The sequence below is a fragment of the Streptomyces sp. CB02980 genome (assembly GCF_014451325.2).
Lineage (GTDB): Bacteria > Actinomycetota > Actinomycetes > Streptomycetales > Streptomycetaceae > Streptomyces.
In genome coordinates, this window is the sequence record NZ_JACSCH020000028.1 from 1 (window position 1) to 57,671 (window position 57,671).

Genomic DNA, 57,671 nt, shown 5'->3' on the forward strand with positions numbered 1-57,671 from the left:
AACGACCAGTCGACAAACGGCGCCAACGCCCGCTCACACACAGCCATCCGCTCGGCGAACACCGGCCACGAAAGCAGGAGTTCACGGCCCATCCCGATCCACTGACCACCCTGACCGGGGAAGACGAAGACGACTCCGGAGTCCGTCCGCGCGGGCAGCGACCGCTCGGCGGCAACCAGTTCTTCAAGGCCCGCAAGGAGTTCGTCCGCATCCGCGCCGACCACCACGGCCCGCTGCTCCAGAGCGGCCCGTCCGGCCAGCCCCGCCGCAACACCCGCGACCCACTTCCGGTCTACGGGGCCCGCGGCCCGCCGGCCCCGTACGAACTCCGCGAGCCGCGCCGCCTGGCCGCGTACGCCCGCCGCGTCCCGTCCCGACACCACCCACGGCACCGGTCCGGACAGGTCCACCTGAGGCTCGGGAGCAGGCGCGACCGCGGGCGCCTCCTCAAGGATCACGTGCGCGTTGGTGCCACTGACCCCGAACGAGGACACGCCCGCGCGCCGCAGCCGCCCCTCCCCCGGCCATTCCACCGGCTCCGTCAGCAGACGCACGTCCCCGGCCGACCAGTCCACGTGCGGCGAGGGCTCGTCGACGTGCAGGGTCTCCGGAAGCCTCCCGTGCCGCATGGCCATCACCATCTTGATGACCCCGGCCACACCCGCGGCCGCCTGCGTGTGCCCGATGTTCGACTTCACCGACCCCAGCCACAGCGGACGGCCCTCCGGCCGGTCCTGCCCGTACGTGGCAAGAAGCGCCTGCGCCTCGATCGGGTCACCCAGCCTCGTACCCGTCCCGTGCGCCTCCACCACGTCCACCTCGCCGGCGGACAGACCCGCGTTCGCCAGCGCCTGCCGGATCACCCGCTGCTGCGACGGACCGTTCGGAGCCGTCAGACCGTTCGAGGCGCCGTCCTGATTGACGGCCGACCCGCGCAGTACCGCGAGGACCCGGTGGCCGTTCGCCACCGCGTCCGACAACCGCTCAAGGAGCACCAGGCCGACGCCCTCGGCGGGACCGAATCCGTCCGCCGCCGCCGAGAACGCCTTGCACCGCCCGTCGGCCGAGAGACCCCGCTGCCGGCTGAACTCCACGAAGGTCTGCGGCGTCGACATCACGGAGACCCCGCCTGCCAGCGCCATGGAGCACTCGCCGGAACGCAGCGCCTGCGCCGCCATGTGCAGCGCCACGAGCGACGACGAGCACGCCGTGTCGACCGTCACCGCCGGACCCTCGAAGCCGAAGGTGTACGCCACCCGGCCGGAGGCCACGCTGCCCGCGCTGCCGTTGCCGAGATAGCCCTCCAGCTCCGACGGCACGGCGCTCAGCCGCGAGCCGTAGTCGTGGTACATGAGCCCGGCGAACACACCGGTGCGGCTTCCCCGGAGGCGCGCCGGGTCCACCCCGGCGTCCTCCAGGGTCTCCCAGGCGACCTCGAGGAGCAGCCGCTGCTGCGGGTCCGTCGCCAGCGCCTCGCGTGGACTGATCCCGAAGAAGTCGGCGTCGAACTCGGCGGCGTCGTGCAGGAATCCGCCCTGGCGGACGTAGCTGTGTCCGAGTCGTCCGGCGTCGGCGTCGTAGAGCCGCTCGACGTCCCATCCTCGGTCGGCGGGGAACGGTCCCACGCCGTCCACGCCGTCGGCCACCATGCGCCAGAGGTCGCCGGGGGAACTCACACCGCCCGGGAAGCGGCAGCCGATTCCCACGATGGCGATCGGCTCGGCGGCCGCCTCCGAATCCACGGCCACGGCCACGGCCTCGGCCGAGGGTGAGGGCGAGGCCCCGGTCCCGGTCCCGTGCGGACCGTCGGCCGGGAACAGCAGCTCGTGCAGCAGGCCGGCGACGGCGGCCGGGGTGGGGTGGTCGAAGAGCAGCGTCACCGGCAGCCGCAGTCCTGTCGCCGCGGCCAGGCGGTTGCGGAGTTCGACGGACGTGAGGGAGTCGAACCCGGCGTCCTGGAACGACTGGTCGGTGTCGACGTGTGCAGGGGAGGTGTGGCCGAGGACGACCGCGGTGTGGCCGCGGACCAGGTCGAGCAGCCGGGTGGCCCGCTCGGTGCCCGACAGCGCCTGGAGCCGTGCCCGGAGGTCGCCGTCCGACGGTTCCGCCGTACTCGGCGAGGTGGCTGCGGCGGTGCGGCGGGAAGGCGCGGGGGCCAGGGCGCGCAGCATCCCGGTCGCGGGCGCCCGGGCCGCGTCGATCTTCACCGGTACGAGGTGGGCGTCCTGACCGGCCAGCGCGGCGTCCAGCAGGAGGAGTGCCTCCTCGGTGGGCAGCGGGCGCAGTCCGGCTCGGTGCAGCCGGGCCAGGTCGGCGCGGCCGAGGTGGCCGGTCATGCCGCTGGCCTGCGCCCAGGGGCCCCAGCCCAGGGCGAGGGCGGGCAGGCCGTCGGCGCGGCGCTGCTGCGCGAGGGCGTCGAGGTAGGCGTTGGCCGCCGCGTAGTTGGCCTGTCCGGGTCCGCCGAGGGTGGCCATGACCGAGGAGAACAGGACGAAGGCGGTGAGCTCCATGTGCCGGGTCAGGTCGTGCAGGTGCCAGGCGGCGTCCACCTTCGGGCGCAGGGCCGCCTGGACGTGGGTCTCGTCGAGGGCCGGGAGGGTGGCGTCGGCGAGCACTCCGGCGGCGTGGAACACCGCGGTGAGCGGGTGCTCGGCCGGGATGTCGGCGAGCAGCGCGGCGAGCGCGGCGCGGTCGGCGGTGTCGCAGGCGGTGAGGGTGACCTCGGCGCCCAGGCCGGTGAGTTCGGCGCGCAGGCTCTCGGCCTCCGGCGCGTCGGCACCCTGACGGCTGGTCAGGAGGAGCTGCGTCACGCCGTGGTGGGTGACGAGGCGCTGGGCGAGCAGCCGGCCGAGGGTGCCGGTGCCGCCGGTGATCAGTACGGTGCCGCCCTCTGCCGGGCGGAAGGGCGTACCGCCGTCGGTACGCGGCCGGTGGACGAGCCGGGGCGTACGGATCTCGCCTGCGCGTAGGGCCAGTTGGGGCTCCCCGGTGGCGATCGCGGCGGCCAGTGCGTCGGCGGTCGGATCGACGTCGGTGTCAGTGTCGACGTCGGTGTCAGTGTCGGCGTCGGCGTCGGCGTCGGCGTCGGCGTCGGCGTCCAGCAGGAGGAAGCGGCCGGGGTATTCCGACTGTGCCGACCGGAGCAGGCCCCAGATCGCCGCGGCCGCGGGGTCGTCGGGTCCGTCGGCCGGGCCGGTGCGGACGGCCGCACGGGTGATGACGGCCAGCGGAACGTCCGCGAACCGCTCGTCCGCCAGCCATGCCTGGAGGAAGCCGAGCGTCTCGGTCACCAGGTCGTGTGTCCGGGCCGGGTGCGCCGGGTTCTCCGCCGGTCCGGCGCCGGTCCGCATGGGGTGGTAGGTGACCAGCGCCGGAACCGGCGTGCCGCCGTCCATCGCGCGGGCCAGTTCGGCGAGCCCGGGGTAGGTGTCGGCGCCCCGGGGGTGGGTGCCGTGCGGCGACAGGTCGACGATCGCCCGGTCGCGGGCCGGCCGGGGGACGTCCGGTGCCGCGAGGGTGGTCCAGTCGACCAGGTACAGATCGTGCTGGGCGGCCGGGGCGGCGAGCTGCCCGACGTCGACCGGGCGCAGCGTCAGCGCGTCCACCTCGGCGACGAGCCCGCCGGCGGGGTCGGTCGCCGTCAGGCGGGTGCCGCCGTCGGGTCGCCGGCGCAGGTGCACCCGAAGCGCGGTCGCGGCACTCGCCCGCAGCCGTACTCCGGTCCAGGAGAAGGGGAGCATGACCCGGTCGTCGTCCCACACCAGCGGGTGCAGGGCGGCGTCGAGCAGCGCGGGGTGCAGTCCGTACGCGGCGGCGTCCGGGGTGAGCGCGCTGTCCAGTTCTACGTCGCAGAACAGGTCGTCGCCCAGACGCCAGAGCCGGCGCAGTCCGCGGAACGCGGGCCCGTAGCCGAAGCCCAGTGCGTCGAGGTGGGCGTAGGCGTCGTCCACCGGGACTGTCTCGGCGCCGGCCGGTGGCCATGAGACCGCCGGTTCCGTCGGTGGGGCCGCGTCGGCGGCGGGCGCGAGGGTACCGCGGGCGTGGCAGGTCCATTCGGGCCGCTCGCCGCTGCCGGCGGTGTGGATGCCGACGGGCCGTCGGCCGTCCGCGTCCGGGGCTCCGACGACCACCTGGGTGCGTACGGTGCCGGCGGTGGGCAGCACGAGGGGGGCCTGGAGCACCAGTTCCTCGATGTCCGGGCAGCCCGTCCGGTCGCCGGCCTGGACGGCCAGCTCGACGAAGGCCGTGGCGGGCAGCAGGACGGTGCCCAGCACGGTGTGGTCGGCCAGCCAGGGCTGGGTCTGGAGTGACAGCGTGCCGGTGAGCGCCACCCCGCCGCTGTCGGCGAGGGGGACGGCCGCGGGGAGCAGCGGATGCGCGGTGGTGTCGAGACCTGCCGCGGACACGTCCGGTCCGCTGCTCGGGGGCGTCAGCCAGTGGCGCTGCCGCCGGAAGGGATAGGTGGGCAGCTCGACGGGGTGCGCGGGGGTCGCCTCGGCGTGCGGGTCCCAGCGGACGGGCGTGCCGGTCGCGTGCAGGCGTGCCAGGGAGGTCAGGAGGTTCGCGAGGCCGCCGTCCTCCCGGTGCAGGGTGCCGGTGACGGTCGCGGCCGCGCCGTCGTCACCGTGGTGTTCGAAGGTGTTCTGGAGGGCGAGGGTGAGGACCGGGTGCGGGCTGATCTCGACGAAGTTCCGGTGTCCGGCGGCGAGCAGTTCGCCGGTGGCGTCGGCGAAGCGGACCGTCTGCCGGAGGTTGCGGAACCAGTAGTCGGCGTCCAGTGCTCCGGTGTCGGTGATCTCGGTGCCGGTGACGGTGGAGTGGAAGGGGATGTCGCCGCGCCGGGGCGTGATCCCGGCCAGTTCGGTGGCCAGCTGTTCCCGGACGGGTTCCACCTGCGCGGAGTGCGAGGCGTAGTCGACGGCGATGCGGCGTGCGGACACCTGGCGCTCGGTGCATTCGGCGAGCAGTTCGGTCAGGGCTTCCGCATCTCCGGCGACGACGACGGCCCTGGGCCCGTTGACGGCCGCCACCTCCAGGCGGTCGCCCCAGCGACCGATCAGCTCGGTGACCTCGGGCAGCGGCAGCGGCAGCGACGCCATGCCGCCCCGGCCGGCGAGCACCGCGATCGCCTGGCTGCGCCGGCACACGATCCGGGCGGCGTCGTCCAGCGACAGCGCTCCCGCGAGGTGCGCGGCGGCGATCTCGCCCTGGGAGTGCCCGACGACCGCGTCGGGCCGCACACCGTACGTCTCCCAGCTGCGGGCCAGGGAGACCATCACCGCGAAGAGCACCGGCTGGACGACGTCGACCCGGTCGAGGGCGGGCGCGTCCGGCTCGCCGCGCAGCACGGCCAACGGCGAGAACTCCAGATACGGCTGGAGCGCCGCGGCGCAGTCGGTCAGGTGCTCGCGGAAGACCGGTGACTCGTCCATCAGCCGCGCGCCCATCCCGGCCCACTGGGAGCCCTGGCCGGGGAAGACGAAGACGGTCCTGCGGTCGGCGGTGGCGGTGTCCTGGATGAGGTGGCGGGCGGTCTCGCCGTCGGCGAGCGCCCGCAGGCCGGTCAGGAACGCGTCGCGGTCGCCGCCGACCACCACGGCCCGGTGGGTGAGTGCGGCTCGTCCCGTGTGGAGGGTGTGCGCGACGTCCGCGGGAGGGGCGTCCGGGTGGTCGCGCAGCCAGTCGTGCAGCAGTTCGGCCTGGCGGCGCAGCGCGCGCGGGTCGCGGGCCGACAGCGGCCACGGCACGGCCGCCGGGACGGGGCCGGGGGTCTCGGACTCCGGCACCCACCCCGGCTCCCTCTCCCTCTCCTGCTCCTGCTCCTGCTCCTGCTCCTGCTCCTGCGACGCCTGCTCCAGGATGACGTGGGCGTTGGTGCCGCTGATGCCGAACGACGACACCCCGGCACGGCGCGGTCGGTCCACGTCCGGCCAGGGGGTGGGCTCGGGCAGCAGCGCGGCGGCGCCCGCGTCCCAGTCGACGTGCGAGGACGGGCGGTCCAGGTGGAGGGTGCGGGGCAGCATGCCGTGCCGCATCGCCATGACCATCTTGATCACACCGGCGACTCCGGCGGCGGCCTGGGTGTGCCCGATGTTCGACTTGAGCGAACCGAGCAGCACCGGCCGGTCGGCCGGGCGGTCCTGGCCGTAGGTGGCGAGGACGGCCTGTGCCTCGATCGGGTCGCCCAGTGTCGTGCCGGTGCCGTGTGCCTCGACGGCGTCCACGTCGGCCGCGGCGAGTCCGGCCGTGTCCAACGCCTGCCGGATGACGCGGCGCTGGGCGCCTCCGTTGGGTGCGGTCAGGCCGTTGCTGGCACCGTCCTGGTTCACCGCGGACCCGCGCAGGACGGCCAGTACCCGGTGCCCGTGACGGTTCGCGTCGGACAGCCGCTCAAGGAGCAGGACGCCCACGCCCTCGCTCCAGGCGGTGCCGTCGGCGGCCTCGGCGAACGGCTTGCAGCGTCCGTCCGGGGCCAGTCCGCGCTGCCTGCTGAACTCGGCGAACATGCCGGGCGTCGCCATCACGGTCACGCCGCCGGCCAGCGCCATGGAGCACTCGCCGCGCAGCACCGCCTGTCGGGCCAGGTGCAGCGCCACCAGCGAGGAGGAACACGCCGTGTCGACGGTCAGCGCCGGTCCTTCAAGGCCCAGCGTGTACGCCACTCGCCCGGACGCCACGCTGGAGGTGCTGCCGGTCAGCACGTACCCCTCGTAGCCCGCCGGCGCGTCGTCGAGACGCGAGCCGTAGTCCTGCGAGGTCGCGCCGAGGAACACACCGGTGTCGCTGCCGCGCAGCCCGGTGGGGTCGACCCCGGCCCGCTCCAGCGCCTCCCACGAGGTCTCGAGGAGCAGCCGCTGCTGCGGGTCCATCGCGTCGGCCTCGCGCGGGCTGATGCCGAAGAAGGCCGCGTCGAACTGGGCCGCGTCGTGCAGGAAGCCGCCCTGCCGTACGTAACTGCGTGGGCCGTTCCCGGGGTCCGGGTCGAACAGTTCGTCGAGCCGCCAGCCGCGGTCCTCGGGGAAGTCCGTGATGGCGTCGGTTCCTTCGGCGAGCAGCCGCCACAGGTCCTCGGGGGACCGGACGTCGCCGGGGAAGCGGCAGCCGATGCCGACGATCGCGACCGGCTCGGCCTCGTCGGGGACCGCGCCGGGGGCGACCGTCGCGGCGGGGGCCGACGGGAGCAGTTCGTTCCACAGGTGGCGGGCCAGCCGGGCCGGGGTCGGGTGCTCGAACAGTACGGTGGCGGGCAGGTGCAGCCCGGTGGCGGTGTTCATCCGCCGCCGCATCTCGACCGCCGTCATCGAGTCGAAGCCGAGGTCCCGGAACGACCGGTCGGTCTCGATGCCCTCCGCCGAGTCGTGCTCCAGGACCAGCGCCGCCCCGTCCCTGACCAGGTCGAGCATCATCCGGTCACGGTCGGCCTCGCGGAGCCCCGCGAGCCGGTCCGCCAGGGACTGCCGAGCATTGGCCGTGGTGGGCGGCTCCTCGGCCCCGTCGGTCTCCGGGGCCGGGATCCGCGGGGAGGAGGATGGCGGGGACACGGTCTCCGGCGCCGTTCCGGCAGGCACGTCCCACCAGTGGCGCTCACGCTGGAAGGGGTAGGTCGGCAGCGGCACGCGCCGTCCGTCCGGGTCGGCGAGCACCGCTGACCAGTCCACGGGGGTGCCCTGGGTGTGGGCCTCGGCCAGGCTGGTCAGGAACCGTCGCCGGCCGCCGTCGCCACGGCGCAGCGAGCCCGTACCGGCAGTGGGCACCCCGGCCGCCTCGGCCGTGTCGGCCACTGCGGCGAGCAGGGCCGGGTGCGGACTGCACTCCACGAACTGCCGGTGCCCGTCGGCCAGCAGCAGCCGTACGGTCTCCTCGAACCGGACCGTCCGCCGCAGGTTCCGGAACCAGTGGCCGGCGTCCAGACCGGCTGTGTCCACGACCTCGGCGGTGACCGTCGAATAGAACGGGATCTCTCCCGAACGCGCGGACACCCCGGCGAGGGACCGGACGAGGTCCTCACCGATCTCCTCCGTCTGTGTGGAGTGCGAGGCGTAGTCGACGGGCAGACGGCGTGCCTGGAAGCCCTCCGCTGCCACCTGGTCCACGAAGCGGTCCACCGCGTCGGGCTCACCGGCGACCACCGTCGACACGGGCCCGTTCACGGCCGCGACCGACAGATCCCCGGCCGCGCTGTCGACACGTCGTACGACCTCGTCCGCGGGCATCGACACCACGGCCATCGCGCCCCGGCCCGACAGGCTCCGCAGCGCCCGGCTCCGCAGGGCGACGACTCGGGCCGCGTCCTCCAGGGACAGCGCCCCCGCCACGTGGGCGGCGGCGATCTCGCCCTGGCTGTGACCCACCACCGCCGCCGGACGCACACCCAGTGATTCCCACAGCCGCGCCAGCGACGTCATCACGGCGAACAGCGCCGGCTGCACCACGTCCACCCGGTCGAGGGACGGTGCTCCGGGCTCCCCTCGGAGCACCGGCAGCAACGACCAGTCGACGTACGGCCGCAACGCTCGCGCACACGCCCGCAGATGCTCCGCGAAGACCGGGAACTCCTCGTACAGGTCCAGTCCCATGCCGGCCCACTGCGAGCCCTGACCGGGAAAGACGAACACGACGTCACCCGGGACGGCCTGCCCCGTCACCACGTCCGGTGAGGACTCCGCGCCGGCCAGCGCCGTCAGCGCATCCATCCGCGCCGTACGGTCGTCACCGAGCACCACGGCCCGGTGCTCGAACAGCGTGCGGTGTTCTGCCAGTGTGTGGCCGACGTCGACGGGCGGCAGGTCCGGTTCGGACTCGACGCGGGCCCGCAGGCGGTCCGCCTGGTCACGGAGCGCGGCGGCGGAGCGGCCCGAGAGCACCCACGGCACCGGACGGGGTGTGGGCTCCTCCCCCGCACCGTCGCCGTCGCCGTCGCTGCCGCCGGTCCCGGTCCCGACGCCGGACCCGTCCGTTGCCGTTGCCGTTGCCGTTGCCGTTGCCGTTGCCGTTGCCGTTGCCGTTGCCGTTGCCGTTGCCGTTGCCGTTGCCAGAACGACATGGCAGTTGGTGCCCCCCATGCCGAACGAACTCACACCGGCGAAGGCCGGGCCCGCGTCCTCGGGCCAGGGCGTGGGCTCCTGGACGATGCTCAGCCGCAGCTCGTCCAGGGGGATGTCCGGATGGGCCCGGGTGAAGTTCAGGCTCGGCGGGATCCGGCGACGGGCCAGTGACAGGACCGTCTTGACCAGACCGGCGATGCCCGCGGCGCCCTCCAGGTGGCCGATGTTCGTCTTCACCGATCCGACCAGCAGGGGGCTGGCCGCCGGCCGGCCCGCGGAGAGTGCGGCGCCCAGCGCGCCCGCCTCGACGGGGTCGCCGACGCGCGTACCGGTGCCGTGCAGTTCCACGTATCCCACGTGGTCCGGGGGCACTCCGGCACGCCGGTACGCCGCCCGCAGCACCTCCGTCTGCGCCCGCGTGCTGGGGCTGGTCAGACTCGCGCCGCCGCCGTCGTTGTTGACCGCGCTGCCCCGGATCTCGCAGTAGACGACGTCGCCGTCGGCCCGTGCCCGGTCCAGGGGCTTGAGCACCACCATGGCCCCGCCCTCGCCGCGCACGAATCCGTCGGCGCGGTCGTCGAAGGTGTGGCTGCGGCCCGTGGGCGAGAGCGCGCCGAACCGGGCGGCGGCCACGGCGCTCTCCGGAACGAGATTGAGGTGCACTCCACCGACGAGCGCTATCTCGGACTCCCCCCGGCGCAGGCTCTCCGCCGCCAGGTGTACCGCGACCAGGGACGACGACTGGCCGGTGTCGACGGTGAGGCTCGGCCCGTTCAGGCCGAGGCGGTAGGAGACCCGGTTGGCGATGACGCTCCGGTGCAGGCCGGTGAGGCTGTGCGCGCCGATCGTCGCCATGCCCTGGCGGTGCAGCAGGCGGGCGTAGTCGTCCGCGATCGCGCCGACGAACACACCTGCCGGCCGGCCCCGCAGCGTCTCCGGGACGATTCCCGCGTCCTCCAGTGCCTCCCAGCACAGTTCGAGCGTCAGTCGCTGCTGCGGATCCATGGTCCGTGCCTCGCGCGGTGAGATGCCGAAGAACGCCGCGTCGAACCGGTCCACCTCGTCCAGGAACGCGCCCCGTCGAGCCGCCTCCTCGGACGGCTCCTCCTGCCATCGGCCCGCCGGCACCTCCCCGACGGCGCTGCGTCCGTCCGCAAGGAGCCGCCAGAACTCCTCGGGCGTGGCGGCCCCGGGGAGCCGGCAGGACACCCCGACCACGGCGATCGGCTCACAGCCGATACCGCCGTCGACGTCAGTCGCCGATTCCAGCATTGCTGAAGTCACCTCCGGGTCATGAGGAAAACGAACGGGGACGGGCGGGCTCGGAGTGCCGGCGCGCGGCGGAACGCCCGCAGCGCCGTATGCGTCCGGCTGGGGTATGTACACGGGAAGCGGAGTGAGGGGTGTCAGGTCGGATCGGGGCGAAGGAGCGGGGAGCCACCGGCTCCCGATCCCTTGGCGCACGCCTCCGCCGGGCGCCGGTGCCGGTGGCGGATCCCCCGCCGGCGGGCCGGCCCTCCCGACGGTCTACGGCTCACTCGTCAGGACACACGAGACAGGTCCTGGAAAGCGGCGATGCGGTCGCTGACCTCCGAAGCCACCGCGGCCTGCTGGTCGTTCAGATAGAAGTGCCCTCCGGGGAAGGTGCGCATCGAGAAGCCGCCATCGGTGAGCTGCTCCCAGGCGCGGCCGTCGTCGGCGCTCACCCGGGGGTCGCTGTCGCCGACGAGCACGCCGATCGGGGCCCCGAGCCGATCGCCCTCCCGGTAGCGGTAGGTCTCGACCGCCCGGTAGTCGGCCCGCAGGGCCGGCAGGACCATGCGCAGCAGTTCGTCGTCGGCCAGCAGACTCGGGTCGGTGCCGCTCAGTGCGCGGATCTCCGCGATGATGTCGTCGTCGCCCCGCAGGTGCACGTTCTCGTCCCGGTGGATCACCGGAGCCCGACGGCCGGACGCGATCAGCCCGAGCAGTGCGCCCGGGGCCGAACGCTCGATCCGCAGCGCCAGTTCGAAGCCGACGACCGATCCCATGCTGTGCCCCAGGATGACGAGCTGCCGCTCCGGGGCGGGCTCCAGCAGATCGCAGATGCGGTCCGCCAGTGTGTGCACGTTGTCGATCGGCGTCTCCTTCCGCCGGTCCTGACGGCCCGGATACTGCACGCAGACCACGTCCACGGCAGGAGCCAGTCGCCGGGCCAGGGGAAGGAACTGTGACGCCGCACCGCCCGCGTGCGGCAGGCAGAGCAACGTGACCGTGCCCGGCAACGCAGGTTCGTATCGGCGGAACCACTGGTCCCGATCCGCGGCTACGGACATCGGCAAGGAACCCCGTCTCAGCGCAGTCAGCCGGCGCATCCGCCGCCTGACAAGCCTCAGTGTCGTCTCGGCAATTCGAACCTCAACGTAACCGGCGCTCCCTGCGCGGCGACAGTGATCACACCCCTAACCCCACCCCTGCCGTGTGGCCGCGCGGCCCCAGTTCATCGTCCGCGATCGCCCCCTCACCAGGCATGAGGCGGCCTGAGCGCCCACCCCTGCCACCCCTACCACCCCTAGGGGCAGCGCTCGGGGTGGCAGGGGCTCGGTCGTGCTCTCGATCGGACGTGGAGGGGTTCAGTGGTCCGCCGAGCCCACCAGGCCCAGCTCCACCGGCAGGCCGAAGCGACTGCTCACCCCGAGCTTTCGGTACGTCTTGGTGAGATGCTGCTCCACCGTGCTCACGGTGATGAAGAGGGTCTGGCTTATCTCGCGGTTGCTCCGCCCCTGTGCCGCCAGCGCCGCGACCTTGCGCTCGGCTTCACTGAGCAGGGCGAACCGGTGGATCGTCTTCCGCAACGTCGGGGTCTCGCCCGGTTCCTCTGCGCTGCCGGAATTCTGCAGCCTCCAGTAGAGCGGCTCGGCCCCGCACATCTTGGCCATCCGCTTCGCCTGATGGGAAATAAGTCTGAATTCGGCGAAATGGCCGCACTCAAGTTCGGCGTCACTCGAATCGGCGAGCGCAAGGGCCAACTCCAGTCGGTCCCCGGAATCGAGGAGCACCTTCACCGCGTCCCTCAGCATGGAAGCCCGGGCCGGCTGCTTGAGCGTCGCGGCCGTGATCCGCAGAGTGCGACCACGCACTCGCTTGTTGTCGACGTTCGCCAACGTCAACTGCTCGTCGAGGACGCCTTTGGCACTGCGTGCGTCGTCGAGGCGCAGCCACGCCTCGGCCAGGTCGCTTCGCCACGGGACGAAATTCGCGTGGTCGAGAACGGTTCCGGAGAGAAGACGACCGCAGGTCTGAAAGTCCGCCAAAGCCGCGTACGGACGGTTGTTCTCGATGTAGAAACGTCCACGGGCGTGCAGGAAGTGCAGCCAGAACGGATTTCGGCGTGCCTCGGGAAGCGCCTCCTTGATGAGCGTCTCCGCCTCGTCCGTCTTGCCCATGGCCGTGGTGGCGTGGACGAGACAGGACAGCGGCAGGCCGAGGGCCGCACCCCAGTTGTGCTGAGGCATCACGGTCACGGCACGGCGGGAGTGCCGCTCGGCATCGACCAGGTCTCCCCTGCGTGCCGCCACCAGCCCCTGGACAGCCGCGAGCATGGCCACCCAGGCCACGGCCTGGAGCGCTTCGGCCTCCGGCCTGAGCGTCTCGCACCAGGCCTGGGCAGCGTCCAACCTGTCGTCGAAGGTGAGGACGAGCAGGGCGGACAGCACGGTGACCGGTAGGGCGTCGGCGATTCTGCAGCACTGCAGGACCTGTTCGGCACTCTTGGCGAGATCACTCCACGACTCGCACTCGACTTTCTGCTCGGGGCGACGCGTCGAGGAGGTCTCCTCCGCGCCGTCCGTTCCCTTGAAAGGCACCACCCATCGAATCCACTGACGCGCGAGCGCCAGCTCGGCCGCACCGGTCAGATCGCACTCGTCCTCCTTCATCTCGACCCGATCGAGCGCCAGGGCGGCCTCGTCTGCGCGGCCCTGCCAGGCAAGGAAGGTACTGAGCGCCACGATGTCCCGCGTGGCCAGACTCCCGTCCTGGAGCAAGGAGTACAGCGGAACCAGCAGGGAGGTGACCGCCGTCGGCTTGGTCAGCCACAGGACCCGTACCAGGGCCCCCATGACCTCGGCCCGCTCCTGAGCATCGCCGCAGGCCTGGCGGGCGACCTCGAGAAACTCGGCCGCGCGGCTCGGGTTCCCTTCCCTCAGTGCTTGCCAGGCCGCGTTGCGGAGGACGTCCACGGACCAGTTCTCCGCGATACCTCCTGCGGCGACGAGTCGTTCGGCGACCTCCGACGGCACGGCCCCGTCGGAGTGCAGCAGCAGTGCGGTGCGCTCGTAGAGTGCGGCGAGCGCCTCCCCGCCGAGGCCGCTCAACGCGGCGGCCCGGGCGGCCTGATGGCTGAACCAGCCGGAGCGGAGCAGGCCCGTTTCGGCAAGGGCGTTCAACGCCTCCACCACCGTCCGCTGCTCGCTGGTGAGCAGCCGCGCCAGTACGTCGGCCGATGTCGGAGCACCGAGGACGGCCAGGCCACGCGCCACATCGAGCAATTGAGGATCCCAGCGATGCAGGCACGCCTCTACCGCGACCTTGAAGTGAGCCCCTTTGAGTGCCGCATCCATCGCGGAAACCGAATCGGCATCTCCCGGCTCACGCTCGTAGAACCCACGACACTGATCCTGGAACAGCGCCTGCAAAAGCAGCGGACTTCCGCCTGTCGCCGCCAGGAAGGAAGGAGCAAGACATTCCGCGCTCGCCTCGCCAAGACGTCGCTGCCGCAGCCATTCGGTCACGCCTTCGAGTGACAGCGGCTGCAAATTCAGGAGATGAAAGTACGGCTGCTTGATGAATTCTGCCAGCACAAGCGGAGGCTTGGAGCTGAATATCCGCCACTCGGCGAATACGGCGACGACGGGACTCGACGCGAGTCGGCGAAGCATCAGAAGGAGGGCGTGCATACTGGCCGGATCCGCGTACTGCGTGTCGTCGACAGCCAGCACCAGAGGTTGCCCACCAGCGGCTTCGAGGAGAATCTCGGTCAGTTCGTCCACCGCGCAAGCACTCAGCGAAGAGTCCAGGGAATCCGCTCCCTGGAGAGCCAGGAGCCGATCGAACCGCTCCCCCTGCTCAGTGCTCAGCTCGATGGAGCGGAATAACTGTGACAGCACGCCTAAGGGGTGGAGCTGTCCCGAGCGTGCCCCCGACGCGCTCAGGACCAGGGCGCCGGCACTCTTCGCGAACCCGGAGAAGCTGGACAAGAGCGTTGTTTTCCCGACACCACCCGGGCCCGTCACGAGGGCAACCGTTCGGCCGTTTGTCGTGCACTCATTCAACATTCGCTTGAGGCTTTGAAGCTCGACGTATTTCTCGATCACGACCACTGAACAGCTCCCCGAATTTACTTTGCACTTACTTTAACCACTTAACTGCATCTTCAACGTAACTTCACCCCCGACAGGCAGTCAAGATCCCCTCCCGAGGGCCTTCACCCAAAGCCTGCCAATTGTTTCATTCCGCTGATATCACACAAACGTCCAGTCATTCATGGCAAAAAGAAGTGCCGGCCGAGACGTGTCTCGGCCGGCACCATCAGCGATCAAGGTCAACTACGGAGGTGTGACGCTCCGTTGAGGTCGAGGATCGTTCCGGAGGACCATTCCGCGGCGGGAGACGCGAGCCACAGGACCGCCTCCGCGATCTCGGCGGGCTCGGCCACCCGGCCGAACGGGCTCTGGGCGCGGATCGCGGCTCCCTCGGCCCCCTCCAGGCGGGACGAGACCCGTTCCGTGGCGAAGAATCCGGGCGCGACCGAGGCGACGGCGATCCCGTACGGGGCGAGGGAGACCGCGAGCGACTGGCCGAGCGCGTGGACGGCGGCCTTGGTGGCACCGTAGGCCGGGTGGTCGGGCTCGCCGCGGAAGGCGCCGCGGGAGCCGATGTTCACGATGCGGCCGCCGGCACCCTGGTCGATCATCCGCCGAGCCGCGAGATGGCTCAGGTTCGCGGTGGCGAGCAGGTTCACGGACACGTGCTGCTGCCAGACCGCCACCCACTCCTCGTACGGGGTCTCGGGGAGGGGGTGGCGGAGGTTCACCGCCGCGTTGTTGACCAGTACGTCGACCCCGCCGAGCGCCTCGGCCGCCGCGTCGACCACGGCCACGGCCCCCGCCGGGTCCGCGAGGTCGCCTCCGACGAGGGCGTGGCCGGTTCCGTCGAGGGACTCCAGGGTGACGCGGGCCTCCTCGGCGCGCGAGCCGAAGTGGACGGCGACCCGGTCGCCGTTGGCCGCGAACGCCTGGGCGACCGCCCGGCCCAGTCCCCGTGAGGCACCGCTGACGAGGACACGACGGCCGGAAGCGGGCAGTTTCATCGGAGGGCCTTCCGCGCGGGGACGTAGCGAAGATCATTCTGCACGGCGGCCCCGTGGCCCCGGACGGCGGCACCGTGGCCGGTGCGGAACTGCCGGCCGCGGCCCACGGCTCAGAGGACTGTCAGGGCGATCCTGCCCATGGCTCAGAGGACCGTCAGAGCAATCCCGCCCACGGCTCGGAGGACCGTCAGAGGGATTGCCCGTGACTCAGACGACCGCCAGGACGATCTTGCCCGTGGTGCGGCCCAGTTCGCCGATCGTGTGGGCCTTCGCCGCCTCGGCGAGCGGCACGACGACCTCGACCACCGGCCTGAGCCGCCCGCCTTCCACCAGGGCCGCGATCTCGCGCAGGCCGAGGTGGTCGGGCTCCACCAGGACCCAGGCCGCCCGTATCCCGTCCTGCGCGGCGGGTACGTCGTCCGGGCCCGGCAGGGTGATCAGCCTGCCCCCGTCACGGAGCACCTTCAGGGAGCGTTCCGCCGTCTCTCCCCCGATGCCGTCCAGGACCACGTCCACGTCCGAGACGACGTCCTCGAAGCGGGTCGCACGGTAGTCGACCACCTCGTCCGCGCCCAGCTCGCGCACCAGGTCGTGCTTGCCCGCGCTCGCCGTGCCGATGACGTACGCCCCGCGGGCCTTGGCGATCTGCACGGCGAGGTGCCCCACTCCTCCGGCCGCCGCGTGCACAAGCACCCGCTCTCCGGGGCGGACGTCCGCCGCGTCGACGAGGGCCTGCCAGGCGGTGAGCGCCGCGAGCGGCAGCGCCGCGGCCTCCACGTGGGTCAGGGAGGCCGGCTTGGGGGCGAGGTGCCGTGCCGGGGCCACCACGTACTCGGCGTACCCGCCGGCCTGCCGGGGGAAGAGCGGCATGCCGAAGACCTCGTCGCCGGGACGGAAGATCCCCACACCGGGGCCGACGGCCTCCACCGTGCCCGACACGTCCCACCCGACGGCCGGGACGGCGCCCCACTCGATGAGGGCCCCGCCGGCACGGGTCTTCCAGTCCACGGGGTTCACTCCGGCCGCGTGGACCCGCACCAGGACCTCGCCCAGGCCGGGCTCAGGGCGCTCCACCTCGCGCTCGACCAGGTTCTCGGGTCCGCCCCACTGCTCCACGACCACCGCACGCATGCTGTCCGCCTCGTTTCCGTCTCGATCGGGGTGCCCCCGGACCGTTCCGGCGGCGATGCGTCCACGATCCGGTACCGCGGTCCCATGCGGTGTTGGCCGTTTGGCCAGCATGTGACAGGATCTGGCCATGGGTGGAACAGCAGAACCGACGAGGGGGACCGCGCGGGAAGTGGCGCCGACGCCACCGCACCGGGTCGCCGTCCTCGCACTGCCCGGCGTGCCTCCGTTCGAGCTCGGCATCCCCTCCCGGGTCTTCGGCAGCGCCGAGGACGCCGACGGCCGTCCCTTGTACGAGGTCACGATCTGTACGGCGGACGGTGCCCCGGTCCTCAGCGACGCCGGGTTCATCGTGCAGCCCTCGGCCGGTCCCGAGGCGCTCGCCGCCGCCGACACCGTGGTCCTCCCGCCCACGCACGCCATGCCCGAGCTCGGCCGTGGCGGCCCGCTGCCGCCCGAGGTCGCCGCGGCCATCGACGGCATCCGGCCAGGCACCCGACTGGTGTCCATCTGCACCGGGTCGTATGTGCTCGCCGCCGCCGGGCTCCTCGACGGCCGGCCTGCCACCACTCACTGGAACCTGGCCCCGGAGTTCCGCAGGGCCTACCCCCGGGTCAAGGTGGACGAGGACGTGCTCTTCGTCGACGACGGCGACGTGCTGACGTCCGCGGGCGTGGCCGCGGGGGTCGACCTGTGCCTGTACATGATCCGCCGCGACCACGGTGCCTCGGTGGCCAACCGCGCCGCCCGCATGTGTGTGGTGCCTCCCTGGCGGGACGGCGGGCAGGCCCAGTTCATCGACCGGCCCGTGCCGGAGCCCACCCTGGCCAGCACCACCGCCACCCGCGCCTGGGCCCTGGAGCACCTCGCCGAGCCCCTCACCCTGGCCCGGCTCGCCGAGCACGCCCGGATGAGTCTGCGGTCCTTCACCCGGCGGTTCCGCGACGAGGTCGGGGTGACCCCGGTGCAGTGGCTCACGGCACAACGACTCGAACTGGCCAGGCAGCTCCTGGAGACGACCGACCTTCCGATCGACCTCGTCGCCCACCGCGCCGGCCTCGGCTCCGGGAACTCCCTGCGCGCACACATGCGTACGGCCTTCGGCGTCTCCCCCGCCGCCTACCGCCGCGCGTTCGGCACCGGCGTCCTCCCGGGACACGGACAGGAGAGGGAACCGTCCGCCTGACCGGTTTCCGGTGGGACACCGCCCCAGGAGGGACGCCGTCGGCGTGCTGTCACGGGACGGCGCGGCATGCGCCTTACGCTGCAACGCCGGGACGAACCCGCCGGGACCGAGCCTCCCCGAAAGCACGGATGTCTTGCTTGCCGTCACCGTCGTCGCGGGCATTCTGTTCACCTGGTGCGTCCTGTCGCGCCGGCTCGCGCTGTGGAGCATCACCGCACCGATCGCCATGATGGTGGCGGGCATCGCCCTCACCAGCGGCTCGGACCCGCCGTTCGTCTTCGACTTCGGCGACCTGGCCGGCTTCGAACGCGCGGTGGAGGTCGTCCTCGCCCTGCTGCTCTTCGTGGACGCGACCGAGGTTCCGGCAGGAGGCATCCGACGGGAGAGGAGAGTCGTCGCCCGTCTCCTGGGCGGCGCGTTGCCGCTGACCCTGGGTGCCGCCTTCCTGGCCGCGCTCGCCTTCTTCCCCGACCGGCCCGGATGGGTGCTCGCGACCCTGGCGACGGTCGTCGTCCCACTCGATCTGGCGCCCGCCGCGGCCCTCGTGCGGGACGAACGCATCCCGGCGCGCCTCCGGGAGGTGCTCAACGTCGAGGGCGGCCTCAGCGACGGAATCGTCTCGCCGGTGTTCCTGATCTGCGTCGCCACCGCCGCCGAGTACCACACGGTGGGCTCCGACTACGCCGAGGCGCTCCTCGACGCCGTCGGTGCGGCGGGCTGGGCCGTCGGAGCCGGATCGCTCGTCGGCTACCTGGCCGGATGGCTGCTGCGCCGGTCCTGGGCGAAGGGCTGGACGCTGCCCGCCGCGGCGAGACTCGCGGTGCTGAGCGTGCCCCTCGCCGCGTACTCCCTGTCCGTTTTCCTGGGCGGCAACGGCTTCGTCGCCTCGTTCGTCGCCGGCGTCTGCGTCGCCCCGGCGATGCGGCATCTCCCCGAGGGCACCGTGCGGATGACGGACGATCTGGTCACCCTGTCGACACTCGCCCTGTGGTTCCTCTTCGGCCAGTTGGTCAGCGACGAGTTCTGGGACGGCTTCCACCTGTCCGTCGTGCTCTACGCCGTCCTCGCCTGCACCCTGGTACGCCTGTTGCCCGTGATGCTCGCCCTCGTCGGTACGGATCTGTCCCTGTCCGACAGGCTGTTCCTGGGGTGGATGGGGCCCAGAGGAGTGGCCTCGGTGGTCTTCGGCCTCCTTGCCGCGATCGAACTGCCCGCCGCCGGTGGCGGTGACTTCATCTCGCGGGTGATGGTGATCACCGTCATGGTCAGCATCGTGCTGCACGGCCTGAGCGCCGAGCCCCTCGGCCGCCGGTACGCCCGGGGGCGGCGCACCTCGTCGGAACCCCGGGTCCGGGGATGAGGGTGGGCGGCGGGCCGGCGTTCACGTCCGGCCCGCCGCACCCGGTCAGGACGGGAGCCACGTCCGCCAGGTGGCCTCGTTCTCCTTCACCCAGCGGCCCGCCGCCTCCTGCGGCGACAGCTTCTGGTCCGCGATCATCAGGGCGACGTCGTTCTGCATGCCGGTCGTCCAGCGGAACCTCTTCAGGAAGGCGGCCGCGTCGCCTCCGCCGTCCGCGAAGCCGGCGTTGAGGAACTTCTGCAGGGGCGTGTGCGGGTACGCGCAGGCCACCTTCTCCGGGTCGGCGTCGCAGCCCTCCTGGTAGGCGGGCAGCTTCACCTCCGTCATCGGGACCTTCTCGAACAGCCACTGGGGCTTGTACCAGTAGCTCAGGAAGGGCTTCTTCTCCTTGGCGAACTGCTTGATCTGCGTGATCTGCGCCGCCTCCGAGCCCGCGAACACGACCTCGTAGTCGAGGTCCAGGTTGTTCACCAGCGCCTTGTCGTTCGTCACGTACGACGGGGAGCCGTCGAGGAGCTGGCCCTTGCCGCCGCTCTCCGCGGTGCGGAACTCGTCGGCGTACTTGTCGAGGTTCCTCCAGTCGGTGACGTCGGGGTGCCGCTCGGCGAAGTACGTCGGCACGAACCAGCCGATGTGGCCGGTCACCCCGAGATCGCCGCCGCGCCTGATCGTGCCCTTGTCGTCGATGTACCGCTTCTCCTGCTCCGGGTGGCCCCAGTCCTCCAGGATGGCGTCCACCCGGCCCTGGCTGAGTGCGTCCCAGGCGGGTACCTCGTCGATCTGGACGGTGTCCACCCGGTAGCCGAGCTTGTGCTCGAGAAGGTACTGGGCGACGGCGACGTTGGCCTGCGCGCCCACCCACGACTGCACGGAGAGCGTGACGGTACGGGAGCCCTTCGCATCGGCGTACGGGGAGGACTGGCGGGTCATGTCGGCGGCGCCGCAGCCCGTGAGGCCCGCCGCCAGGGCAGCGGCGGTCACGAGTGCGGAGCCGCCGAGTGCGATACGTGTGCGAGCCATCTCAGGCCCCCTTTCCGGCGAGGTCGCGGCGCTGCGTCGGCTGGGTGACGCGGTCGAGCATCAGACCGAGGCAGACGATCGCCGCGCCGGCGACCAGACCGGTGGCCAGGTCGCCCTGGGCGAGACCGAACACCGCGTCGTAGCCGAGCGCGCCTCCGCCCACGAGGCCGCCGATGACGACGACGGCGAGGACCAGCACCACGCCCTGGTTGACGGCGAGCAGCAGCGCGGGGCGTGCCAGCGGCAGTTGGACCTGGAACAGCTGCTGCCGTCCGGTCGCGCCGAGCGAGCGCGAGGACTCCATGGCGGCCGGGTCGACCCCGCGTACGCCCTGGGCCGTGATCCGTACGACGGCGGGCAGCGCGTAGACCACGGCGGCGGCGACCGCCGGGGCGCGGCCCACGCCGAAGAGGGCGACCACGGGAATCAGGTACACGAACTGCGGCATGGTCTGGAAGACGTCGAGCACCGGGCGCAGTGCGCGTCCGAGCCGCGTGCTGCGGGCCGCGGCGACCCCCAGCGCGACGCCGAGCACCAGTGTCACGGCGACGGCGGCCAGGACCTGCGACAGGGTGTCGAGCGCCGGGGCCCAGACGCCCAGCACCCCGATCGCCGCCATCGCGAGGACGGCGGTCAGGGCGGTGCGCCAGGTGCCGATGAGGAGGGCGAGGGCGCCGACGGTCAGCAGGACCGACCACCAGGGCAGCCACTGGAGGCCGTCGCGCAGGGGGTTGAGGACCCAGGTGGTGAACCGGCCCGCCCAGTCGGCGGTGCCGCCGACGAGGGGCACTCCGGAGTAGAGGTGGGCGGTCATCCAGTCGACGGCCGTGTTGACGGGCTCGGCCATGTCGAGCGTCCACGCGTCGGGCCAGCCGAGGCGGTCGGTCAGCCGGCCCGCGACGGCGACGACGGCGGTCGCCACGAGGGCGACGGCCCAGCCCAGGCGGGCCCGGCGGGCCGGCGGCGTACCGATCCGCTCGCCGGCCGCGGCGGTGACCCGGTCCAGGACGATGGCGAGGAGCACGATCGGCACACCGGCGGCGAGCGCGGCACCGACGTCGACGGAGGCCAGGGCCTGGTAGACGCGGTCGCCGAGACCGCCCGCGCCGATGACGGACGCGATGACGGCCATGCCGAGCGCCATCATGATCGACTGGTTGACGCCGAGCAGGAGCTCCTTGCGGGCCAGCGGCAGCCGGGCCGTCAGCAGTCGCTGCCTGCCGGTGGCGCCGAGGGACGCGGCGGCCTCCATGACGCCCGCGTCCGCGCCGCGCAGCCCGAGCGCGGTGAGCCGGGCCATGGGCGGGGCGGCGTAGACGACGGTCGCGAGGACGGCCGCGGGGACGCCGATGCCGAAGACGAGGACGACGGGCAGGAGGTACGCGAAGGCGGGCAGCACCTGCATGGTGTCGAGGACCGGCCGCAGGATCCTGTCCATGCGGTCCGACAGGCCGGCGGCCAGGCCGAGGAGACCGCCGAGCAGTACGGACGCGGCGACGGCGACGACCATCAGGGCGAGCGTCTGCATGGTGGGGACCCACATGCCGAGCAGTCCGCAGGCGCCGAAGGCGGCGACGGAGGTCAGCGCGAGGCGGAGGCCCGCGACCCGCCAGGCCAGCAGCCCGGCGGCGGCGGTGACGCCGGCCCAACCGAGGGCGAGCAGCAGCAGGTACACCGCGCGGACGGACACGACCACGACGTTGCTGACGTGCCCGAGGAAGTAGAGGAACAGCGGGTGGCCGTCGCGGTTGTCGATGATCCAGTCGCTGGTGCGCTCCAGCGGCCCGGACAGGTCGACGGCGAGCGACGCCGGCCAGCTTCCGCCGCCCAGGAGCACGGCTCCGAGGACGAGGGCGACGGCCGCGCCGGCGCCGATCAGCCGGCCGCGGTGGCGCGCGAGCGCGCGCAGCGCACCGGGCGCGGCGTCGGAGGGGGTCGTCGGGCGGGGAGGAGCGGGGGTGACGGTGGCGGTCATCGGCCGCACCGCCCCATGGCATCGAGGGTGGTCGCGGCGCGCCGCGGCACCCGGTTCGGGGCACCGGTCGTGCCGCCACTCCACATTCGGGTCGCGATACCGGTGGCGCCGTCGGCCGCCGGCCGGATCACGGCAGCCGTCGTACCGCCCGGCGGCGGCCAGGTCGTATGGGCGTACATCAGGCCACCGCCTTCCCCGTCGCGGCCGGGACTCCGGCGACGACACCGAGGAGTCCCGCGTGGTCGACCACTCCGAGGCAGCGGCCGTTCTCGACGACCCGCACGTTGACGCCCGTACGGGCGACGGCCTCGATGGCCTCGTGGACGGTGGCGCTCGGGGCGAGCGCGGGGCCGGCCTCGCGCTCGTCGGCGAGCGCGGGGCGCATCGCCGAGCGGACGGTCAGCACCTGCTCGCGCGGCACGTCCCGGACGAAGTCCCTGACGTAGTCGTCGGCGGGGGTGCCGACGATCTCCTCCGGAGTGCCGAGCTGCACGATCCGGCCGTCGCGCATCAGCGCGATGCGGTCGCCGAGCTTCAGCGCCTCGCTCAGGTCGTGGGTGATGAAGACCATCGTGCGGCCCTCCTCCCGGTGCAGACGGACGACCTCCTCCTGCATGTCCCGGCGGATGAGCGGGTCGAGCGCGCTGAACGGCTCGTCGAACAGCAGGACTTCGGGGTCCACGGCGAGCGCGCGGGCCAGTCCGACCCGCTGCTGCTGGCCGCCGGACAACTGGCTCGGCCTGCGGTGCTCCATGCCCTCCAGGCCGACCTTGGTGACGAACTCGGCGGCACGCTCGCGCCGTTCGGCACGTCCCAGGCCCTGGATCTCGAGCCCGTACGCGACGTTGTCGAGCACCGTCCGGTGCGGGAGCAGTCCGAAATGCTGGAAGACCATGGCCGCCCGGTGCCGGCGCAGCTCGCGGAGCCGGCCGGCGTCCATGGACAGCACGTCCTCGCCGTCGATGGAGAGGGTGCCCGAGGTCGGTTCGATGAGCCGGGTGAGACAGCGGACGAGGGTCGACTTGCCCGAGCCGGAGAGGCCCATGACGACGAAGACCTCGCCCTTGCGGACGTCGAAGGAGACGTCCCGGACGGCGGCGGTGCAGCCGGTGCGCTCGCGCAGCTCCGTGGCGTCGAGCGGGGCGAGCTCCTTGTCCGCGGGCACGCGGTCGGCCTTCGGACCGAAGACCTTCCACAGCTCGCGTACGGAGAAGACGGGTTCGGCGGTGTCCTGCGTCGGGTCGTTCATCGTCGGGTGCCTCCCAGCAGGTCCACGCATTTCTCGCCGACCATGAGGACGCCGATCATCGGGTTGACGGCGGTCATGGTCGGGAAGACGGACGCGTCGGCGATCCGGATGCCGTCGAGGCCCCGGATCCTCAGATCGGGTGCGACGACGGCGAGTTCGTCGTCGGCGGAGCCCATCCGGCAGGTGCCGGCCGGGTGGTAGACGGTGTGCGCGACGTGGCGGGCGTACGCGCTGAGCTCCTCGTCAGAGGTGACCTCGGGTCCCGGGCACACCTCGCGCTTCAGCCATCCGGCCAGTGGTTCGCTCGCCGCGATCTGCCGGGCGATGCGGATGCCGTCGACGAGCGTCCGGCCGTCGTAGTCGTCCTCGTCGGTGAAGTACCGGAAGTCGAGCGCGGGCTTGACCTCGGGGTCGGCGCTCGTGAGGTAGAGCCGGCCGCGGCTGCGCGGCTTGGGGATGTTCGGGGTCATGGACACGCCGTGCGGGGGCCGTTCGTAGCCGATCCGCTCGGGGTTGTCGGTGAAGGGGATCTGGTAGAAGTGGAACATCAGGTCCGGCCCCTCGGACTCCGGGTCGCGGCGGACGAAGAGCCCGGCGTCGGAGTCCATCGCGGAGTTCTCCGGGATGGGGCCGTGCGTCTCCCACACGATGACCGACTCGGGGTGGTCGAGGAGGTTCTCCCCCACACCGGGCAGGTCGTGGACGACGGGGATGCCGAGCTTCTCCAGGTCCGCACGCGGGCCGATGCCGGAGTGCAGCAGCAGGCGCGGGGTGTCCACGGCCCCCGCGCACACCAGGACCTCGCGCCGGGCGCGTACGACGTGCTCTTCGCCCTCCTTGGTGCGGATGTGCACGCCGGTGGCGCGGGTGCCTTCGAGTTCGAGGCGGAACGCCCAGGTCTCCAGGGCGATGTGCAGGTTCGGCCGGTCCAGGAACGGGTGCAGATAGGCGACCGAGGCGGACGACCGCTTGTTGTTCTCGGGGTGGTAGGCGAGGTCGAAGAAGCCGACGCCCTCGTGGAAGGGCTGCCGGTTGAAGCCCTCGACGCGCGGGACGCCGAGCGCGGTCTGCGCCGCGTCGACGAAGTCCCGGGCTATCGCGTTCCGGTCGGCCTCGTCGACGGGGACGATGTTGTTGCGCAGCCGGGCGAAGTACGGATCCATCGCCGCCGCGTCCCAGCCCTCGGCGCCGGCCTCGGCCCACTCGTCCCAGTCGGAGGGCAGCGGCTTGAACGCGATGAGGGTGTTGTGCGAGGAGCAGCCGCCGAGGACCCGCGCGCGGCTGTGGCGGATGTACGAGTTGCCGCGCGGCTGCTCGGTGGTGGGGTAGTCGTAGTCCAGCTCGCCGCCGAGCAGGCCCATCCAGCGGCGCAGGGTGAGGACGTCGTCGCGGCCGACGTCGCTGGGGCCGCCCTCGATCACGGCGACGGTGACGTCCGGGTTCTCGGTCAGCCGGGAGGCGATCACCGAACCGGCGGTGCCGCCGCCGACGACGACGTAGTCGTACAGGTGCTGGTCGTTCATGCCTGGTCCTTCGCCGTCGTGCCCGCGAACCAGCGCACGGGGCGTGGAGCGAGGTTCTGGTAGATGTGCTTGGCCTCGCGGTACTCGGCGAGGCCGCTGGGGCCCAGTTCGCGGCCGATGCCGGACTTGCCGAAGCCGCCCCATTCCGCCTGGGGCAGGTAGGGGTGGAAGTCGTTGATCCAGACGGTGCCGTGGCGCAGCCGGGCCGCGACCCGCCGGGCGCGGTCCGGGTCGGAGGTCCACACCGCTCCGGCGAGGCCGTACTCGGTGTCGTTGGCGAGGGCGACGGCCTCCTCCTCGGTGCGGAAGGTCTCCACGGTGAGGACGGGGCCGAAGATCTCCTCGCGGACCACGCGCATGCGGCGGTGGCACCGGTCGAGGACGGTGGGCCGGTAGAAGTAGCCGGGGCCGGCGGGGCGCTCGCCGCCCGCGCGCAGCACCGCGCCCTCGCTGAGGGCGGAGGCCACGTACTCCTCGGTCCTCGCCACCTGGGCGGCGGAGACCAGCGGGCCACACTCGACGCCCTCGTCGGTGCCGCGGCCGAGCCGGATCAGTTCGGCCCGGCGGGCGAGCTCGGCGACGAAGCGCTTGCGCAGCGGCTCCTCGACGATGAGGCGGGAGCCGGCGGAGCAGACCTGGCCGCTGTGGATGAAGGCGGCGTTGAGCGCCTGGTCGACGGCGGTGTCGAAGTCCTCGGGTGTCGAGCAGGCGTCGGCGAACACGACGTTGGGGTTCTTGCCGCCCAGTTCGAGGGCGACCTTCTTCACACTGTCGGCGGCGGCCCTGGCGACCTTCGTGCCGCTGACGAGACCGCCGGTGAAGGAGACCAGGTCGACGTCGGGGTGCTCGGCGAGCCGGGCGCCGACGGTGTGGCCGGGGCCGGTGACGATGTTGGCCGCGCCGAGCGGCAGTCCGGCCTCCAGGAGGAGCTCGACCAGCACGACGGTGCTCAGCGGGGTGATCTCGCTGGGCTTGATCACGAACGTGTTGCCGGCGGCGAGGGCGGGCGCGATCTTCCAGCTGGCCTGGAGCAGCGGGTAGTTCCACGGCGTGATCAGGGCGCACACCCCGACGGGCTCGTGCACGACGACGCTGCGGATGTCGTCCGAGCCGGCGTCGACGATCCGTCCGCCGTCCTCCTTCTCGACGAGGTCGGCGAAGTAGAGGAAGGCGTCGCGGACGCAGTCGACGTCGACGCGGCCCTCCTCGAGGGTCTTGCCCGCGTCCTGGCTCTCCAGGGCGCCGATCCGCTCGCGGTCGCGCTCCAGGAGGTCGGCGACCCGCCGCAGCAGGGCGGCGCGCTCGGCGACGGGCGTACGCGGCCAGGAACCGTCGTCGAACGCGGCTCGTGCCGCGGCCACGGCGTCGTCGGTGTCCTGGACACCGCCCTCCGCGACGACCGCGAAGGCGGTCGCGTCGACGGGGTCGATGATCTCGCGCGTGGCCCCGGACAGGGCTGCGCGCCACTCTCCGCCCACATGGATGGTCTGTTGTGCTGCGGTCACGTCGCGTATGGCCTTTCGTTCCTCTGAGTCCCCCTGCCGGTGTCACCGGCGGTTCGGCCGCCTGCCCTGGGTTCCCGGATCCATGCGCGATGCGTTGCGGAGAGTGTTCTGAGTCACGCTTCAAGTAGGCCTAAACAGGGCATACCGCAGGTTGGCCGGTACGTCGGCGGCCTCGGCCGATCACGCCGGGCACCGGGCCCGGCGTCGTACCCTGACAACCTGCGCACATCGGCGCGGCGGGAACCTCACGGAGGAAGGAGAGCAGCGTGGACGGCAACCTCTGGCTCATCGTGGCCCTGGTGCTCCTGCTCGTGGTGGCCGGATTCGCGGCCGTTCTGCTCGTACGTGTCCTCCGGACCCGCCGGCTCCTCGTGGACGCCGGTGTGCCGCTGCAGTCCAAGGCCCTGTTCTGGGCGGCGGTGGTCTACACGGTCTCGCCGGTCGACCTGATTCCGGACCCCGTCTACCTGGACGACATCGGCGTCCTCCTGATCGCCCTGCGGGCGCTGCACACGGCGGTCGCCAGGAGCAGGGCGACCCCCGGGGGCCTGCCCACGGGCCCGGACGCCCCGCTCAGTGGGGCGAGCAAGGTGCCGCCGCGTCCTTGAGGACAGCACTGAGGCGCCCGACCTGGACTTCCGCCCGTCAGGCGCCTCTCGGCCGAGTCGTTCGTCACACGGCGTAACCACCGTGTCCGGATGCGTCAGCCCCGCCGCTCCGTAGCCTGCGACGGTCAGGCCGTCGCGCCGACGGTCTCCGCCACTCGCTCCTCACGCCCCGCCCGCTTCTCGTGCGGGAACAGCGCCAGGGGGGTCTCCCCCTCGAAGTACGTCGTCGCCCGGACCATCGCACGCTCGTCGCCGCGCACCTGGCCGGGGCGGGAGCCGTTGCCGAGGAGGACTCCGCCGAAGCGCATCCGCAGGTACGCCGCCGTGTTGTTGAGGGTGGTGGCCATTCCGTCGGCGACGGCCTCGTCCTCGTCCGCCATGGCCGCCACCGCCCACAGGGTCCGTCCCGCCATCCGCTTCTTGAAGTCCAGGCCGGGAACGCCGAGCCAGCCCGACCAGTAGTCGAGGTAGCGCTTCGTCTGGGCGGAGAGGGTGTACCAGTACAGCGGTGAGGCGATCACGATGTCGGTGGCCTCCATCGTGGCCTCCCGCAGTGTCCGTTCGGCCTCCGAGACCGGCCAGTCGCCCTCCTCGTGGCGGCCGTCCTGGAAGTCCGGCAACGGCAGCGCGTTCAGGTCGATCCATCGCTGCGGGACGTCTGCGGGCAGCGCGTCGGCGGCGGCCCTGGCGAGTATCTCGGTGTTGCCGTCGGCGCGCGAGCTGCCGAGCACGAACAGGAAGGAGCGGTCCGCGGGACGCGGGGAATGATTCGTCATGGCTCGACGCTAACCGTTGACACTGATGTCAAGGTCAAACGGTCCAGACGGGGCGGAAGGCGGAGCACGCATGATGATCGGGGAGTTGTCCCGGCGCACCGGGGTGAGCACCCGGCTGCTGCGCTACTACGAGGCGCAGGGGCTGCTGGAGGCACGGCGTGGCCCGAACGGCTACCGCGCGTACGACGAGGACGCGGTGACCACCGTCCGCAAGGTCCGCGCCCTCCTTGCCGCCGGGCTCCCCACCGAGGTGATCCGGGTCGTCCTGCCGTGCACCGGCGAGGACGGGACGGCCTTCGACTGGTGCGCCGACATCCGGAATCTGATGCTCCGTGAACTGGCGGCCACCGACGCCCGTATCGACGACCTCCACCGCCGTCGCAGCACCCTCGCCGGCCTCCTGGCCGGCTCGTGACCTCACGCCGGGTCGAGCGGGGAGGGCGGACCGACGCACCCTCGGCCCCGGTCCGGACGCTGGATAGCATCAGTGACCCCACGCTTCTTCTGTCCCGGAGGACCAGGTCATGCGCAGGCGCACGTTCGTCACCGCTCTCGGCGCCGCGGTCGCGGCCGGCGGCCTGCCGGTCGTCACCGCGGGGAGCGCGGCCGCCGCGCCGCTGATCTCGCCCACGCTGACCGGCCGGGACCCGGCCGCGTCCCTCAACTCCCGTGCGGTGTACGCGCATCTGGTGAAGCTGGAGAACGACGCCCGGTCCGGGAACCGCCCGATGACGGTGATCGGCCAGCACATCGAGGGCCAGCAGGAGCTGTACAACGCCTCCTACGGCGACACGGGCGGCACCACGCACGTCGGCTACTACTACAAGAAGGCCCGGGACATCACCGGCAAGCTCCCCGGCTTCCTGGAGATCGACCTCGGCCCGGGATACGGCGCGACCGACGGCTGGGGGGCGTACGGGGACCGCTCGTACAACCGGCCGCTCGGGCTGCCGACGGGCCGGCGCCAGTGGCAGTACGTGGACGACGTCGTGGACGTCGCGACGGGAGTGTGGAAGGGCCTGCCGCGCGCGGCGGACGGCACGTACAACCCGGCGGGCGTCATGGTCCGTTCCGACGGCGGGAGCGCCACCCTCGCGAACGGCGGGGCGGCGGCGGGGATCGTCGGGATGAGCTTCCACCAGCCCTACCCCGGCTCCCCGTCGAAGGACTGGAGCCGGGTGCTGACCCAGGTCCGGGGTGAGCACCCGGGCGGCAGCACGGGCAATCCCGTCGCGACGCTCACGACCGACCAGGCGTGGTTCGACCGGGTCGTCGACTGGGAGTCGAACACGCCCGAGTACCAGGCCCTCCTGACGGACCTCGGCTTCCTCGCCGCCTCGTTGTCGTACTTCGCCGCGTACGACGTTCCCGTCCTGCTGCGGCCGTACCACGAGATGAACGGCGGCTGGTTCTGGTGGGGAGGCAGGACCCCGGCCAGTTACAAGAAGCTGTGGCGGATCACGTACGACTACCTCGTGAAGACGAAGGGCCTGCACAACCTGATCTTCGTCTGGTCGCCGAACGCCTGGCACCCGCAGGGCGACGACGTGCCGTGGAACCACTACCCCGGGGCCGATGTGGTGGACGTGGTCGGCGTCGACGACTACGACCCCTACTCCGCCGCCTCCGACCTCACGCACACGTACTACACGGGGCTCGTCGACTACGCCAAGCCGCGGATGCTCGCGGAGACGTGGAACATGCCGATCACTGCCTCGGGGCGCAACGCGCTGACCCGCAGCCCGTGGGTGATCTGGAACATCTGGGGTTCCGGAACGACCCGGACGGACATCAACGGCAACGCCGACGTGAAGGCGACGTACTACGCCGCCGGCCAGGTCCTCACGGGCGGTTCGGGAACCGGTCTCGGCCAGAACTTCGACTGGGGGTCGCTCCACGCCCACTGAGTGACCGCCCAACACCGGTGACAGGAAGCCCTCGTGGCGCGAGGGCCCCCTGTCACCGGCTGGTCGTCGTGCCGGTCAGGAGCGGTGCAGCCCCGGGAAGCCCGGCGGCGTCGGCAGCGGGAGGTCGAGACGGTTCTGTGCCTGGGCCGGTGTGGCCCGGCAGGTCACGTCCGCGGCCGGCAGCCTGCCCGTCGTCAGGTAGGCGGTGGCGGTCTTGTCGGCGCAGGACTTGGAGCCGTAGATGCCGTGGCCCTGGCCGCCGAGGACGGTGACCATCCGGGAGCCCTTCATGGTCCGGCGCAGCCCCTGTCCGCTGACCAGCGGCGTCTGGGAGTCCCATTCGTTCTGGAGGATGAGCGCTCCGACGGAGTTGTTCACCTTCGTGGCGGGCTCGGACCCGTTCTTCCAGAACGCGCACGGCTTGATGTTCGACGCGAAGTCGCCGTACAGCGGGTACCGGGCCTTGTCGCGGATCGCGTCGCGGCGGTACTGCTCCGGGTCGTGCGGCCACGCGCGGGTGTCGGCGCACGCCACGGCCCAGAAGGCCGCGTCCGAGTTGTCCGAGGGCACGGCGCGGGCGAACGACGGCGGTACGTGTCGGGGCGCGGTGCTCCGCCTCGACGGCGCCGGGGAGGGAGTCCCCTCGGCGGCCTTCTTGAGCTCGACGAGCGCCTCGGCGGCGCCCTTCACATCGAAGAACACGGCCCGGCCCGCGCGGATGTCGTCGCCGGTCAGGAGGGTGCCCTGGACGTCGATCGGCTCGCGGTCCGCCCGGGCGACCAGGTCCCAGAAGGTCTTCCCGACCGCGGCCGGGGTGTCGCCGAGCCCGTACGTGGTGTGCCGTTCGGCGGTCCACTCGGTCCAGCGCTTGAACGCGGGCTCCGCGCCCTCCGCCCACACCTGGATCATGCCGCGCCAGATCCGCTGCGGGTCGACCGCGCTGTCCAGCACGAACCGGTCGGTCCGCTTCGGGAACATCTGCGTGTAGACGGCACCCAGGTAGGTGCCGTAGGAGTACCCCAGGTACGAGATCTTCTTCTCGCCGAGCACGGCGCGGATGACGTCCATGTCCCGTGCGGTGTTGCGGGTGGTGAGGTGGGGCAGGACGTCGCCGCCCTTCGCACGGCACTTCTCGGCGACGGTCCGCGCCCACCGGACGTCCTTGGCGAACGTCGCGGCCTTGTACGGGCGCTGCCAGTTCAGCTCGTCCTCGTTGAGGCCGCAGCTCACGGGCGAGCTCTGGCCGACGCCGCGGGGGTCGAAGCCGATGAGGTCGTACTGCTCCTTCACCGCGGTCGGCAGTTCCGGGGCCATCCACAGGGGCATGTCCAGGCCCGGCCCGCCGGGGCCGCCGGGGTTGAGCAGCAGGACGCCGCGCCGCTTCTGGGGGCTGGTCGCCTTGACCCGGGACACGACGACGTCGAGCTTCCTGCCGTCCGGCCGGGTGTAGTCGAGCGGCACCTTGAGCGTCGCGCACTGGTAGGTCGCCGGTGCCTCGGCCTCGCAGCGCTTCCAGCGCGGGGTCTGCTGGGTGTACTGCCTCAAGGGATCGGCGGTGACCGTCCGTCGGGTGGCCGGTTCGGCCGCGGAGGCGACGGCGGGCGTGAGAGCGGGCACGAGGGTCGCGACCGCGCTGATGGCCACGAGGGGTGCTATGCGTGTGCTTCGCACAGTGAGTCAGATCCTTGCGGGAGGTGGATGATGCGTCTCATGCACCCTTGCGCAACGGGCAGTTGTGCGAAATCCCTCCCCCGGCCATCACCGCGTCCGACCACAGGAGGAGCGCGCCCCGGGGAATGGTTCCCGAGGTGGAGAACGCGACCCGCGGTTTTCGCGTCCGCCTCCTTGACGTCAGGCCTCCGTGACGTCAGGCCTCCGTGACGTCAGGCCGACGACTGTGCCTCGGCCTCCGCGCGGTACAGGCGGCGGAGCCGTACCACTCCCAGGTCGTGCTGGTAGAGGTTCTCCCGCTGGTCCGCGTCGGCGGGCATGGCCTCCAGCATCACGCGGTCCTGCTCCAGGACCTCCCAGTGGCGCTTCTCGATCAGCGTCTTGTACAGGAAGCGCCAGCTCGCGCGCTGCCAGTCCTCGACGCGGCGGTAGCGCCAGAAGAAGACACCGGAGCGCTGCTCGTCGACGGGGCAGACCATGCCCACGATCCCGAACGGTCCGCCCGGGCCGGCGGACGGCGGGTACGGGATGGACAGGTCGACCCAGTCGACGCCGGTGCGGCACAGCTCGACCCAGTCGAAGTTGACGCCCCGCTGGTCGGTCTTCTCGAAGAAGTAGCCGCGGTCGGTCTCGCGGATGCGGAACTTGGCGGTCGTGTCTCCGGCGGACATGGTGTGCGACTCGTGGTGGAGGAAGGCGCCGTGCATGGGGTCGAGCAGGTTCTCCACGGCGTACCGCCAGGGCGCGTCCCACTCGGCGTAGCAGAGGAACGCGTCGACGGCGGGATCCGTCAGCGGGTCGGGGAGCGTCAGTTCGGCCGGCTCGGGGTGTTCCTCGTCGCCGAACCAGGCGAGGATCGCGCCGCCGACCTCGCGTACGGGCAGCGAGGTGACCAGCTTCTTGCCCTCCAGGTTGCAGCCGGGCAGGCCCGGCACCGAGGTCACCGTGCCGTCGGTGCCGACCTCGACGCCGTGGTACCAGCAGGCGACCCGGTCGCCGAGGTGCTTGCCCAGCGACAGGGGCGCTCCGCGGTGCGGGCAGCGGTCGGCGAGCATGGAGAGCGCTCCGTCGGAGCGCCGGAAGAGCAGCCACTGCTCACCGAGCGCGGTCACCTTGCGCATGGCGCCGGGGGCGACGAAGCGCGAGGGGACGACGGGGTGCCACTGGTTGCGCAGACCGGTGGCGTAGATGCGGTCCGCGGTGGCGGTGGACGACAGCGTCATGTCAGGCTCCCAGTCGGTTCATCTCGGCGCGGAAGGACTCCTCGGTCCACGGCGTGCCGTCGGCGGTGTGCACCGTGCGGGCGTTGAGTCCGCGCACCACGTCGGTCAGTTCGTGGCCCTCGTGGGTGAAGACCTCTTCGAGGGTGGCGGCGAGCTTGTACTCGTACGGCGTGGGCTCGTGCGTACGGGACTGGTGGACGTCCAGGTACGGCCAGGTGTCGGTCACGGTCTCTCCTGAGCAGGCGGGGAGGGGTCAGAGGTCGAGGACGAGCCGGCCGGAGGCGCACCGTGAGACGCAGATCATCATGGTGGCGCCGGCGGTCTGCTCCGCCTCGCTGAGCAGGAAGTCGCGGTGGTCGGGCGTGCCGTCGAGCACCCTGGTCTCGCAGGAGCCGCAGATGCCGTCGCGGCAGGAGCTGTCGACGCCGATCCCGGCGTTCTCGACGGCGTCGAGGATCGAGGTGTTCGCGTCGACCCGGAGCGTCAGGCCCGAGGCGCGGCACTCGACCTCGAACTCCTCGTCGTCTCCGGTGCGTTCGACGGTGGGGGCGGCGAACCGCTCCAGTCGGAGGCGGCCCTCCGGGCAGCGCTCCTCCACGGCCGCGAGGAGGGGTTCGGGGCCGCACGAGTAGACGAGCGCGCCGTCGGGCAGCCGGGTCAGCACCGCGTCCAGGTCGATGTGGCCCAGCTCGTCCTGCGGGACGAGCGTCACCTCGCCGTCGAGCAGGGCGAGTTCGGTGGTGAAGGCCATCGAGGCGCGGCTGCGGCCGCCGTAGACCATGCGCCACTCGGCGCCCCGGCGGGCGGCCTCGCGGGCCATCGCGAGCAGGGGGGTGATGCCGATGCCGCCGGCGACGAAGACGTACGAGGCGGCGTCCTCCAGGGCGAAGTGGTTGCGCGGTTCGGAGACCGTCACGGACTGGCCGGGGCGGAGCTGGGTGTGGACGAAGCGCGAACCTCCGCGCGAGGAGGGTTCGTCGAGGACGCCGATCCGGTAGGCGCCCTGGTCCCGCGGGTCGCCGCACAGGCTGTACTGGCGGATCCGGCCGCCGACGTGCACGTCGACGTGGGCGCCGGGCGTCCAGGCGGGCAGGGGTTTGCCGTCGGGGTGGGCGAGCTCGACGGACAGTACGCCCTCGGCCTCCCATGTCATGCGGTGGACGATCAGCTGCAGCGGGTGCTCGCTCATGGCCTGGTGCCTCCTTACCGGCGATCGGGCAGTGCGGGTGCGGGTCGGGACCGGATCACCGGCCCGGGATCCGCACGGGCGGGGTGAACGGGTTCTTCATCGGGCCCAGGGACGCGAGGTCGACCTCGACGAGCGTCGGCCCGTCCGAGGCGACGGCCTCGGTGATGACCGGCGCCGCGTGTTCCTCGGCGGCGATCCGCAGGTACGGCAGACCGCAGGAGCGGGCGAGCAGTTCGAAGTCGGGGGTGACGAGGTCGACACCGGAGCGGCGTTCGCTGTGGCGGTCCTGCATGTTGCGCAGCACGCCGTATCCGCCGTCGTTGAAGACGATCAGGGTGAGCCGGGGCCGTTCCTGGGCGAGGGTGAGCAGTTCGCCGAGGTGGACGGCGAGTCCGCCGTCGCCGGCGAGGACGACGGTGGGCGCGTCGGGCCGTCCGAGGGCCGCGCCGATGCCCATGCCGAGGCCCTGGCCGATGCCGCCTCCGCGCGGGAAGACGTTGTCCCGCGGGTCGTACATCTCGAGGAGCCGGTTGCCCCAGCTGCTGGAGGGGATGGTCACGTCGCGGGCGACGACGGCCTCGCGGGGCAGCGCGGCGCGCAGGGCGTCGCAGATCGCGGCCTGCGGTCCGATGCTGTCGTGCAGGGTCGCCCGTACGTCGTCGCGGACGGCGCGGACGCGTTCCCGCCAGCCGTCCTCGGCGGGCGTGGCGTGCCGGGTCAGGGCCGCGAGGGTGGGTGCGGCGGCGCCGTGCAGCGGGTGGGCGACGGGGTAGACCCGGCCGAGCGCCGCCGCGTCGAGGTCGATCTGGATGTGCGCCGGGGGCAGTTCGAGGGTGTAGTCGGCGGTCTCGTTGGAGCGGAAGTGGGTGCCGACGGTGACGAGCACGTCCGCGTCGGCGAGGAGGGCGCGGGCGGCGGGGGTGGTGGCGAAGTTGCCGATGACCTGCTCGTGGTCCTCGGGCACCGTGCCGCGTCCGGAGTTGGAGGTGAGCAGTCCCGCTCCGGTCGCCGCAAGGAGCCGGGCCAGTTCCGGGCGGGCTCCGGTGGCGCCGCCGCCGGCCCAGACGAGGGGGCGGCGGGCGGTGGCCAGGAGTGCGCCGGCGGCGGCGAGTTCGCCGTCCGTGGGGGCGGGTGCCGCAGGGCACCCGGGGATGACGGGGTCGTCGGTCTGGGGCGCGTACTGGAGGTCGATGGGCCACTCCACGCTGGCCGGTCCGCCGGTTCCGCCGGGCCCGCCGAGCGCCGCCCGTGCCGCCTCGCGCAGGATGCGGCCCGCCGTCTCGGTGTCCGGCACCGTCGCGGCGTGGGCCGACACGGCGGTGAGCATGCCGAGCTGGTCCTTGGTCTCGTGGATGAACCCCCGTCCGCTGCCGAGGAACTCGCTCTCGATCTGGCCGGTGACGTGCAGGACGGAGCTGCCGGCGCTCAGCGACTCGATCAGCGATCCGGCGGCGTTGCCGGCGCCCGTTCCGGTGGAGGTCAGGGCGCAGCCGAGGGAGCCGCGGGCCCGTCCGTAGGCGTCGGCGGCGTTCACGGCCGATGCCTCGTGGCGTACGGGTACGAAGCGGAGTTCGCGGTCGACGGCCTCGACGAGCGGCAGGTTGTGCACGCTGACGATGCCGAAGACGGTGTCGATTCCCAGTTCGCGCAGGACGGCGACGAGGAGATCGCCTCCGTTGTCGTGACGCATGGTGTCTCCTCAGAGGATGGAGCGGCCGACGCCGCCGCAGACGTCGATGCTGGTGCCGGTGATGTAGGAGGCGCGGGGCGAGAGGAGGGTGACGACCGCGTAGGCGACCTCCTCGGCCCGGCCGAGCCGGCCGAGGGCGACGCCCCGGTCGGCGGCCAGTTCCGCCTGCCAGTCCTCGTAGCTCGTGCCGGTGGCGGCCGCGGCGTGGCGGCGGGTCCACTGGCCGGTGTCGATGAGCCCGAGGCACACGGAGTTGACCCGGATGCCGTCGGCGGCGAGTTCGGCCGACAGGGACTTGGAGAGGTTGAGGATGCCGGCGCGGGCGGCGCTGGTGGTGATCAGGCGGGGCTCGGGCTGCTTGGCGAGGACCGCGTTGACGTTGACGACGCTCGCCGCTCCGGAGCGGGCGAGGAACGGGCGGGCGGCGCGCAGGGGGTTCAGTACCCCGGCGAACTTGAGCTCCAGTTCGTCGCGCCAGTCCTCGGCCGTCGAGTCGTCGAGCCCCTTCATGCGGGACTGTCCGGCGTTGTTCACGAGTCCGTCGACGCCGCCGAACGTGTCGGCTGCGCCGCGTACGAAGCGGTCCACGGCGTCGGCGTCCCGGACGTCGCAGACGCCGGTGAGGAGGCGGTCGCGTCCGGCGCCGAGCCGGGCGGCCGCCTCGGCGAGACGATCGGCGTCACGGCCGCAGGTGGCGACGCGGGCGCCTTCGTCGAGCAGGGCGCGGACCGTGGCCAGGCCGACGCCCGAGCTGCCGCCGGTGACCACGATGGTGCGGTCGGCGAGGCCCAGATCCATAACGGGTTTCTCCTGCTTGTCAGTTCATGGTGAAGCCGCCGTTGACGGCGATCACCTGTCCGGTCAGATAGCGGGACTCCTCGCCGAGCAGGTAGGAGACGATCCCGGTGAGGTCGTCCGGCTGCTGCGGCCGGGAGACGGCCCGGTTCGCGCGGTAGAGGTCGTGGCGCTCGGCGGGCACGGTCTCGGTCGCCTCGCCCTCGGTGAGTCCGGGGGCGACCGCGTTGACGGTGATCCCCCTGTCGCCGAGTTCGCGTGCCATGGCCCGGGTGAGGGCGATGACCGCTCCCTTGGAGGCGATGTAGTGGGCGAGGCGCGGGGAGCCGTAGAGGGCGGCGTCCGAGGCGATGTTGACGATCCGGCCCGGTGTCGCGAAGAGCGGGTGGAGGGCCTTGGAGACCAGCCAGGGGCCGCGGGCGTTGACCGTCATCAGCCGGTCCCACACCTCGATGTCGATGTCCTGGAACTCCTTGCCGCCCACGCCGTTGGCGAGCGCCGCGTTGTTGACCAGGCCGTACAGCGGGCCGATCGCCCGCACGGCGGCCGCCAGCGCGGCCACCGACTCCTGGTCGGCGACGTCGCAGCGTACGAAGCGGGCGTCGATGCCCTCCGCGCGCAGTTCGGCGGCCGCCCGCTCGCCCCGCTCCCGCTCCAGTTCGGCGACGACGACGCGGAAGCCGTCCTCGCCCGCCCGGCGGGCCATGGCCAGTCCCAGGCCACGGCCCGCTCCGGTGACGACGACGGTGCGTGCGTCGGCCGGGGGCAGGTCAGCCACGGGTGACGCCGTGCATCGGCGAGTACTCGGGGTAGGTCGGGACCTGCGGCTTCTGCGTGCCGATGACGACGCAGAAGAGGGCGTCGGTGTCCCCCTCGTTCTTCAGGGAGCGGGTCACGCCGGCCGGGACGACGATCATGTCGCGGTAGCCGAGAGTCCGGTACTCGACCTCGTCGGGGCCACGGTGGATGCCGACCTTGACCTCGCCCTCCAGGACGAAGAAGGCCTCTTCGACGTCGTGGTGGGTGTGGGCCGGGCCCTCGGCGCCGGGCGGCAGCAGCATGTTGGAGAAGGTGAAGCCGCCGGACGGGATGATGCGGCTGTCGCCCTCGTGGTTGCCGGTGGCGCCGGAACCGACGTAGCGGATCTGGCCGCGGCGGTACTGCGGGCCGGCCTTCTCCTGGAAGGAGAGGGTGTCGAAGTCGGCGACCCGGGAGGCCTTGGAGGCGATGAGGGAGTCGGTGTACGCGGCGAGGTCGTCGCCGTTGTCGTACGCGGTGGTGGTCAGAGGCATGAGGGACAGCTCCTATTCGGGGATGCGTGCGGTGATGCGGAGGTGGGAGAGGACCCAGGCGTTGAAGCGCCCGGGCTGCTCCTGGTTGGCCAGGTGACCGGCGTCCTTGACGATCACGAAGGCGGTCTTGTGGAGGGCCCCGGCGATGGCCTGACTGCCCTCGACCCCGGTGACCCGGTCCTGGTCGCCGCAGAGGACGAGCGAGGGCGCGGCGACCGTGGGGAGTTCGGCGCGCAGGTCTGCCGAGGCCATGGACTCGGCGGCGTACCCGTAGCCCGGGAGCCGTACCGAGGCGGCCATGGTGTCGACGATCCGGCGGACCAGTGCGGCCGGGGCGCCCGGAGACACCAGGCGTGGTCCGCGGGTCTCGGCGAAGGCGCGCGGGCCGAGTTCGGCGAGTTCGGTGGCGCGGGCCCGCATGCCCGCCGCCTTCGTCTCGTCCGTGCCCGAGCCGGGGCTGGAGTCGGCCACGATCACCGAGGCGACGAGGTCCGGGTGGCGGGCGGCGAGCCGCAGGGCGATCACGCCGCCCCAGGAGACGCCGAGCACATGGGCGCTGCCGCCGCGCTCCCGGATCAGCCGGGCCGCCGTGTCCGCGAAGTCGTCGAGGGTGAGGGGGACTTCGGGGTCGGGCGACCGGGCGTACCCGGGGGCGTCCCAGGCGACGACCCGTGCGTACGCGGAGAGTTCGGCGAGCTGGGGGGCGAAGGCCACCGACGAGGAGCCGATGCCGTGCAGGCACAGGAGGACGGGTCCGTGCTCGCCGGCCTCCTCGACGTGGACGTCCGTGGCGGCCGGGGCGAGGACGTCGGCGCTCACAGGATCTGGCCCGTCCGCCCGGCGAGCGCGGCGAGGCTCCGCAGGACGGCGTACGGCACCACCTGGCTGGTGGCCGGGTTGCCCGGGTCGGGCAGGTGCGCGACCTCGAAGCGGTACGCCCCGTGCGCGCCGGACGCCTCGATCACATGGCGCGTGTGGTGTGCCGCGGGATCGGCGACGACCCGGACCCGCACAGCGTCCAGGTCGCCGACGGCCAGCGCGACCGAGGCGGCCACGTTCGTCGACTTGGGGAACTTCGCCGGGACCTCGCGGGCGGTGCCGGTCATGACCTCGACCGGGCCGGTCGCCGTCCGCATCCTGGCGAGCAACTCCTCGTCCATCCAGGGCTGTTCGAGGGTCGAGGGCAGTTTGGTGGTGGTCAGCCGGACTTCGTCGAGGGGTCCGAGCGAGCGGGCGGCCTGGAGCAGATCGAGTCCGCCGACGGCGCCGCCGGTGAAGTACACCCGGCCGGGTCCCGCCGCGAGCAGTCGCTTCGCGAGCTCCTCGTCGGTCATCGCGCCGCTGGAGGCGACGAGCAGGTCGGTGCCGGAGGCGAGCACGCGCTCGCCCCACTCCCGTACGACTCCCTGGCCGGCGGCCTCCACGATCAGGTCGCAGAGCTCCAGCGCCTCCTCGAAGGGGACCTGGGGGGCGGGCGCCGCGTCGCCGAGCGGACGGTTGTCGACGACGCACACCAGCTCGGCGCCGTCCACCTGCCCGTCGGCGAGCGCGGTGCCGACGATCCGGCCGATCGCCCCCCAGCCGACGACTCCGACCTTGCGTACGGTGCTCATGCGTTGTCCTTCCTGGCGTCGACGGGGGCGAGCGGGCCGGGGTCCGGCGAGCCCGCCATGTGGCAGCGGATCTCCTTCGACGGCGGGCCGGCCGTGCCCCACAGGTCGGAGAGCTCCGGGACCCGTCGCCACACGCGGGCGATCCAGGTGTCCTCGACGATCTGCGCGACCTCGGATGTGTACTCGCAGACGAGCCCGGACGGGTCGGTGAAGTAGGAGAAGGTGTTGTTGCCGGGGCCGTGGCGGCCTGGTCCCCACTGGGGGGTGATGCCGTGGTGGCGGAGCCGGCCGAGGCCGCGCATGAAGTGGTCGACCGAGCTCATCTCGTACGCCACGTGGTTGAGCGAGGTCCACTCGGCCTGGTTGAAGGCGATGCAGTGGTGGTCGGCGTTGCAGCGCAGGAAGGCCATCTGGTGCTCGGACCAGTCGGAGACGCGCAGTCCGAGCACCTCGCGGTAGAAGGCGACGGCGGCGTCGATGTCGACGGTGTTGAGCACGGCGTGGGTGACCCCGACGGGCACGGCGCCGTCCCGTCCGCGCGGGACGACCGCATCGACATGGGCGCTGATCTCGACGAGGCGGCCTTCGGGGTCGGTGAACCGCAGGCCGTGTCCGCCGCCTGCCTGGTCGAGGGGGCCGGGGCCGAAGACGGGGACGATGCCCCGTGCTTCGAGGCGCCGGGCGGCCTCGTCGACCTCGGCGGGGGTGGCGACGGCGAAGGCGAGCCGGCCGAGACCCACGCGCTCGCGTTCGGTCAGGTGCAGGACGTGGTGCTCGTCGCCGGTGCCGCGCAGCCACCGCGCGCCGCTGTCGGACTCGACGGTCTCGAGCCCCCAGACCTCCTCGTAGAAGTCGGCGGCCTCGGTGAAGGCGGGCGTGTGCAGCTCGACGTACCGCAGGGAGCGGAGCCGGGCGATCGGGCCGGACGGTGACGGTTGCATGGGTCTCTCCAGTCGGGCGGGCGGGCCCGGACGGTGGGCTCGGCGGGCGGGCCCGGACGGTCGGCTCGGGCGATCGGGCCCGGACGGCCGGCTCGGGCGGTCGGCTCGGGCGGTCGGCCCGGGCGGTCGGCTCGGGCGGTCGGCTCGGGCGGTCGGCTCGGGCGGTGGGCCCGGACGGTCGGCCCGGACGGTCGGCCCGGGCGGTCGGCCCGGGCGGCGTGGCGGGTCAGCCGGCCCAGGGAAGGGGGGTGTCGGCGGTGCCCCAGTACAGGGACTTCTGTCGCTGGTAGGCGCGGATCGCGTCCCGGCCCTTCTCCGTGCCGAGGCCGCTGTCCTTCCATCCGCTGAACGGGGTGGCGGCGCTGAACTGCTTGTACGTGTTGATCCAGACGGTGCCGGCCTCGATCCGGCGCGCGATCCGCCAGGCGGCGCGCAGGTCACGGGTCCAGATGCCGCAGGCGAGACCGTAGACGGAGTCGTTGGCCTGGCGGACGAGGTCGTCCTCGTCGTCGTAGGGCAGGGCGACGAGGACCGGGCCGAAGATCTCCTCCCGGCAGGTGCGGGAGGTGTTGGCCAGACCGTCGAGGACGGTCGGGAGGTAGTAGGCGCCGTCCTGGTACCGCTCCCCCGTGGGCGCCGACCCCCCGCAGAGCACGCGCGCGCCTTCGGAGCGGGCGAGGTCGACGTAGGCGGCGACCGCGTCGCGGTGGCGGTGGTGGACCAGGGGGCCGACCTGGGTGGAGGGGTCGGTGCCGGGGCCGACGCGCAGCGTGCGGACCCGCTCGACGAGCTCGCCGACGAAGGTGTCGTAGATCTCGCGTGCCACGAAGAGCCGCGAGCCGGCGATGCAGGACTGGCCGCTGGACGAGAAGATCCCGAACAGCACCCCGGCCAGCGCCTGCTCGATGTCGGCGTCGGCGCGCACGATCGTCGGCGACTTGCCGCCGAGCTCCAGCGAGGCGGGGACCAGCTTCTCGCCGGCGATCGCGGCGATGGACCGGCCCGTCTCGGTGCCTCCGGTGAATCCGATCCGGGCGACGAGGGGGTGGCGAACGAGGGCGTCGCCGACGATCCGACCGCTGCCGGGCAGGACCGAGAGGAGGGCGGTGGGCAGGCCGAACTCGTCGAGTGCCCGGGTGATCAGCCGCCCGAGGGCGAGGGAGACCAGGGGGGTCCACGCGGCGGGCTTGAGGAGGACGGCGTTGCCCGCGGCGAGTGCGGGGGCGATCTTCTGCGCGTCGCTGGCGACCGGGGAGTTCCAGGGGTTGATCGCGCCGACCACGCCGATCGGTTCGTGGACGCTCATGGTGACGTACGGGCCGCGGGACGGCGTGACGGCGTCCTCGGCCGTCTCCAGGGCTGCGGCCATGTACCGGAAGGTGCCCGCCGCGCTGAGTGCGAGGGCCCGGGTCTCGGTGAGGGTCTTGCCGGTGTCGGCGGTCTGTACGGCGGCGAGCTCGGGGGCGGCCTCTTCGGTCAGCTCGGCGATCCGGTGCAGGAGGCGGGCACGCTCATGGGCGAGCAGGTCCCGCCAGGCAGGGTCCGCCACCGCCCGCGCCGCCGCCTCGGCCGCCTCGCCGACCTCGGCGGCGGAGGCGGAGTGCACGGTGGCGAGGACGCGTCCGGTCGCCGGGTCGACGGTGTCGACGGGCTCGCCCGCACCGCGTCGCCACTGGCCCGCGATCAGGATGTCGGTGGGAAGGAGCGGCACGGGTGGACCTCCGGGCAGGGGCGGAAGGGGAGTTGGCTCATGGCACGGACGGAGTCCGGCTCGATCCCGGGACCGGAATCGTCGAAGTGCTTGAAATCTAAGCGCTTAACTAATTCTCGACAAGCCCCCGAGTCGAGATCGTTGCCGAATCGGCCTTGAGCACGCCCTTCGCGAAGCCGATGATGACTACCGGGCCCGCGAGACGGAGATCTCTAGGCGCTTAACCATTGACCGCTTAGATAAGGACCCCTACTGTCTCGGCAACTCCCCTGCCCGCGGAAGGACCCCCTCCATGACGACTGTGGCCGGTAAGCAGGCCCTCGGCTCCGTAGCCGCGCGACTTGAACGACTTCCGCACTCCCGGTGGCACGTCAAGGTCCGGTTCCTGATCGGCGCCGTCACCTTCTTCGAGGCGTTCGACCAGCTCCTCGCCGCGTCCGCGCTGCCCGTGCTGATGAAGGAGTGGCACCTCACCACCGGACAGGCCACCCTCGCCGTGACGGCCGCCTCCATCGGGATGCTGCTCGGCGCCGTGGCGGCCGGCTGGCTCGGCGACCGGATCGGCCGCGTCCGCACCGTCGCCCTGGGAGTCGGCATCACCGGCCTCGCCAGCCTCGCCGTCGCGTTCTCCGGCAGCATCGAGACCTTCTCGCTCTTCCGGTTCGTCCAGGGCCTCGGCATCGGCGGGGTCGTACCCGTCGCCGCCACGTACATCAACGAGATCGCCCGCTCCGACAAGCGCGGCCGGTTCGTCCTGCTGTACGAGATGATCTTCCCGGCCGGCCTCGCGGCGGCCACCCTGGTGGCCGTGTGGGTGGTCCCCCACTTCGGCTGGCGCGCGATGTTCGTCATCGGCACCCTCCCGGTGCTGCTCGCCGCCGCGCTCCCCCGCCAGGTCGCCGAGTCCCCGCGCTGGCTGCTGTCCCGTGGACGCGTCCGGGAGGCGGAGGAGGTCATCGCCCGCATCGAGGCGGAGGTCGCCCGCTCCACCCCCGAAGCACTGCCCGCCCCCGCCGCGGACCTGGCCGACGAGCCGGCCGGCGGCCGCCTGGGCGATCTGTTCCGGGGACGCTACCTCCGGCGGACCGTGGTCGTGTCGGGTCTGTGGTTCGTGGCCTACTACGTCAACCACGGCATCTCCACCTGGCTGCCCTCGCTCTACACGAAGACCTTCGGCCTGGACCTGACCACCGCCCTCGTCTACAGCCTGCTCAGCAATGTGACCGGCCTGCTCGGCACGTTCGTCGTCGCCCTCCTGATCGACCGCGTCGGCCGCAGGCCCGCCCTGGTGGGCGCGCTCGTCGGCACCGTGCTCTCGCTCGGCGTGCTCGCCCTTGCGGGCGCGACCTCGGGTGGCCAGGTGGCGGTCTTCGCCTCCTGTACGACCTTCTTCCTCTACGCGATCAACGCCGGGCTCTACCTGTACTCCCCCGAGCTCTACCCCACGTCCAACCGGGCCAAGGGCGCCGCGTTCGGCGGTGTGTGGAACCGGCTGGGCGTCATCCTCGGCCCCGTGACCGTCGGCGCGATCATCGGCGCGGGCGGCAGCCTGGCCCTCGTCTTCGCGCAGCTCGCCGTGGTGGCGGCCGTGGGTGCCGCGATCGCCTGCTTCGCCGTCGAGACCAAGGGCAGGACCCTGGAGGAGCTCAACGCCTGAGACGGCCGGGAAGGAGCGGGGCCCGCGACGGAACGGGTACCCGGCACGGAGAGCGGGCGCCCTGCGCAGAGCGGGCGCCCGCGCCTTTTCACCTCAGGACTAAGATTCTCAGTGCTGTGAGAAGTCGGGGGACGACGCAGGACAAGGGGAAGAGCATGGCTGCATCGAGGCCGTCGGACCGTGACGCCGTCGCGCGCGTGATCGAGGACTGGGCGCGGGAGAGGCCCGAGCTGGACACCGGCCCGCTGGAGGTCCTCGCCCGGCTCCACCGCTCCTACCTGCGCTACAACACCCGGCTCACCGCTTCGATCGAACGCCACGGCCTGTCCGTGGCGGGCTTCGACGTCCTCACCGCGCTGCGGCGCGCGGGGCACCCCCACCGGCTGACCGCGGGGCAGCTCGCCGACTCGGGCCTCGTGTCGTCGGCGGGGGTGACGCTGCGGATCGACCGCCTGGAGAAGGACGGCCTCATCGTCCGGGAGCGGGACGACGACGACCGGCGGGTCGTCTACTCCCGCCTCACCGACAAGGGTCTCGCGACGGTGGACGTGGTGTTCGCCGAGCACCTCGACAACGAGCGGCGGATGCTCGGGGGCCTGTCGCCCTCCGAACACCGCCAGCTCGCTCGACTGCTGCGCAAGCTGGAGGTGTCGATCGTCGCCTCCGACGAGGAGCCGACCGACACCACGGCGTAGCGGGCAGGGACCGGGAGACCGCGAAGGTGACGGGCCCCCTCGTCCGTCCCCTCGCCACTTCCGGCGTGCGGAGCGATCACATGCGTACGGAAGGGAACAAGCGCCGAGCCGGGTGCCCGGAGGAGGCGTCGCTCTCTCCGGGCACCCGGTCCGCCGGGCCCGGGGGCCGGAGACGTCCCGGTCAGGCCAGGACGTTCAGAGCGGCGGGCCGCACCCTGAGGGTCACCGGCAGGACCGCGTCGACCTCGCCGTCCGCGCCGTACGGGAGAGGCCGGTCGGCTTCGAGCCGGACCTCCTTGCCGCGCAGGATCTCGACCTCGGGCCGGTTCACGTGCACGCCCGTCTTCAGCTCGTTCATCATGGCGAAGAAGAGGCGCTTGGGCGCCTGCTTGATGACCACGACGTCGAGCAGCCCGTCGTCGATCCGCGCGCCCGGTGCGACGTTCCTCCCGAACCCGTAGAAGCCCGAGTTCGCCACGACCACGGTGTAGCCGGTCCGCTCGTGCCGCACCCCGTCGATGGTGACGCGGTACGCGGCGGGCTTCCAGGCGAGGACCGCGCGCAGGCCGCCCGCGTAGTACGAGGCCGCGCCGCGCAGTACGCGGGAGGCGTTGGCGTGGCGGTTGGCCACCGCGTCGACGCCCGCGTACACACTGCCGAGGACGCAGGTCCGCGCGTGCACGGCGGACTCCACCTCGATCGTGTCGACGGCCCGCGGCTCGCCGTTGAGCAGTATCTCGACGAGCCGTGGAGCGTCCGTGGGCAGGCCCAGGGCACGGGCGAAGTCGTTGCCGCGCCCCGCCGGGACGAGGCCGAAGACCGTGTCCGTGCCGCTGAGCGCACCTCCGACGCAGCCGGCCATGCCGTCACCGCCGACGGCGAGCACGACGTGCCCCCTTGCTCCGGCGTCCTGGGCGAGCTCTCTGGCGTGCTCCAGGCTGCGGCTGTAGACGGTGTCGAGACTGGCACCCGCCTCCCGCAGCAGACGGGCCAGCGGGAGCAGACCCGCCGTGCCGCTGGAACCCCCTGCGGTGGGGTTGACGACGGCGGTGAACTGTCGCATGGATCTGGCCTCCGGGCGGCAGAAGTAGGGTTCAGCGGACGGGGATGAGGACTCCGGGACTGAGCACACCGGAGGGGTCGACCTCGGCCTTGACGGCCTGCAGCATGCGGATGCCGAGGGGGCCGATCTCCCGGGCGTACCAGTCGCGGTGGTCGGTGCCGACGCCGTGGTGGTGGCTGATGGTGCCGCCCGCGGCCAGGATCGCGTCGTTGGCCGCCCGCTTCACCGGTTCCCAGTGCGCGACGGCGTCCTCCCCCTGTGCGGAGACGACGGTGAAGTACAGGGAGGCGCCGTTCTCGTACGTGTGCGAGATGTGGCACATGACGAGCGGCGGCGTGCCGGCCTCGGTGAGCGTGCTCGTCAGCGCGTCCCGCACGGCCGTGTAGAGGCCGGGGATCGCGGACCAGAAGGCCGCGGTCTCCAGCGTCTCGGCGAACGCGCCGGCGTCGAGGAGCGCGTCCCGCAGGTAGGGCGCGTTGTACCGGCCGTGCTCCCACTTGTCGCCGGGCTCCTCGCCGATGAGCTCGCCCTCGCAGGCGAGGAGGACCTCGCGGGCGACGGCGCGGCGGGCCATCGTCTCCTCCTCGGTGCCCTCGTAGCCGACGATGGCCATGCAGCCCGGGTTCTGCGGGAGTTCGGTGCTGCCGATGGCGTCCGGCTGCGCGAGACCGATGAAGGTCTCCGACTCGTCCGACAGCCGCAGGACCGTGGGCCGGGGGCCGTCCTGGGCCAGTCGGCGCAGTGCCGCCGTGCCGGCCTCGAAGGAGGCGAAGCGCCAGCCCTCGTAGACCCGCTTCGGCGGGAGCGGACGGATGCGCACGGTCACCGCAGTGATCACTCCGAGGGCGCCCTCGGAGCCGAGGATCAGCTGGCGCAGGTCGGGGCCGGCCGCCGAGCGCGGGGCCCGCCCGGTCTCCAGGGTGCCTTCGGGGGTGGCGACCGTCAGGCCGAGGACCATGTCGTCGAAGCGGCCGTATCCGGCCGACGCCTGCCCGCTGGAGCGGGCCGCGGCGAAGCCGCCGACGGTCGCCCATTCGAAGGACTGCGGGAAGTGTCCGAGGGTCCAGCCCCGCTCGTTGAGCAGCGCCTCGCACTGCGGGCCGCGCAGACCGGGCTGCAGTGTCGCGGTGCGGGACACCTCGTCGACGGCGAGCAGCCGGTCGAGCCGCCGCAGGTCGAGTGCGACGAACGGCCGCTTCGTGGTGGGCGCGAGGCCGCCGACGACGGAGGTGCCACCGCCGAACGGTACGGCGGCGACGCCGTGTTCGGCGCAGGCACGCAGCACGGCGAGGACCTCGTCGTGGTCGCCCGGCAGCACGACGGCGGCGGGGATGTCGTCGACCTCGCCGGCGCGGATGCGCAGCAGGTCGGGGGTCGACTTCCCGCGGGTGTGCCGGATGCGGCTCTCGGCGTCCTCCCGCAGGGAGCCGGGCGCACCGACGGCCTTCCGCAGCGCGGCGCGGGCCTCGTCGGGCAGCGCCGGGGCGGGCGGTTCGATGTCGGCGAGGGCGGCGGGGCCGGTCTCGCGCGGGGTGACGCCGAGCAGGTCACGCAGCAGGCCGGTGACCGAGTCGGGCAGGGGTGCCGCCTTGGCCGGGTCGCCCCAACCGCTCCACAACATGTCCACTTCGAAAGGGTTCCTAACGGTCTGTTTCACGGAAGGCGCTGCCACTCGGCCGACGCTGGCATTACACTGTGACAGATGACGCCCATTCGTCACAACCATGAAGACACAGATCCCGTGCTCGACGCCGCACGCGACTGTGTGCTCGCCGTCGGCGTACGGCGAACCACCCTCACCGACATCGCCCGGCGCGCGGGCGTGTCCCGGATGACGATCTACCGGCGCTGGCCCGATGTGCGCAGCCTGGTGGGCGACCTGATGACCCGTGAGTGGATCGCCGTCGCCGCCGGGGCCATGCCGCCCTCCGACGAGGACCGGCCCGAGCGGGAGCGGATCGTCGAGGGGCTCGTCGCGGGAGCCGCGGCGTTCCGGGCCCACCCGCTCTTCCACAAGATCATCGACGTCGACCCCGAGCTGCTGCTGCCGTACATCCTCGACCGCCGGGGCGCCAGCCAGGACGCCCTGCTCGGGCTCCTCCACACGGCGCTCGAGGACGGCCACGAGGACGGCTCCGTACGCCGCGTCCGGGCGGAGCTGCAGGCCCGGTCCCTGCTGCTCGTCGTCCAGTCCTTCACGCTCTCGCTGCGCACGATGACCGACGACACCGATCCCGACCTGAGCGAAGCCGCCTTCCTCGACGAGCTGCGCACCCTGCTGGAGAGGACCATCGCCCCATGAACCCCACGAGCAGCCCCGCCCTGCCCGGCTCCTCCCTCAACGCCCCGCGGCGCCTGCGCGAACTGGACCGACTCGCCGACGGCGCTGCCGACAGCGTGGTCGACGTCCTGGTCGTCGGGCTGGGTGCCACCGGCGCCGGAGCCGCGCTCGACGCGGCCACCCGCGGGCTCACCGTCGCCGCGATCGACGCCCACGACCTCGCCTTCGGCACGTCCCGATGGAGCTCCAAGCTGATCCACGGCGGACTGCGCTACCTCGCGTCCGGACAGCTCGACGTCGCCCACGAGAGCGCGGTCGAGCGCGGCATCCTCATGGAGCGCACCGCCCCCCACCTCGTCCGCGCGCAGCCCTTCGTGCTTCCCCTCACCCCGCTCGTCAGCCGTGGCCAGGCCGCCCTCGCCCGCGCCGGATTCCTCGCGGGCGACCTGCTGCGCGTCGGCGCCCGCACCTCGCGGAGCACGCTGCCCCAGCCGCGCACGCTCTCCGCGGTCGAGACCCGGCATCTCGCCCCGGCCCTCCGCCCCACCGGGCTGCGCGGCGGGCTGCTCTCCTGGGACGGCCGGCTCTCCGACGACGCCCGCCTGGTGACCGCGATCGCCCGCACGGCGGCGGCCTACGGCGCCCGCGTCCTCACCCGCACCCGGGCCCTGGAGCTCCACCGCGACGGTGCGCTGGTCCGCGACGAGACCACCGGCCAGGAGCTGCGGATCCGCGCACGTACGGTCATCAACGCGGCCGGCGTCTGGGCGGGCGGCCTCGTCGACGACGTACGCCTGCGGCCTTCGCGCGGCACCCATCTCGTCCTGCGCTCCGAGGACCTCGGCCGGCTCTCCGCGGGCCTGCACATCCCGATCCCCGGCGAGACGAACCGCTTCGTCCTGGTGCTGCCCCAGGGCGACGGACGCGTGTACGTCGGCCTCACCGACGAACCCGTCGACGGCGACATCCCCGACGTGCCCGAGGTCCCGGAGACCGACATCGGCTTCCTCCTCGACGTCCTCGGCTCCGCACTCGACGTCACCGTCCACCGTGCCGACGTGGTCGGGGCCTTCGCCGGGCTGCGGCCCCTGCTCGACACGCGGGACGCGTCGGGCCGCACCGCCGACATCTCACGCAAGCACGCCGTGCTGACCTCTCCCTCCGGCGTCGTCACCGTCGTCGGCGGCAAGCTGACCACGTACCGCCGCATGGCCCAGGACGCCGTCGACGCCGTCGTGACCGCCGGCGACCTGACCGCCGGGCCGTGCCGTACCGCGTCCGTCCCCCTCGTCGGCGCCGCCCGGCCGCAGATCCTCGCCGGGCTCGACGTCCCGGCCCGGCTCGTGTACCGCTACGGCTCCGAGGCACCCGCCGTGCACGCGCTCGGCCTCGAAGACCCCGCGCTCGCCCGTCCCGTCGTCCCCGGCCACCCGGTCACGGGCGCCGAGCTGGTGTGGGCCGTCCGCCACGAAGGCGCCCTCGACACCTCCGACCTCCTCGACCGCCGCACCCGCATCGGCCTGGTCCCGGAGGACCGCGCCGCGGCCGAGGAAGCGGCCCGGAACGCCCTGGCGCAGTCGGTCCAGGTGCGGTGACGTGCGGTGACGTCGACGTGAATGCGGCGTGGCGGAGTCCTGCGGCACCTTTTCCCGGTCCGAGGGTCTCCGTGATGTCCGATCCGGCGAGCGCGGGCAGAATTGACGTGAGAGTCCCGCTCCGTCGGTGAGCAGCGCGCCCGCCGTCCGTCCGTGCCCGGAAAGGGGGCCGTGTGTCCTCGCCTCGACCGGGGGGTCGGCCGGGAGACGAACAGGCTCCCGGGCCTCTCTGGTCGGAGCCCGGGACACTCCTCGAGCACGTGGCCGTGGCCGTGCTCGGCATCGACGAGGACGGCCGGATCTGCTACTGGGGGCCCGGTGCGCAGCGGCTCTTCGGCCACGGGGCCGCGGACGTGCTGTCCCGGCCGGCCGCCGTCCTCTTTCCCGCCGCTCCCCTCGACGGGGCCGGTGCGGCGGAGCGCCTCGCGGAGCGCGGTCGTGCGTTGGGGTACTGGCGGACACGTGTGCCGACGCTGCACCGCGACGGCAGGGTCTTCGACTGCGGTTTCCGCGTCTTCCCGGTGACCGGCGCCGGTGGCCGCTCCGTCATCCTGGGTCTTGCGAGCGAGAGTGCCGGGCTCGACCGGGTGAAGACCAACCTCGCCTTTCTCGACGCGCTGTTCGCGACGTGCCCGATCGGCCTGGTGATGCTCGACGAGAACCTTCGGTACGTCCACCTCAACCAGGCCCTGGCCGACATGGACGGGACCCCGATCGAGGACCACATCGGCCGGACCATGGCCGAGTTCATGATCACGTCCGACGGGGGTGAGTACCAGCGCATGCTCCGGGCCGTCGCCGACGAGGGCCGGCCCGTCGTGAGCACGCTGGTCGTGCTGCGTACGCCGGGCCGCCCCGACCGGGAGCAGGTGCGCTCCGTGAGCTTCTTCCCGCTCAGTCGGGCCGTCGGCTCACGGGCGGGCGTGGGCGGTCTCCTCGTGGACGTCACCGACCGTGAGCAGGCCCTCGTGGAGGCGGCCGCCGGCAGACGGCGTCTTGCACTCCTCGACCGGGCCGCGGCCCGCATCGGCACCACGCTGGATGTGAACGTCACCGCCCGCGAGCTGGTCGAGGCATTCGTTCCCGACTTCTGCGACGCCTCCGTGGTGGAGGTCGTGGAGTGGAAGGACGAACGCGAGGTGTTCGACCCTGATGCGGTGCTGCTCACCCGCCGGATCGCGGCCGAGACCTGTCTGCCGCCGCCCGCCCCCGAACTGGTCGGCGGCCTGGAGCGCGTGACCTATCCGCCCGGCTCGAGCATCCACCAGGCCCTGACGACGGGCCGTCCCGTCTGCGTCCCCGTGAACGCCGACTTCATGACCCGCACGGTCATCCACCAGGCCCGCGCCCAGCTCCTGATCGACAGCGGACTGACGTCGCTGCTCATCGCCCCGCTCATCGCGCGGGGCACGGTGCAGGGCATCACCATGTTCGGCCGCTCCGGCAGCCGTCCCGACTTCACCGAGGACGACCTCAGCCTGGCGGGCGAGCTCGCCTCGCGCGCCGCGCTGTGCCTGGACAACGCGCGGCTCTACAGCCGGGTCCAGGACATCGCGCTCACCCTCCAGCGCGCGCTGCTGCCCACCGCCCTGGCGAGCAGCCCGGCCGTGCGCGTCGCCCATCGCTACCTGCCGGGCAGCCAGGCCACCGAGGTCGGCGGCGACTGGTACGACGTGATCGATCTGCCCGGCGGCCGGGTGGCCCTGGTGGTCGGCGACGTGATGGGACACGGCGTGCCCGCGGCGGCGGCGATGGGGCGGCTGCGCATCACCGCCAAGGCGCTGGCCCGCCAGAACCTGGCACCCGACAGTCTCCTGGAGGAGCTCGACGCCTGTGCCCAGGACGCGGGCATCGCGTACGCCACGTGCCTCTACATCCGCTACGACCCGGCGACGGGCCTGGCCCGCATCGCGAACGCGGGTCATCTGCCGCCGCTGCTCCGCCGGGCGGGCGGCAGGGTCGAGTCGGTCGACGAGGTGCTGGGGGTGCCGCTGGGCGTCGGCGGCGTGCCCTTCCGTACGACCGAGATCGAGCTCCACGACGGCGACACGCTCGCCCTGTACACGGACGGTCTCGTCGAGGCGCGCGGCGTCGACATCGATGCGGGAATGGCCGCACTGCGGTCGCAACTCGAAGGCGCGACCGGCACGTTGGAGGAGACGGCGGACGGCGTGCTGGCACGGCTGCTGCCCGATGCGCCCACCGACGACGCCGTGATCGTGCTCGCCCGGATCCGGCGTGAAGGCCCCGGGGGTGTCCCGGTCTGATCGGCACGACACCCCCTGGCGCGGCCGGCTCCGCTCAGCCGCCGCTGGACGAGCGCACCCGCAGTCGTGGAAGGACGAAGAGCCGGTGCCGCGGAGCGTCCGGCTGCTCGATCCTGCGCACCAGCAACTCCACGGCGGACGCGCCGACTTCGTGCTTCGCCGGCGCGATGGCACTGAGCGGGATGTCGGCGAGTCCCGCCACCTCGTCGTCGTACGCCACGATCGCGACGTCGCCGGGGACCTGGACGGATCGCGCGCGCAGCCTCCTCAGCAGCGCGAGCGCGTGGTTGTCGGGGTGGGCGACGACCGCGTCGACACGGCCGGCCGCCACGGCGTCCAGCAGCTCGTCGACCGGGTCGTCGTACTCCGGGCTCCCGGGGCCCGCGTCACCGGTGTCCAGGACGGACGCCGGAAGAGGGGCTTCGAGCCCGGCCGCGCGTACGCCCGCCTCGAAGCCCTCGATGATCCACTGTGCGGTCGGACTCGTGCCGCGTACGAGCAGCGCGAGGCGCGTGCGGCCGGCCTCCGCGAGGTGCCGCACGGCCAGGCGCGCGCCGTGGACGTGGTCGGACACGACGTGGTCGATGCCGGCCATCTCGTCCGACTCGGGCCGGCGCTCCACGATCACGACGGGGACGGGCAGGTGCTCGTACCAGCCGCGCGGCCCGGTCGGAACGACAAGCAGCCCGTCGACGCCGTCGCCGATCATCCTTTCGGCCTGCGCGCGTTCCTCGTCCGCGTCGTACCCCGAGATGTCGAGCACCAGCCGGGCGTTCCGGGCGGCGGCGGCCTCACGCGCGCCCTTGATCACCTCGGGGTAGTAGTAGTCGGCGGACGGCACGATCAGGCCGATGACGCGCTCCCGGCCGCGGGCCGGTGCGGCGGGGTCCGCGTCGGCGGGTGCGGTCTCCGCCCAGGTCTCGGGCAGCATGGCGCCGCCGTGCACCCGGGCGACCAGGCCGCGGTCGGCGAGGATCTCCACGTCGCGGCGGATCGTGACCGGGGAGACCCCCAGCTCGGCGGCGAAGTCGCTGACCCGGAGGGAGCCCTCTTCGCGCAGCCTGCGCAGGATCGCCTGATGCCTGTGTTCCGCGTGCACTTCCCCGCTCCCCTCGAACGACGGCCCAGTTCAGGAGCAGTGTAGCCACCGACTGCCGACCTTGCGATCGATTCTGTCTGTTCTCTATCGAATGGACAATCGATGGCGGTTCCTGTCCAAAGCGTTGCCCTCTTGCTTTTCTGCGTGTTAAAAACCCCCACGCTTACGAGCCAGCGACAGCGCCGAGGCAACGACGCGCTCCTCCCGTAAAGGTCGTCTCCCATGCCATCTCCCTGGCCTCGCCGCACCTTCCTGCACGCCGCCGGCGGGGGCGCGCTCGCCCTCGGACTCACCGGGACGCTCGCGCACCCGTCCGGCGCCTCCGAAGTCCCCGGGGACGCGGGGACGTTCACCGCCACGTCCGACGCGGAGTTCGCCACGCTGCGCGGCACGTGGCGCGACCTCATCCTCGGTACGGGCTTCAGCCCGACGGCGGAACCGTTCCGGACCATCCTCAGCACCCTCGGCACGACCGCGGCCGGCTACCTGGCGACCATGGCCCCCGCGAGCGGTTCGCTCTGGCCCGGCCGCTCCTGGGCCGACCCGGAGCCCGACCTCGACGCCGAGTCGTACGCCTTCTCGGCGACCATGAACGACGGTTACAACCGGCTGCGGACCATGGCCGAGGCGTACTCCCAGCCGGGCACCGGACTGACCGGGGACACCGGACTCCGGGACGCCGTCCTCACCGGCCTCGACCACCTCTACTCCGAGGTCTACAACGAGCACACGACGCGGTACGGCAACTGGTACAACTGGCAGATCGGCGCCCCTCAGGCGCTGATGGACACCTGCGTGCTGATGTACGACCACCTGTCGGCGAGCCGGATCGCCGACTACTGCCGGGCCGTCGACGCGTTCGTGCCGGATTCGGTCTTCGCCTCGTACACCGGGACCAGCACCGGCGCCAACCGGGTCGACCTGTGCCGCGGAGTCGTCCTGCGCGGCATCGTCGGCAAGGACCCGGCCAAGATCACGCTGGCGTCGCAGGCACTGGCCCCGGTCTTCCCCTACGTCACCTCGGGCGACGGCTTCTACGACGACGGATCGTTCGTCCAGCACCGCAACGTCCCCTACATCGGGGGCTACGGCGCGGTGCTGCACGACGGCGTGGGCCGGCTGCTCGCCCTGCTGCGCGGATCGAGCTGGGAGGTGACGGGCCCGGGCACGCAGCTCTTCCTCGACACGATCGAGAAGGCCGTCGCGCCCTTCATCCACAACGGCCTGATCATGGACAACGTCAGCAGTCGGGGCATCAGCCGCATCGGCACCAACGAGCACCAGCGCGCCCACGGCCTGATGGCGACCATCCTGCTGGTCGGCCAGGGGGCGAGCCCCGAGGAGAACGCCCGCTGGCGGGCGATGGTCAAGGGCTGGCTGCAGCGCGACTACTACTACCCCGCGCTCAAGAACCCCGGCCTCAGCCTGATCAGGGCATCGCTGCTGCAGGCGCTGCAGGACGACACCTCCGTCAAGGCCGCCCCCGAGCCCGTCGAGCACCGGCTGTTCCCCAACATGGCCCGGGCCACGCACCGGCGCCGCGACTGGGCGGCCTCCTTCTCCATGGCCTCGAACCGCATCGCCCACTACGAGTTCGGCAACGGCGAGCACGCCCGCGGCTACCACACCGGCGCCGGATGGCTCTCCTGGTGGGGCGGCGACTTCGGTCTCGAGCAGTACTCGGACGCGTACTGGCCCACCGTCGACCCGTACCGCCTGCCCGGCATCACCGCCTCGCGCAAGCCGCTCGCCGACGGCGAGGGCGGCAACTGGGGGCAGCCCATGCCGGACGCGGCCTGGGTCGGCGGCACGACCGACGGCGAGTACGCCGCCATCGGCCAGCACCTCAAGGGGCTGTCCAGCACCCTGGACGCCAAGAAGTCCTGGTTCTGCCTCGACGACTCCGTCGTCTGCCTCGGCGCCGGCATCACCGCCACGGACGGCCATGCCGTCGAGACGACCGTCGACAACCGTGCCCTCGGCGCCACGGGCGCCCCGGTGCTCACGGTCGACGGCCGGCCGCAGCCCCTGACCCAGGGCTGGACGGCCACCTTCGGCGACGCCGAGTGGGCCCACATCGCCGGGCATGCGGGCTATGTCTTCCCCGGCGGCGCCAAGCTCGGCGCGGTACGCGAGGAACGCACCGGCTCCTGGCGGGACATCAACACCGGCGGCTCCCCCGACCCGATCACCCGCCGCTACCTGACCCTCTTCACCGACCACGGCGTCGACCCGGCCGGCGGCGGCTACGCCTATGTCCTGCTGCCGGGAGCGAGTGCCAGGGCCACCGCCCACCGCGCCCACGACCGGGGCCGGCTGCGCATCCTCGCCAACTCGGGTGCGCAGCAGGGCGTTCGCGTGCCGAAGCTGGGCCTCACCGCGGTGAACTTCTGGAGCGCGGGCACCGTCGAGAGGCTCCGGGCGAGCGCCCCCGCCTCCGTGCTCGTACGGGAGCACCGCAACGGCACGGCGACCCTCGTCGTCTCGGACCCCGCACGGCAGGCCACCTCGCTGGACATCGTCTGGAACCGCAGGGTGACCAAGGTGCTCTCCAAGCCCGCCACGGTCACCGCCGCCACGACCGGCTCCTCGCTGAGGCTCGCCTTCGGCGACCTCACCGGGCAGGCCGGCGCACCCCAGAAGGTCACCGTCCGCCTCGGCTGATCCCGTGACCGGAGGCGCGCGCCCGGGGCGTGAACACCCCCAACGCCGCTCGGACGCGCGCCTCTTGCGGACTCTGCTCTCCCCTCAGGAGGAATTCATGCATCACCACGACACCGGAGACTCCCCCCGCGTCTCCCGCTCGTCCACCCGTCGCTCCCCCGCCGATCGGCAGGCGCCGCGCCGCCGGCGCACGTGGCTGCCGGCCGCCACGGCACTCGCCGCGGCACTCCCGCTCGCCCTGGCGACCCCCGCGCACGCCGCGGTCGAGTGGGACGGCGACGCGGACAACGGCGGCACCGCCGTGTTCGACGCGGTCCTCTGCGACTCCCCGTCGTACGTCTACCAGCCGGACTGGAGCGACGGCCGCGGGAAGATCTTCGGCTTCACCAAGGCGGTGGGGTCCGAGCGGTGCGAGGGACACGGCATCGCGGGCCACACCCTCGCATCCGGCCGGACGTACTGGTTCGGCTGGGAGTCCATGACCAAGACCGGCAACACCCAGACCGTCTTCCAGTGGAAGTCGTGGGGCACCGGCGCCGAGCACGACCAGAACTACCCGGTGATCATGAAGGTCGAGGACGGCCGTCTGAAGATCTGGTACGTCGCCCCGGGCGAGCAGTGGATACCCATCGGCAACGTCGCCTGGACTCCCGGCACTTGGAACAAGGTCGAGCTGGGCATCGACGCCCGGGCCACCACGAGCGGTTCCGTACTCCTCTATGTGAACGACCAGTTGGTCGCGGACCACCGGAACGCGCGGACCTGGGACCTCAAGGGCAACGCCCCCCGCTGGGGCTCGTACGGCTCCACCATCGTCGGTGTCGAGTCGGTCCACTGGATCGACGGCCTGAGGATGGGCACGACACGGGCCGACGTCGACTGAAACATCCGAGCGGGGGGCGCTCGGTATCAACAGCAGTCAGGACGGGGGCACTTCGGCGCGAACAGGCTAAAGAACAAGCCAAGCATGCCTCGGCCGACACCTCCGGATCGGCTCGGAATCGGCGGTGCCGGCAGCCTACGGAAATCCCGTCGTCACAGGTCACCCGGCATGTCTCCGTCGTCAACACGGCCGCGGGCCGTCACCCTTCGGTGACTCCACCTTCAAAGGTTCAGCACAAATTGCATACATCCCCTCTCCAGACGGGTCCCGATGCTCTAGATTGACCATGCTTCACAGCTCGGACACCAGGCGACAAATCATGATCTTTCGATCCAGCGTCGGGGACGGCCTTCAACGCCGTCCCCGGTCGCCTGAATGAGCGTGTTCACGTAACGCTGCAACACCGGTACGTCATGCGCGGGGTGGGCGGGGGCCCATCCCGGTGAGAGGAACAGCGCGGCGCGGGAGGCGGGGGCCTCCCGAGGGGAGGAGCGGCGCGGGGGGCGGGGGCGCCTCCCGGGGGGAGGAACCGTGTGGAGCCAACACGTCGAGCCCACTGACGCCCTGGGGGGGTCTGTGCAGCAGGGTGAGTTAGTCAGTCCATTTCCATCGGCGCACGAGCGCCTGGAGAACGGGCCGATCAGCAGGACCACGATCGACTGGGAGCAGCGGTACCGCCGGGCCGTGATCACCAGTGACACCGTGGCCACCGCCTTCGTGGTGGCGGCGATCGGTGGCTTCTTCGGGGTCCGGGACGCGGCCAACTGGCACGAGAAGTGGAGGATCCTGGCCTTCGCCACCGAACTGCTCGTGCTCGCGGCGCTCGCGGTGAGCCGGTCCTGGTCTCCGGCCGTACTCGGCCAGGGCGCCGAGGAGTTCCGCCGGCTCGGACGCTCGCTGTGCACGGCGGCCGTCGTGCTGGCACTGGTCGGGATCGCGCTGACCTCGCGCAACATCAAGCTCTGGATCTTCGTCGCGATACCGGTGATCGCGCTCGTCACCATGACCGAGCGCTATCTGCTCCGCCTCTGGCTGCACAAACAAAGGAAAGAAGGACGGTGTCTGCGCCCGGTGCTCGCCGCCGGGAGCCCGGCCACCGTGCGCGATCTGATCACCCGGACCCGCAAGTTCCCGCACCTCGGCTGGCGTGTGGAGGCGGTGTGCACGGCGGACAGTCCCGGGCTCGACGTCGACCAGGTGGACGGGGTGCCGGTCGTCGGTGAACTGGCCGACGTCGCGGGCCATGTGCGCCGCGACGGCTACCGTGTCGTCGCGGTCACACCCGACCCGCACTGGTCGCCGGACCGGCTGCAGCGGCTGGCCTGGAACCTCGAGGGCAGCGACGCCGAGATGGTCGTGGCCCCCGTGCTCATGGAGGTGGCCGGTCCGCGGCTGCACGTCGACGCGGTGCTCGGCATCCCGCTGCTGCGGGTCAGCATGCCGACCTTCACCGGCGGTCGTCGGGCGGTCAAGGAGGTCGTCGACCGGATGGGCGCGGCGGTCCTGCTGATGCTGTTCGCGCCCCTGATGCTGCTGGTCGCGCTGTTCGTGCTGGTGGACAGCAGGGGCGGAGCGGTCTACCGCCAGCGCAGGGTCGGCAAGGACGGCCGCGAGTTCACCATTCTCAAGTTCCGCACCATGGTGGTCGGGGCCGACGCGGCGCGCGCCGAACTGGCCCACCGCAACGAGGGCGCCGGCCTGCTGTTCAAGCT

Annotated in this window: 39 protein-coding genes (1 of these 39 running past the window's edge); 13 read left to right on the forward strand and 26 right to left on the reverse strand. The window is 72.4% G+C overall.

Features of this window, described 5'->3' with window-relative positions:
* The 5 genes from E0F75_RS37150 to E0F75_RS37170 all read right to left on the reverse strand — a co-directional run.
* The coding region (locus E0F75_RS37150) for a type I polyketide synthase (RefSeq protein WP_229315394.1) at positions 1–10,316 on the reverse strand (10,316 nt) is incomplete at its 3' end.
* 269 nt (positions 10,317–10,585) lie between these two features.
* Positions 10,586–11,359, reverse strand: a complete 774-nt coding sequence (locus E0F75_RS37155; RefSeq protein WP_229315395.1) for a thioesterase II family protein — start codon at positions 11,357–11,359, stop codon at positions 10,586–10,588.
* A 297-nt stretch (positions 11,360–11,656) separates the two neighbouring features.
* Positions 11,657–14,404, reverse strand: coding sequence for a LuxR family transcriptional regulator (locus E0F75_RS40520; protein ID WP_229315396.1), 2,748 nt, complete (start codon positions 14,402–14,404; stop codon positions 11,657–11,659).
* Between the two features lie 221 nt (positions 14,405–14,625).
* Entirely contained in the window at positions 14,626–15,393 is a 768-nt protein-coding gene (locus E0F75_RS37165; protein WP_229315397.1) for an SDR family NAD(P)-dependent oxidoreductase, read from the reverse strand.
* Positions 15,394–15,600: 207 nt separating this feature from the next.
* Positions 15,601–16,524, reverse strand: a complete 924-nt coding sequence (locus E0F75_RS37170; protein WP_229315398.1) for an NADP-dependent oxidoreductase — start codon at positions 16,522–16,524, stop codon at positions 15,601–15,603.
* 127 nt (positions 16,525–16,651) lie between these two features.
* Between E0F75_RS37170 and E0F75_RS37175 the strand changes: the two genes are divergently transcribed.
* Entirely contained in the window at positions 16,652–17,707 is a 1,056-nt protein-coding gene (locus tag E0F75_RS37175) for a GlxA family transcriptional regulator (protein ID WP_229315399.1), read from the forward strand.
* Between the two features lie 133 nt (positions 17,708–17,840).
* A complete protein-coding gene (locus E0F75_RS37180) occupies positions 17,841–19,067 on the forward strand; it encodes a sodium:proton antiporter (protein ID WP_229315400.1) in 1,227 nt (408 codons plus the stop codon).
* A gap of 45 nt (positions 19,068–19,112) precedes the next feature.
* Here E0F75_RS37180 and E0F75_RS37185 read toward each other — a convergent pair whose 3' ends face one another.
* The 5 genes from E0F75_RS37185 to E0F75_RS37205 form a co-directional block, all read right to left on the reverse strand.
* Positions 19,113–20,087, reverse strand: a complete 975-nt coding sequence (locus E0F75_RS37185; protein ID WP_229315401.1) for an ABC transporter substrate-binding protein — start codon at positions 20,085–20,087, stop codon at positions 19,113–19,115.
* Position 20,088: 1 nt separating this feature from the next.
* A complete protein-coding gene (locus E0F75_RS37190; RefSeq protein WP_229315402.1) occupies positions 20,089–22,062 on the reverse strand; it encodes a proline/glycine betaine ABC transporter permease in 1,974 nt (657 codons plus the stop codon).
* A 178-nt stretch (positions 22,063–22,240) separates the two neighbouring features.
* Positions 22,241–23,311: a glycine betaine/L-proline ABC transporter ATP-binding protein gene (locus tag E0F75_RS37195; protein WP_229315403.1), complete on the reverse strand. Its 1,071-nt coding sequence runs from the start codon at positions 23,309–23,311 to the stop codon at positions 22,241–22,243.
* A complete protein-coding gene (locus E0F75_RS37200) occupies positions 23,308–24,834 on the reverse strand; it encodes a GMC family oxidoreductase (RefSeq protein ID WP_229315404.1) in 1,527 nt (508 codons plus the stop codon). The genes E0F75_RS37195 and E0F75_RS37200 overlap by 4 nt, the downstream gene beginning before the upstream one ends.
* Entirely contained in the window at positions 24,831–26,339 is a 1,509-nt protein-coding gene (locus tag E0F75_RS37205; protein ID WP_229315405.1) for an aldehyde dehydrogenase family protein, read from the reverse strand. Before E0F75_RS37205 ends, E0F75_RS37200 begins: the two co-directional genes overlap by 4 nt.
* Before the next feature lie 266 nt (positions 26,340–26,605).
* Between E0F75_RS37205 and E0F75_RS37210 the strand changes: the two genes are divergently transcribed.
* Positions 26,606–26,947: a YkvA family protein gene (locus E0F75_RS37210; RefSeq protein WP_229315406.1), complete on the forward strand. Its 342-nt coding sequence runs from the start codon at positions 26,606–26,608 to the stop codon at positions 26,945–26,947.
* 125 nt (positions 26,948–27,072) lie between these two features.
* Here the strand turns inward: E0F75_RS37210 and E0F75_RS37215 are convergent, their stop codons facing one another.
* Positions 27,073–27,723, reverse strand: coding sequence for a flavodoxin family protein (locus E0F75_RS37215; protein WP_229315407.1), 651 nt, complete (start codon positions 27,721–27,723; stop codon positions 27,073–27,075).
* A 70-nt stretch (positions 27,724–27,793) separates the two neighbouring features.
* Here E0F75_RS37215 and E0F75_RS37220 point away from each other — a divergent pair, with 70 nt between their 5' ends.
* Together E0F75_RS37220 and E0F75_RS37225 are read left to right on the forward strand one after the other, a co-directional pair.
* The gene (locus E0F75_RS37220) at positions 27,794–28,138 is read left to right on the forward strand and encodes a MerR family transcriptional regulator (RefSeq protein ID WP_229315408.1); all 345 of its coding nucleotides are present in this window, start codon (positions 27,794–27,796) and stop codon (positions 28,136–28,138) included.
* A gap of 109 nt (positions 28,139–28,247) precedes the next feature.
* Positions 28,248–29,630: a glycoside hydrolase family 26 protein gene (locus tag E0F75_RS37225; protein ID WP_229315409.1), complete on the forward strand. Its 1,383-nt coding sequence runs from the start codon at positions 28,248–28,250 to the stop codon at positions 29,628–29,630.
* Between the two features lie 75 nt (positions 29,631–29,705).
* Here the strand turns inward: E0F75_RS37225 and E0F75_RS37230 are convergent, their stop codons facing one another.
* From E0F75_RS37230 to E0F75_RS37285, 12 genes are all read right to left on the reverse strand, one after another.
* On the reverse strand, positions 29,706–31,301 hold the full coding sequence (locus E0F75_RS37230) for an alpha/beta hydrolase (RefSeq protein WP_229315410.1): 1,596 nt from the start codon (positions 31,299–31,301) through the stop codon (positions 29,706–29,708).
* 212 nt (positions 31,302–31,513) lie between these two features.
* Positions 31,514–32,524 carry an aromatic ring-hydroxylating dioxygenase subunit alpha gene (locus E0F75_RS37235; RefSeq protein ID WP_229315411.1) on the reverse strand — a complete coding sequence of 337 codons (1,011 nt, stop codon included), beginning with the start codon at positions 32,522–32,524 and terminating at the stop codon, positions 31,514–31,516.
* A 1-nt stretch (position 32,525) separates the two neighbouring features.
* Positions 32,526–32,750, reverse strand: coding sequence for a recombinase-like helix-turn-helix domain-containing protein (locus tag E0F75_RS37240; RefSeq protein ID WP_229315412.1), 225 nt, complete (start codon positions 32,748–32,750; stop codon positions 32,526–32,528).
* A 27-nt stretch (positions 32,751–32,777) separates the two neighbouring features.
* Positions 32,778–33,713 (reverse strand): PDR/VanB family oxidoreductase, encoded by a 936-nt coding sequence (locus E0F75_RS37245; RefSeq protein WP_229315413.1) that lies wholly within the window; start codon positions 33,711–33,713, stop codon positions 32,778–32,780.
* 55 nt (positions 33,714–33,768) lie between these two features.
* Positions 33,769–35,403 (reverse strand): thiamine pyrophosphate-binding protein, encoded by a 1,635-nt coding sequence (locus tag E0F75_RS37250; protein ID WP_229315414.1) that lies wholly within the window; start codon positions 35,401–35,403, stop codon positions 33,769–33,771.
* Between the two features lie 9 nt (positions 35,404–35,412).
* Positions 35,413–36,201, reverse strand: a complete 789-nt coding sequence (locus E0F75_RS37255) for an SDR family oxidoreductase (RefSeq protein WP_229315415.1) — start codon at positions 36,199–36,201, stop codon at positions 35,413–35,415.
* A 19-nt stretch (positions 36,202–36,220) separates the two neighbouring features.
* Positions 36,221–36,976 carry an SDR family oxidoreductase gene (locus E0F75_RS37260; RefSeq protein ID WP_308189643.1) on the reverse strand — a complete coding sequence of 252 codons (756 nt, stop codon included), beginning with the start codon at positions 36,974–36,976 and terminating at the stop codon, positions 36,221–36,223.
* On the reverse strand, positions 36,969–37,490 hold the full coding sequence (locus tag E0F75_RS37265; RefSeq protein ID WP_229315416.1) for a cupin domain-containing protein: 522 nt from the start codon (positions 37,488–37,490) through the stop codon (positions 36,969–36,971). The genes E0F75_RS37260 and E0F75_RS37265 overlap by 8 nt, the downstream gene beginning before the upstream one ends.
* A gap of 12 nt (positions 37,491–37,502) precedes the next feature.
* A complete protein-coding gene (locus E0F75_RS37270; RefSeq protein WP_229315417.1) occupies positions 37,503–38,309 on the reverse strand; it encodes an alpha/beta fold hydrolase in 807 nt (268 codons plus the stop codon).
* Positions 38,306–39,103: an aspartate dehydrogenase domain-containing protein gene (locus tag E0F75_RS37275; protein WP_229315418.1), complete on the reverse strand. Its 798-nt coding sequence runs from the start codon at positions 39,101–39,103 to the stop codon at positions 38,306–38,308. The genes E0F75_RS37270 and E0F75_RS37275 overlap by 4 nt, the downstream gene beginning before the upstream one ends.
* On the reverse strand, positions 39,100–40,044 hold the full coding sequence (locus E0F75_RS37280; protein WP_229315419.1) for a VOC family protein: 945 nt from the start codon (positions 40,042–40,044) through the stop codon (positions 39,100–39,102). The genes E0F75_RS37275 and E0F75_RS37280 overlap by 4 nt, the downstream gene beginning before the upstream one ends.
* A gap of 226 nt (positions 40,045–40,270) precedes the next feature.
* The gene (locus tag E0F75_RS37285) at positions 40,271–41,755 is read right to left on the reverse strand and encodes an aldehyde dehydrogenase (protein WP_229315420.1); all 1,485 of its coding nucleotides are present in this window, start codon (positions 41,753–41,755) and stop codon (positions 40,271–40,273) included.
* A 292-nt stretch (positions 41,756–42,047) separates the two neighbouring features.
* Here E0F75_RS37285 and E0F75_RS37290 point away from each other — a divergent pair, with 292 nt between their 5' ends.
* Together E0F75_RS37290 and E0F75_RS37295 are read left to right on the forward strand one after the other, a co-directional pair.
* The gene (locus E0F75_RS37290; RefSeq protein WP_229315421.1) at positions 42,048–43,412 is read left to right on the forward strand and encodes an MFS transporter; all 1,365 of its coding nucleotides are present in this window, start codon (positions 42,048–42,050) and stop codon (positions 43,410–43,412) included.
* Between the two features lie 155 nt (positions 43,413–43,567).
* Positions 43,568–44,107, forward strand: a complete 540-nt coding sequence (locus E0F75_RS37295; protein ID WP_229315422.1) for a MarR family winged helix-turn-helix transcriptional regulator — start codon at positions 43,568–43,570, stop codon at positions 44,105–44,107.
* Between the two features lie 181 nt (positions 44,108–44,288).
* On the opposite strand, the gene E0F75_RS37300 is transcribed toward E0F75_RS37295, so the two are convergent.
* Together E0F75_RS37300 and E0F75_RS37305 are read right to left on the reverse strand one after the other, a co-directional pair.
* Positions 44,289–45,170, reverse strand: coding sequence for a diacylglycerol kinase family protein (locus E0F75_RS37300; protein ID WP_229315423.1), 882 nt, complete (start codon positions 45,168–45,170; stop codon positions 44,289–44,291).
* Positions 45,171–45,201: 31 nt separating this feature from the next.
* Positions 45,202–46,797: an FAD-binding oxidoreductase gene (locus E0F75_RS37305; protein WP_229315424.1), complete on the reverse strand. Its 1,596-nt coding sequence runs from the start codon at positions 46,795–46,797 to the stop codon at positions 45,202–45,204.
* Positions 46,798–46,872: 75 nt separating this feature from the next.
* Here E0F75_RS37305 and E0F75_RS37310 point away from each other — a divergent pair, with 75 nt between their 5' ends.
* From E0F75_RS37310 to E0F75_RS40525, 3 genes are all read left to right on the forward strand, one after another.
* A complete protein-coding gene (locus E0F75_RS37310) occupies positions 46,873–47,472 on the forward strand; it encodes a TetR/AcrR family transcriptional regulator (RefSeq protein ID WP_229315425.1) in 600 nt (199 codons plus the stop codon).
* A complete protein-coding gene (locus E0F75_RS37315; protein ID WP_229315426.1) occupies positions 47,469–49,046 on the forward strand; it encodes a glycerol-3-phosphate dehydrogenase/oxidase in 1,578 nt (525 codons plus the stop codon). The genes E0F75_RS37310 and E0F75_RS37315 overlap by 4 nt, the downstream gene beginning before the upstream one ends.
* A 173-nt stretch (positions 49,047–49,219) precedes the next feature.
* Positions 49,220–51,313, forward strand: coding sequence for a SpoIIE family protein phosphatase (locus E0F75_RS40525; RefSeq protein ID WP_308189644.1), 2,094 nt, complete (start codon positions 49,220–49,222; stop codon positions 51,311–51,313).
* 34 nt (positions 51,314–51,347) lie between these two features.
* Here E0F75_RS40525 and E0F75_RS37325 read toward each other — a convergent pair whose 3' ends face one another.
* Entirely contained in the window at positions 51,348–52,412 is a 1,065-nt protein-coding gene (locus tag E0F75_RS37325) for a substrate-binding domain-containing protein (RefSeq protein ID WP_229315428.1), read from the reverse strand.
* 222 nt (positions 52,413–52,634) lie between these two features.
* On the opposite strand from E0F75_RS37325, the gene E0F75_RS37330 reads away from it, so the two are divergent.
* The 3 genes from E0F75_RS37330 to E0F75_RS37340 form a co-directional block, all read left to right on the forward strand.
* Positions 52,635–55,076 carry a polysaccharide lyase 8 family protein gene (locus E0F75_RS37330; protein WP_229315429.1) on the forward strand — a complete coding sequence of 814 codons (2,442 nt, stop codon included), beginning with the start codon at positions 52,635–52,637 and terminating at the stop codon, positions 55,074–55,076.
* 97 nt (positions 55,077–55,173) lie between these two features.
* Positions 55,174–55,959 (forward strand): heparin lyase I family protein, encoded by a 786-nt coding sequence (locus E0F75_RS37335; protein WP_229315430.1) that lies wholly within the window; start codon positions 55,174–55,176, stop codon positions 55,957–55,959.
* Between the two features lie 576 nt (positions 55,960–56,535).
* Positions 56,536–57,671 carry the 5' portion of a sugar transferase gene (locus tag E0F75_RS37340; RefSeq protein ID WP_229315431.1) on the forward strand. It continues 343 nt past the right edge of the window, so the window shows 1,136 of its 1,479 coding nt (coding positions 1–1,136); its start codon is at positions 56,536–56,538; its stop codon lies beyond the right edge, outside the window.

Excerpts from the sequence above, each read along its gene's own strand:
- E0F75_RS37155 (WP_229315395.1), bottom strand. The coding sequence starts at position 11,359 with ATGTCCGTAGCCGCGGATCGGGACCAGTGGTTCCGCCGATACGAACCT.
- E0F75_RS37165 (WP_229315397.1), bottom strand. The coding sequence starts at position 15,393 with ATGAAACTGCCCGCTTCCGGCCGTCGTGTCCTCGTCAGCGGTGCCTCA.
- E0F75_RS37170 (WP_229315398.1), bottom strand. The coding sequence starts at position 16,524 with ATGCGTGCGGTGGTCGTGGAGCAGTGGGGCGGACCCGAGAACCTGGTC.
- E0F75_RS37175 (WP_229315399.1), top strand. The coding sequence starts at position 16,652 with ATGGGTGGAACAGCAGAACCGACGAGGGGGACCGCGCGGGAAGTGGCG.
- E0F75_RS37185 (WP_229315401.1), bottom strand. The coding sequence starts at position 20,087 with ATGGCTCGCACACGTATCGCACTCGGCGGCTCCGCACTCGTGACCGCC.
- E0F75_RS37190 (WP_229315402.1), bottom strand. The coding sequence starts at position 22,062 with ATGACCGCCACCGTCACCCCCGCTCCTCCCCGCCCGACGACCCCCTCC.
- E0F75_RS37195 (WP_229315403.1), bottom strand. The coding sequence starts at position 23,311 with ATGAACGACCCGACGCAGGACACCGCCGAACCCGTCTTCTCCGTACGC.
- E0F75_RS37200 (WP_229315404.1), bottom strand. The coding sequence starts at position 24,834 with ATGAACGACCAGCACCTGTACGACTACGTCGTCGTCGGCGGCGGCACC.
- E0F75_RS37215 (WP_229315407.1), bottom strand. The coding sequence starts at position 27,723 with ATGACGAATCATTCCCCGCGTCCCGCGGACCGCTCCTTCCTGTTCGTG.
- E0F75_RS37220 (WP_229315408.1), top strand. The coding sequence starts at position 27,794 with ATGATGATCGGGGAGTTGTCCCGGCGCACCGGGGTGAGCACCCGGCTG.
- E0F75_RS37225 (WP_229315409.1), top strand. The coding sequence starts at position 28,248 with ATGCGCAGGCGCACGTTCGTCACCGCTCTCGGCGCCGCGGTCGCGGCC.
- E0F75_RS37235 (WP_229315411.1), bottom strand. The coding sequence starts at position 32,524 with ATGACGCTGTCGTCCACCGCCACCGCGGACCGCATCTACGCCACCGGT.
- E0F75_RS37245 (WP_229315413.1), bottom strand. The coding sequence starts at position 33,713 with ATGAGCGAGCACCCGCTGCAGCTGATCGTCCACCGCATGACATGGGAG.
- E0F75_RS37250 (WP_229315414.1), bottom strand. The coding sequence starts at position 35,403 with ATGCGTCACGACAACGGAGGCGATCTCCTCGTCGCCGTCCTGCGCGAA.
- E0F75_RS37255 (WP_229315415.1), bottom strand. The coding sequence starts at position 36,201 with ATGGATCTGGGCCTCGCCGACCGCACCATCGTGGTCACCGGCGGCAGC.
- E0F75_RS37265 (WP_229315416.1), bottom strand. The coding sequence starts at position 37,490 with ATGCCTCTGACCACCACCGCGTACGACAACGGCGACGACCTCGCCGCG.
- E0F75_RS37275 (WP_229315418.1), bottom strand. The coding sequence starts at position 39,103 with ATGAGCACCGTACGCAAGGTCGGAGTCGTCGGCTGGGGGGCGATCGGC.
- E0F75_RS37280 (WP_229315419.1), bottom strand. The coding sequence starts at position 40,044 with ATGCAACCGTCACCGTCCGGCCCGATCGCCCGGCTCCGCTCCCTGCGG.
- E0F75_RS37290 (WP_229315421.1), top strand. The coding sequence starts at position 42,048 with ATGACGACTGTGGCCGGTAAGCAGGCCCTCGGCTCCGTAGCCGCGCGA.
- E0F75_RS37295 (WP_229315422.1), top strand. The coding sequence starts at position 43,568 with ATGGCTGCATCGAGGCCGTCGGACCGTGACGCCGTCGCGCGCGTGATC.
- E0F75_RS37300 (WP_229315423.1), bottom strand. The coding sequence starts at position 45,170 with ATGCGACAGTTCACCGCCGTCGTCAACCCCACCGCAGGGGGTTCCAGC.
- E0F75_RS37310 (WP_229315425.1), top strand. The coding sequence starts at position 46,873 with ATGACGCCCATTCGTCACAACCATGAAGACACAGATCCCGTGCTCGAC.
- E0F75_RS37315 (WP_229315426.1), top strand. The coding sequence starts at position 47,469 with ATGAACCCCACGAGCAGCCCCGCCCTGCCCGGCTCCTCCCTCAACGCC.
- E0F75_RS37330 (WP_229315429.1), top strand. The coding sequence starts at position 52,635 with ATGCCATCTCCCTGGCCTCGCCGCACCTTCCTGCACGCCGCCGGCGGG.
- E0F75_RS37335 (WP_229315430.1), top strand. The coding sequence starts at position 55,174 with ATGCATCACCACGACACCGGAGACTCCCCCCGCGTCTCCCGCTCGTCC.